This is a genomic window from Acetobacter estunensis (assembly GCF_011516945.1).
GTDB classification, from domain to species: Bacteria; Pseudomonadota; Alphaproteobacteria; order Acetobacterales; family Acetobacteraceae; genus Acetobacter; species Acetobacter estunensis.
Window position 1 is genome coordinate 1 of record NZ_WOTH01000015.1, and the last position, 56,843, is coordinate 56,843.

The following is a 56,843-nucleotide window of genomic DNA, read 5'->3' on the forward strand; positions in this document are numbered from 1 at the left end:
CAATCTGCTCAAAACGCAGACTGGACGCCATCGCAAAAACCGTCAATCAAATCGCCAAAACCCAGAAATTACCGGCCAAGCACATCAATCAAGGGTTCTTCGATCCCTCCAATTTCGATCACTTTATCTAAAGATAAAAACACTTTGTCCGTTCTTTCACTAAACGGCGAACGAGCATGAAAATTTATGGGAACTGGATGAAACAGGCTCCAGCAATAGCCTTTTTGACAGCATCGTTATTGCTCACCGCCTGCTCTGGCCATTCCCACCTAACCCCTCGCCAAGAAGCTCGACGCGATCAGTCGAAACTGCATAATTGCAATGCTACCACGGACCGCACCGCACGAGGTCGGTGCCTGATGGGAGAAGCACGACGCCATTATTTATATGCGCATCCACCGGGACAACGTAGTCCCCATCGCATTCGATAGATCACGCTCTTCACAACGACACTCTCTCTTTCAGAGTGTGAAGAATTCGGCCTTCACAAAACCTGACCGTGAGATATCTACTATAATAGACGCATTCCTATCTCAGTAAAAATTCATAATGCCCAATGCCGCTCTCTTCACAGATAAGCGGAAATCAGAGAGCTCTCGCTCGGCCATCCCCCAGCACTGCCAACGTGTGCCGGACAATCATCGCATCCTCATCCGTCGGAATGACCCACACCTCAACCTCACTGTCCGGCGTACTGATGATATCCGCATGACGGAGATTCGCCTGCGGGTCGATCTTCACCCCCAACCAGGCAAGTTTCTCACACACCATCGCGCGGATCTCACTCGCGTGCTCGCCAATCCCGGCGGTAAAGACGAAACCATCCAGCCCCTGAAGCGAAGCGATCAGGCCGCCAGCCTGCCGCGCCAGCACATGCACGAAAATCTCCACCGCTTCGCGCGCCTTCGGCTCGGCGCTCGCTAAAAGAGTGCGCATGTCATTTGCCACGCCACCCGAGAGTGCCAGCAGCCCCGACTCCCGATAAAGCAGATGCCGCACTTCATCGACGGACAGACCGAACTGGTTTTCCAGATACAGCACAATGGCTGGGTCCAACGCACCGCAACGTGTACCCATCACCAGTCCGTCCAAAGGCGAAAACCCCATGGTCGTGTCGAGACTCCGGCCTGCCTGCAAGGCGCAGAGACTGGCTCCATTGCCCAGATGCGCCACAATCACCCGTCCTTTTGCCAGATGGGGAGCAATGCTTTCGAGCTTACGGGCAATGTATTCGTAAGACAGGCCGTGAAAGCCATAACGCCTTACACCGGCGGCCTCATAAACCGCAGGCAAAGCGAACCGCCGCGCCACGGCAGGCATGGTTCTGTGAAACGCTGTATCGAAACACGCCACTTGTGGCACGTCCGGGCACAGCTTCATCATTGAACGGATAAGCGCGAGATTATGAGGAATATGCAGCGGCGCAATGGGGGTGAGCTTCTCAAGCGAAGCAATCAACGCCGGCGTAACCCGCTCAGGGGCCATATGATCCGGCCCACCATGCACGACACGGTGACCGATAGCCGTTAGTTCATCGCCCGTAAGATGTTCACGCACACGGACCGCCACTTCTTCCAGCAACGGCTGCATGGACGTCTCACTATCTGTCCAGCGACGTTCGGCGAGAATGGCTCCCTGTGCATTCTTGAGAACAAAATGGGGGGCAGAGCCGATATCCTCAATCTCGCCTTTAAGCAAAAGCGACGACTGACCTTCCTCTCCAACAGTTGTGGCGGAGAATTTAAGGCTGGAGGAGCCAGCGTTGAGCGCGAGAACGATCCGGGGCATCAGGCAAGCCTCCCTTCATGCAGCAGAAAGCCGTCATGATGACACGGATCGCTGCATCAGGCAGCCTCCGTAACGAACAGAGGCTGCTGGTAAAGGGTGGTCTCAGGGACGACCGATCGACTGATACTCCAGCCCTTCGGCACGCATAGCCTGCGGGTCGAAGATGTTGCGCAGATCCACAACAACCTTGCCCTTCATGGCCTCACGAATCGCCTTGGGAGCCAGTGCGCGGAAAATCGTCCATTCCGTCAGAACGACCAGCGCGTCCGCGTCCTTGGCCGCATCCAGCGCGTCCTTGCAGTAAACCGTAGAGGGCGGCAACATCGGCTTGGCCACGTCCATGCCCACTGGGTCATAGGCACGAACTTCCGCTCCCGCTTCTGCCAAACGATGCAGGATGGGGATCGACGGCGCCTCGCGCATGTCGTCCGTCTCGGGCTTGAAGGTCAGCCCCAGCACGGCAATCTTCTTGCCATGCACCGAGCCGCCACATGCCGCGATGATGCGTCCAGCCATGCCAATTTTGCGCGCATCGTTGACCTGCACCGTGGTCTCGACCAGCCGGATCGGGCTACCGGCTTCCTGCCCGATACGCGAGAGCGCCAGCGTGTCCTTGGGGAAGCAGGAACCGCCATAGCCCGGACCGGGGTGCAGGAACTTACGCCCGATACGGCCATCCAGTCCCATTCCCTTCGCGAGATCATGCACATCAGCGCCGAGCTTCTCGCACAGATTGGCGATCTCGTTGATGAAGGAGATCTTCACGGCAAGGAAGGAGTTGGAGGCGTATTTCGTCAGTTCCGCCGTTTCGAGATTCATGAACACCAGCGGTGCTTCGATGATGTAGAGCGGACGGTAGATCTTGCGCATCACCGCCTCGGCGCGCTCGCCACCGTCAGCAGCCTTGCGATCCAGACCGATGATGACGCGATCGGGCTTCATGAAGTCCCCGATCGCGCTGCCCTCACGCAGGAACTCGGGGTTCGAGGCCACGTCGAACTCGGCGTCCGGCCGCTCCGCGCGGATGATTTCCGCAATCCGGCGGCTGGTGCCACACGGCACCGTGGACTTCGTGACGACGACCGTATAGCCGGTCAGCGCGTTGGCGATCTGCCGGGCGGCCGTGTGAACATACTGCATGTCCGCCGCGCCATCGCCATTGCGGGGCGGCGTGCCCACGGCGATGAAAACAGCCTCAGCTCCTTTCACGGCGGCGGCGATGTCATCACCGAATGTCAGGCGCCCCGCCTGCATGTTCGATTCGACAAGCTTGTCGAGTCCGGGCTCATAAATGGGAATACGCCCCTCGCGCAGAGCCGCCAGTCGCGTCGGGCTGTTTTCGACAACCGCGACCTCGATACCGAATTCCGCAAAACACGCGGCCGAGACGAGGCCGACATAGCCTCCACCGATCATCGCAATACGCACTTGAAATCTCCTCCCGGTTTTCCGGGCCAGTCCGAGCAGATAGGGGAACGCCTGTCCCCCGAGACAGGACGAACAATGAGCCTGTCAGAGCGGGCGCGGTCAAGGCCGCAAAAAGAGGAAGGGACATGATCTTTCCAGAAAAGCCTCATTCCATCCACTGTTCTTTGACGTAAGCGGATGCCCGGGTTACGGCATGTTCTTTATCCGCTGCGCGCGGTACCCGAAAAGTCCACCACGCAACGGATTATACGACCAAGGACCAAGACCCACCGGATGAATGCCTTTCTCGATCTTGTGGCCCTGATCGGCCGGACAGTGCTGGCTATTGCCTGCGGCACGGGCGCCATCACGCTGTTCGCGTTGGAAGGTCTCTCCCATCTGGTACGCCCTCCCTTTTACTGGCGGGTTTTCCTCGGCTCCCTGCGCGATACCGGCTTTCTCTCCCTTCCGGTGGTGGCACTGACCGCCCTTTTCTCCGGCGGTGTGATTGCGCTCCAGTCCTATACAGGCTTTGCGCAGTATCATGCCCAGAGCGCCATCGCGAACATCGTGGTGCTGGCCGTAACCCGTGAACTCGGCCCAGTTATGGCGGGCCTGATGGTGGCCGGACGGGTGGGTGCTGCCATGGCCGCACAGATCGGCACCATGCGCGTGACGGATCAGATCGACGCGCTGACGACACTGCGCACCAATCCGATGAAATACCTCGTCACTCCGCGACTGCTGGCCGGCATCATCTCCCTGCCCCTGCTTGTCGTGGTGGCGGACATTCTTGGCGTGATGGGAGGCTTCACCGTCTCCACCGCCAAACTTGGCTTTGCGCCTGAAACCTACATCATGGCGACCCTCAACGGCCTAAAAGTGGAAGACGTGACCGTGGGGCTCGTGAAAGCAGCCGTGTTCGGTTTCCTCATCGCGCTCATGGGCTGTTACTACGGCTACACCAGCCGTGGCGGCGCGGAAGGCGTGGGAAGCGCCACCACATCCGCCGTGGTCTCGGCCTCCATTCTCGTGCTGGCCTTCGATTATCTTCTGACGGATCTGTTTTTCGCCCAATGACCGAGCCAGCCCCCCTTCCCAAGATTCGTATTCGCGGCCTGCGCAAAGCCTTTGGTGCAAAGCAGGTGCTGGACGGCATTGATCTGGACGTACCGCAGGGCACCTCCTTCGTCGTCATCGGCGGCTCAGGCTCCGGCAAATCCGTGCTGCTGCGCTGCATCCTCGGTCTCATCACCCCGGACGAAGGCATCATCGAAATCGATGGCGTGGATGTGCTGCGCGCTCCACAGAGAGAGCGCGAGGAACGGCTGGAAGAAATCGGGATGCTGTTTCAGAACGGCGCCCTTTTCGACAGTCTGTCCGTATGGGAAAATGTCGCGTTCGCCCTGCTTGCCCCAACAGCCTCCCCTCGCCTCTCCCGCGCACAGGCCCGCGTCCGCGCCAATGACGTTCTGGCGCAGGTCGGGCTGGATGCATCCGTGGGCGATCTCTATCCCTCCGAGCTTTCGGGCGGCATGCAAAAGCGCGTGGGGCTTGCCCGCGCCATAGCGGATCGTCCTGAAATCCTGTTTTTCGATGAGCCTACTACAGGCCTCGATCCCATCATGGGCGCGGTGATCGATGGGCTGATCGTGGACTGTGTGAAGCGTATGGGCTCAACGGCCATTGCCATCACGCACGACATGGCCTCCGCCCAGCGCATTGGCGATCAGGCCGCCATGCTCTATCGCGGCAAACTGGTGTGGCAGGGACCGGCAAGTTCGCTCATGCACAGCGGCAATCCGATGGTGGATCAGTTCACCCATGGACGTCGGGAAGGCCCGATCACCATGGAATTGCGACGCTGACGGCCTTTCCATGACACGCCCCCTGACCGTTATCGGACTGATGAGCGGCACCTCGCTCGATGGCGTCGATGCCGCCGTGATCCGCACGGACGGCGAACGGGTCTTCGCTCATGGACCGTCATTCGAACTGCCCTACCCGTCTGAACTGCGCCAGCGCACCCGCGATCTGCTGGATCGTGCGAGTGAACTGGATGCACATGATCCTGAACTTCTGTCCGTTGAGCGCGCCCTCACGCTCCATCACGTAGAAACCGTGCAAACACTCCGCGCGCGCGCCGAAATGCCGATCGATCTGCTCGGTTTCCATGGGCAGACAATTTTCCACGCTCCCGCCCAACACCGGACGTGGCAGATCGGCGATGCCGCGCTGCTGTCACGCGAAACCGGGCTGGCAGTAGTTCATGACTTCCGCAGCGCGGATGTCGCTGCTGGCGGTGAAGGCGCACCGCTTGCGCCGTGTTACCACGCAGCACTCCTGCATGACGCACCGCGTCCCGTGGCGGTGCTCAACATTGGCGGCGTGGCCAATGTAACGTTTATCGACCGCGATGGCACAATCATTGCCTGCGACACCGGACCGGGCAATGCCTTGCTGGATGACTGGGCACTTCGGCACACCGGTCGCTCCTGCGATGTGAATGGAAATCTTGCCCGGGCCGGTCGCGTTGATCGGGACATTCTTGAACGCCTGCTCGCCCACCCTTATTTTCAGCGTCCCGCCCCAAAATCTCTGGATCGTCTCTCTTTTGCCATGGCTCTCGACGCCGTGCGCAACCTCAGCCCCGAGGACGGTGCTGCCACTCTCACGGCCTTTACCGTGCAGGCGATCGCCCGCACGTCCCTGCCGCATCGTCCCGAGGTCTGGTTTGTCTGTGGCGGAGGACGCCACAACCCCATGTTCATGGAAGGCTTGCGGCATACCCTTCAGGCATCGGTCGAACCCGTTGAAGCGCTCGGGTGGAACGGCGATGCTCTGGAAGCCGAGTGTTTCGGCTATCTTGCCGTGCGAGCATTGAGAGGACTGCCGCTTTCATCCCCTCTCATCACAGGCGCTCCCTCGTCAATTTCCGGTGGAAGGCTGACATGTTCGGGGCTGCATCCCATCCCCCAGTGGCTCGGTGATTTCGAGAGATAAGTCATGCTTGACGCCCTTCGTGAGCACGACTAATTAGTCCGCGTCAGGCCGGCGTAGCACAGTGGTAGTGCAGCTGATTTGTAATCAGAAGGTCGGGAGTTCAAATCTCTCCGCCGGCACCATGATTTCCCAATAAAAACAAACTGTTGATAGCGTAAGCTACCCTTTCATTTTAAGCCTATATCTACTTCTGTCAGCTGGAGACAGGGACAACAGCGCATCTTGCTCGACGCACCTGTTTTCCCTGAGGCCGTAGCCCACCGCAAATACCGGAATGCCATTCACAGAGCAGAAGTTGGTCTCTTAAGCCTATCAGCAGATGACTTTTTTCATCTTAAATCAGCCCGTAACGCTCCAGTAAATTGTCCACTTCCGTTCCATCCGTCAGATGACGAACCAGCCCGGAGGCTGGTACTTTCTTCCCGTCCCGCAGTTCACCCGCAGCTTGCAGCAGCATCCGAACATCATAGATGCTGCCAAAAACTTCCGGCACAGCCCGGTCAACATCAAGTAACGTATAGACTGCCTCCATCGCCGTGCGGACGGAATATTCCGTCGTAAACACCGTATCACGCGGCGTTTCAGCGAACTGTCCGAGAAAGGCCAGATTGACACTCCCGTCCGGCACCACCTTCGGACGGTCTCCCGGAGAGCGCGGCATGAACTGCGCCGTAATGAAGGGCATCATGCAAGGATGTGTGATCGCCCCTTTCGCCGCCATGTCATCGATCTGATCCGTTGGCACGCCCATGTGAAACAGCCACTCCCGCGTGATGTCTTCGCCTGTGCATTCCTGCATCGGCTTTTTCACGTAATCACCCGGCACATCACTGAACAGGCCGTAAAGCCACGCCACCATCTGCCCTTTTTTCTGCCCTTTGAAATGGGGCTGCCGACTGACCACCCAACTCATCAACCATGCGGAATCCTGAATCGTGATCGGCCCTCCCGTTACCGTCCGTCCGGAGAACGGATCGCGGCCCGTCACCTTATGCACAAGTGCAGGGATGCGTTCATCCAGCGTCGTGACCGTCGCAGATTCCCAGCGAGATTTCTTCGTATCACTGCAGAACACATCCGGCCTTCCAAATGCCGGATCCTGCGCCGCAATATTGCGCCAAAGCTGCCAGATGCTTCCTTCGTGAATGGAAGAATCGATCGGCGCAGGCATGTGATGGTCACCCCAACGAGAGTTCTCCACCATGGAGCCATTGGTAACGAAAACCAGTTCATCCGGGCTGAGATCGACACCTGCTGCCGCACCGTTTTCCAGCCAGTCGATATGGGTCGCCACTTTTTTCCCATCCGATGTATCGACCGTAACATTCGTTACCCGCACACCATGCCGAACCACGACACCCTGATCGGCAAGCCATGTAACCAGCGGCTTACTCAGGGATTCCTGCTGATTGTATTTGGTGAACTTCAGGGTGTGCAGATCCTTCAATCCAAGAATCTGATGTATAAAGCGGGCAAGATAACGCTTCATCTCAATCGCGCTATGCCAGGTCTCGAAGGCAAACATCGAGCGCCAGAACAGCCAGAAATTCGACTTCATGAAATCGACCGACAGCACATCGCTGATGGTCTTTCCAGCAAGCTTTTCCTCATCTGCAAGGATGAGCGAAACGATCTCCTTCCGGGCCTTCCCGGTCAGCGTCAGCTTGTCGCGCCCCGGCAGGGGCTGCCCCCGCCCGCACATTGCCCGTACCGGACTGCTGCTAGGATCCACCCGATTGAGACGATAGAATTCATCGAGCACGGAGGCGTCCGGCACTTCCAGCGATGGAATGGAACTATAAAGATCCCACAGACACTGGAACTGCTCCTCCATTTCCCGGCCACCCCGGATCAGCCAGCCGGTCTCTGCATTGCCAGCGCCGTCCAACGCCCCGCCATCGGCGTCCGATGCCTCAAGAATGGTGATCTTCTGAGGGTCCATCTGCGCGTCACGGATCAGAAATGCTGCCGCTGCCATGCCAGCAAGACCACCGCCCACAATCCACGCTGAACGATTTTCAATTCCGGCCGGCTTTTCAGGACGAACGAAAGCTTCGAAATTACTGTGAGCATATCTCATGGGATGTTCACCTCCGGTCAGGGCGACAGCGTATCCATCCGCCGCTCCATATGGAAAACTTCGCTGACGATCACATGCTTCTTCTTCGCGCCTGTCCTTGACGTGCATCATCTTCACGCAAAGCGTGATGTCGCTCTTGTTCTCCTGTCTGCCGAAGCTTCACTTGTTTTCTTCAGAACATTGGGAGGATGGCTTCGACCTCTCTGTAAAGTGCTGTCCCGGGTGCCATAACGATGGGACACGACCATGGTGACCAAAATTCACCAGTCGCGCCTCTTCAAGATCAATACGTCCGAGAAGGTTGGAACGCAGCACCCATGTGGCAAGCGAAGCCCCCGCAAAAGGCCCCACCACGTAAATCCAGAAACCGCCCCATTGGTCACTGAAAAGCGCTGGCCCAAAACTGCGGGCCAGATTGGAACTGTTACCCGACAACCACGCCGAAATCGGATTGCAGATCAAAAAGTACAGGCCACCCGCCCAAGGCGTAAACCATTTCAGAAAAGGATGAGCCGCCAGACGGCACACCAGCAGCACGAGAAACAGGGTCAACAATGTTTCTGTCATCAATGGCCAGAGGATTGCGACACCGCTGAAAGGGACTGTTGCAGCGTAAGACGACACATGCGCCATTCGGCCCCAGAACGGCCAGATACCGCCCAATTCCGCAAGAAAAAATGTCGCCAGACAGGCACCCGCCATCTGCGCAACGACATAACCGCACAAATCAATGAATCTTAATCGTCCAGCCAGACTGAAGGCGACAGAAATGGAGGGGCTGAGATGCGCCCCACTGACACGACCAAACGGCGTAAAGGCCGCGACTGTTCCCGAAAGTCCAAAGAAGAGGCCACAAAGCGCCGTCTGCACAAGTGGATGCGGCGCAAGAACGCGCCCTACAGATGTCAGCGGCGTGGTCAACAAGGCAACCGAAACAATCCCACACAGCATCATGACCGCCGTGGCCACCATTTCACAAATGTAGAGCTTCCAGTGAAAAGGACGCTTGGGGTGCGGATGACCGGCAAGCGGACGATCCTCCATGACATGAGGGGCCGCCTGCCGGGTTTCAGTCATCTCTCTTCTGCCTTCCCTGCTATTCCGCGCCAACGAAATTCATACCGGGGAAACCTGCCGCTTCCGCTTCGATTGGGTTCGCGTCAGAAATTGCCGCAACGGCTCATCTCATCATTGGCATGCTACCTGCACGCTCACGTGTTTCAATTGTTCCCTGTGCAGACGAGCATCCCTGACAATTTCTGTCATCGATTCATTTTAGAGAAAGCAGGGCACGACCTTGCAGCGTGGATCGCATCTCTTTCGTCTTTTATGACGACTCTGAATTTTGAGAACTTACTGTTCACATATAACATTAATGAAACTACGCTCCATAGAGTTCCCGCGTCCATTCAATTCCAGAATTATTCTCTCTATAAAATTTCAATAAATTTCCGATTCGTTATTTCATTCTTCAGTCGCATCTTTCACAACTGGGGAAGCACATGCGCAAACATAACGCCATCCATCCTTGCCCATCTTAAGAGCGTCGATATTGGCGGGTGGGATGATGTCCCAGACATCTCCTGTCCATACAAAGACATCTGTAGATTCAGAATTATATTCCAGAACATGTCTGGTTCCGCTTTGCGTTCCTTCCGGAGGTCGGCAATCGTTGAGGGTATTCATACAAAAACAGCTTTCTCAGGTGGCAATAATTTCTTCCATCACCTCCATACCCCTTGAAAGCTTCTTATCGCCTAATGGCATGCGTGAACGACACGCCCAATTCCACGTTGTTTGACCACAGCAACAGCGCCACTCCTGATACCGTTGAGCCTCCGTGTCCTGCCTGCCACCAAACAAGAGGCCCGCATGCCACACCCACAAAAGATCGCCATTCTTGCTTCTCTCATGCTGGCGCTGTCCGGCTGCTACGGTGGATATGGCTATTCTGGCTACGTTGAGAGACCATATTACGGTGGTTTCGGCCCACCGCCTCCCGCATGGGGCGGTGGCTGGCGGAGAGGCCCTCCTCCCGGCCCCGGCTGGGCCCATGATCGTGGTCCAAGACCCGGAAGAGGCTGGAGCGGAATGCCACCCGGCAGGCCACCACATGGTGGAGGTGGTGGACAAAATGGACCCGGTCCGCACGGTGGCGGACGCCCCCATGGCGGCGCAGGCAATCATCCACCCAGTGGAGGAGGTCCACGCGGCGGCCATGGTCATTCTCGTTAGATTCAACCTCTCCCGTCCGCCACCGAAAATGTGACGATCGTTCCGGCTTCACAGAAGAGTGCTCTCAATTGACCCGGCTTCTCCAGCGTGAGAGGAGCAAACCATGGAACTGAGGCATCTGCGCTATTTCGTGGCCGTGGCCGAACACGGCAGTTTCACCCGGGCAGCCGGTGCTCTGGGTATGGAACAGCCTCCCCTCAGCCAACAGATCAAACAATTCGAGCGCCTGTTGGGGGCCACGCTTTTCCATCGCATGACCCGTGGTGTGGAACTGACCGAAGTGGGAGCGACGCTCTTGCCACAAGCTCAGGCCATTCTCTCCATGAGTGGTGAGTTTCTGGCTCTGGCCCAAGGTCTTTCGCGCGGCGAACGCGGACATCTGCGTGTCGGGCTTGCTGGAGCTGTGTCGCTGCTGCCCATCATTCCCCAAGTCATCCGCCGTTTTCGCGAGACATGGCCGGAGGTGGTGGTCTCTTTCGAGGAGAGCAACACGCCTGCGCTGTCCACCGCCCTTCATGAGCGTCGGGTGGATGTGGCCGTGGTCCGACCTCCCATGATGGACGAGGACAACCTTGCCGTTTATCCGTTGCTTGATGAGCCGACGGTCGCCGCACTCCCAAGCGGCCACACTCACGCGGGCGATGGTGCGATCCGGCTGTCCATGCTCGAACATGAACCGCTCATCATCTTTCCTCGCGAACTTGGTCCGGGCTTTCATGACGCCATTCTCTCGGCGTGTCAGAACGCGGGCTTCACGCCCCGGATGGGCCAACAGGCTCCGCAGATTGCAGCAACGGTTCCTCTGGTGGCGGCAGGACTGGGCGTATCCGTCGTGCCGCGCTCATTATCGCAGATCCACGCGGGAGGCGTGACATTTCATCCAATTGAGGAACCTGCTCCACGCGCTTCACTGGCCATTGCAGTGCTGAAAGGACATCCCACACCTTTGGTCAGCCGTTTTGTCTCGACATTGCGTGAGGCTTGCCGGGAATGGGACGATGAACAGCAGACCATGGACCCATCGTCCATCTCTGCCCTCCCGTAACACCGACCCCCCTGAGCAGTCAGTCCCTCAGGGCAGGCAGCCCACTTCAATCTAAACAGGTATTCTGGATATCTTTTTTCTGCACAAAAAAAGATATCGATTTTCACGAAGCGTCCCTTAACTTCTCTTCCACCTTCGCCGGATCAAGGCTATTTTCTCATACTGGACCGCGAAACCGCTCTAGCGGCTTGTTGGCACACCGCGCGGCCCTCCATATGACGGGAGACGGAGAAGCGTGCGTCATTGTTCGTGGTGCGGAGAACCCTTCGAGGGTAAGGAGTTCGGGCATTATTGCTCGCGTTACTGCGCGGACGCCGCACATAGAGAAGAAGAAGCGACTGCGGGCAAAGGAGAAGCTGCAACGGCTTCTTCATCCGCAGAGACATTACAGGAAAACACTCCGCTTGGCCGTTCAGGCGTTTTTCCACGTGTCTGGAATATCACGGGAAATGTCTGCAAAGGCCTCGGTGCCATTGTCGCCCTGCTGCTTCTTGCGCAAGGAGCAAGCGAATGGCTCAATCGCTCTTCCCTTCCCGTCCCCGAAGTGAGCCTTGCCCCTTTGTCCGAGCAAAAGAGCGCCGACACGGCTATTCACCCGCTGACGCCAGAACCTCCAACGCCACTTCCTCAACCTAGTACGGTCGCCCATGAGGACGCTCCGACCATCTCAGAAGTTCCGAAGACGCCGGAGCAGCCACCTGTCCCGGCTCCAGCAATGGCTCCAGAACCCCAAACGACAACAGCCTCCGCTGAACCCACTTCGGTACCCGATAAACCTGCCGTCAAAATCTCCTCTAATTCTTTCGTTGCGGGAGAAGCCGCCCGGAAGAAATGGGACCGCTGGGTGCGTTCACTGTCAGGAGAAAGACGCAAAGGAGCACTGTATTGGGCAGCCGGAACCAGTAATCACACAGTCAGACAATGTGATGGCATGGAAGATTTCGCTCTGAGTTGTTTTACCGCTCAACGGAAACTGGCCGACATCGAACAGCGGCGAACCCACGATCTCAATTTTGACCGAGGCTGGAAAGCAGGGCATCGCGCGTTACGCTAAACCTCTCAGGTGGCTCTCAATGAAAGAGAGCCGCCCCTTATCCAATATCCTCAGGTGAAATCGGTATAGGCTCCGGTTCCCTGAAGTTCGTTCTCGGCTGCGGTCATTTCATCAGTGGTAGGCTGTCGGGCCGCCGTGTTCTCATAGAAAGCCGTAATAAGGGCCTGCGCCGCGTCGCCATGGGAAAGCGTATACAGAAGCGTGGTGCGGGATGACCCAGCCTGCAACTGATTTTCCCAGTCGCTGATAGTGTCCGTTGAGACGGTCTCTCCCAGAATTCGCGAATAGGCGCTACTGACCTCGCTCGCCGCTTCTTGTCCATGCGTCACCCAGTAAACCACCGAATCATGTGTCGAGCCGGCCGCGAGAACATCCTCCCAACTACTGATCTGATACGTAAGCGGCGTAATGCCTACTTTCTCCTGATAGATATTTGTGATGTCAGCCGCCGCTTCCACACCATGGCTGACACACTGGATCAAATCCTGATAGCCGGAACCCGCAGCAAAACTGTCTTCCCAACCCGTTATCTGATAATCCGAGGCTGTAAAATCAGCCTTATCCAGATAAACCGACTGAATGAGTGCCTGAGCTTCCGCACCGTGACTGACACACTGGATCAGATCCTGATAATTATCACCTGAGGCAAGGCTGCTTTCCCAACTTGTTACCTGATAATCGGCGGGAGTTACATCTGCTATGCGCTCATAAGTCTGAACGATCAGATCCTGAGCTTCGACACCCGAAGAGATCGTCTGCACGAAGGCGTTATAATTCCCTCCCGTCGCAAGATAATCCTCCCAATAGGAAATCTGCCCCTGCCACGCCGTCACATCGGCTTTTTGCTGATACACATCGCTGATCGCGCTGCTGGCAAGATCGCTATGGGTCAGTTGCTGCACGAAACTGTCCAGCGTCACATCGCTCGACACCATCGCCGCACGCCATGACGCGACCTGATCGCTATCTGCCGTGACCGTCACACCCACTTTGTCGGCATACGCCGCGATAATGGCGTCCGCCGTGCCTTGGGAATAGACCACATCCTGCTTCAGAGAGGCGAACGTATCGCCTGCGGCCAGCATCGATTGCCCCTGACTGATGACGCGGGAAGATGCCTCATCGCCCGTCAGATCCACGAACAAGGACTGGAGTGCGCTGCTCGCTGTCGATGATTGCGCCAGCGAACTGACCAATCCGGAATAATCCGAGTAATAATCCCCATAGGAATCCATCTTCACGACGGTAATGTCGGACGCACTGCTGCTCAGTTCGGTACTTGTCGGCGTACGCCCGAGAACCGACTGGTACGCCCATGTCACGCTGTCGTCGATCAACTGATCTGTTTGGGTAGACACAAAAAACGGCTTCGTTGGATAGATCGTGCTGGACCAACTGAAAGTATCGTTCGCAGAGGTGGTGGAAGACGTGGTCTGTGCCGTGTCCGTAGACAGAAACGTCAGGCTGCCACTGCCATTGGTCGATGTTGAAGATGTCGTAGACGGCGAAGACGGCGAAGACGTGGCGGTTCCGGTTCCCGTGGTGGCGAGAGTGTCAGCAGCACTCGCCACCGTTGCGCTGTTGCTTGTGTAATCAGAGGCAGTAGCCCCCGTCGTCGCAACAGGCGTCGTATCCGTAGTTGTACTATAGGCTGCGGCCAATGTGTCCGCCGTGGACGCAACAGGCGTCACTGTTGCAAGCGTCTGATCCGTCGAAGATGTACCGCTCGTCGCCGCTGCAAGAATCTGCGAAGAATCAGTCATCTGCAATCATATCCCTACTAAAATACGTGACCGTTTCCTCTGGCTCCCGAGCAAGAATGGAATCGGCTTTAACGATTTATTAGCGATATGGTTGCGTCCCCACCAAGTCAAATTGAAACAGAACGGCGTGTTTCTTTTCCCCAAAAGTGACGCATTCATCCCACACTTGCGCCGCCTCAGGGACGACCCGAGCGATGATAGGGATGACCGCAGGCGATGGCGCGAGCCCTGTAGATCTGTTCCACCAGCATGATCCGCGCCAGCATGTGCGGCCAGGTCAAGCTCCCCAGCGACAGGGTCGCGTCCGCGCGTTCTATAACGGAGGCATCAAATCCTTCGGCTCCCCCGATCAGGAAACAGACCGTTCGTCCCGTTTCCAGCCATCCTGAAAGCCGCGTCGAAAATGCTTCACTGGTCAGAACCTTTCCACCCAGATCGAGAGCCACCACGAGGGCACGATCCGGCAGCGCCCCAAGAAGGGCGGAGGCCTCACGCCGTTTGATCTCGACCGGCGCGCCTCTTCCATCCGGCAGTTCCGTAATCGTCAGAGATGGATCAAGGCGCTTGCAGTAACGCTCGATAAGAGCGCGTTCGTGGGCATCCTTCATGCGTCCAATGGCTATCAGGCGCATGAAGACACTGTTCGGAAAAGAGAGATTTCAGCCATTTCCCATCTATGCCGCATGCGGAAACATGAGACCATCATGCGGTGCCAGATGCGCTTATCGAGGCAGCGGTGCGGTCCGAAACAATGTAACCCGCAGACCGCCATGCGGTACAGGCGCTTCGGGCGCAAGAAACGGCAACCCCGTTGCCTCGGCCAGATGCCGTTCGGTTGTGACCACCCCCGCGCGCCAGCCTCCAAAACGTGCCAGAAGCACCTGCCCCAAGGCCCGATACAGTGGCATAAGACGCTTCCGATCGCCAATCCGGTTCCCATAAGGCGCATTGGTTATGACAAGACCGGGCGGTCCCTCCGGTGGCGTGATCTCGCTGATCGTCCGTTCCACGAACTCCGTCCACGACGCCACCCCTGCCCGCTCCGCATTGTCACGACTCATGCGGATTGCACCTGCGTCCCGGTCACTTCCATAAAACCTTACCACAGGCGTACGGGCGCTTTGTACGCCGCGCATCTTTTCCCATGCTTGCGCATCGAATGTTGCAAGCTGTTCAAACGCAAAATGTCGCGACCGACCGGGGTTCAACCGTGCCGCAATCTCGGCGGCTTCAATGACAAACGTGCCCGAACCGCACATCGGGTCGAGCACAGGCTCTTCTCCCGTAAAACTGCATTGTCGCAGAAAAAGAGACGCCATTGTCTCACGAAGGGGAGCACGGTTGACGGCCTGCTTATGCCCACGCCGGTGCAGCATTTCGCCAGACGTATCGACACTCAATGTGCAGACATTGCGCTCTAGTCGTGCCCGCACGACAATTTCTGCGTCGGGACTTTGGGGGGCGCCCAATGTCTCATGAATGGCCGTGCCGATCCGCTGGGCCACCGCTTTTTCGTGATAAAGGCGCGAACCTACCGACACGGCCTCGACACGGAAAGGCACATCCGCACGCAGAACGTGGCTCCACGGGACCTGCCGTGCCAACTGATCGAGTTGCGCGAGATGCGTGACCCGGAAGGAGGCGATACGAGCCAGAACGCGCGTCGCACCTCGAACCCACAGATTGGCCCGCCATACCTCAGGCCATCCGCCATGCGTGATGACACCACCCGGAACGGCCACCGGTCGCTTGAATCCCTTGTACCGCACCTCATCGCACAGCACAGCTTCAAGACCGGGGTTAGTGGCAAGAAATATCTCGAAATCCGCGCTCTTCGTCATGATGCCTGCAATGGCAGGAAGGAGCGGTCAGGGCAACATGCCGAACCGTCGCACGACACTCCAACCGGAGCGACTGCGCGGAAAAGGCGTATCACCGTCAAAGTCAGGCACGCTTGAAATGGACTTCAGGCGTCAAGCAGGATTGCAATCGTCCATATTATGGGGACATCGGAACAACCTGAGTCGTCCGCCCACATGCTTGGGATCGGCACTGTAGCGCACCGATCCATGACGCAATCAGAGTCTGGTGACCTCACCCTCCGTGGTCTCGTCGAGATCGCTGCCCCACATCTGTTCCAGTCCGTAAAGCGTGCGCGCTTCCGCCTTGAAGAGGTGGATGACGATGTCACCCGCGTCGATCAGCACCCAGTCAGACCCGTTAGCGCCCTCGACGAGAATACGCTTGAGGCCGGCTTCACGCAGCTTGCGTTCGATATGCTGGGACATGGCTGCGATCTGACGATCCGCCACGCCCGTGGCGATCACCATGCGGTCAGCAAAGGACGCACGCCCCGTCAGATCGATGACGACGATGTCCTCACCTTTGTCATCGTCGATGCTTTCCGTGATGAGCTTGAGATACGTCTCCAGTTCATCCGCAGGCGCATGCGGACGCTTCTTCGTCTCCTTGCGCGGGCCGGCAGCCGCAGCCTTCTTGCGGGGCGTGCCCGGCGCCTTCACGGCTTCCGCCAGAGCGGGATCGACGGGCTTGGTCGCTGTCTTGGACTTGGCAGGCACACGCGGCGCGGCAGACGCCGGACCGGCTCCCGCCGTGCGACGCTTGGCTTCCGTATCGGAAGGGGGCTTCCTGGCTATGACCGTATCTCCTGCCGGGTGGATGCCCGATCTGTCTGACGTAAGGATTCCGTGCTGCCTGCACGACGCAGGGCAGTTGCCGATATACCGTTCTGTGGCCCCGGAAGAAAAGCCCAGACTGGAGGGGTTTTTTCGACAAGTTGACGAATACGTCCCACCGGCAGCCGCGCATGGCGCAACCGTTGCGCCGTCTGGCCGTGCAGCGCCGCCGTCGTGCTGCCCGGACGCGGCATGACGGCAATCGGCACCTCCCGCACAAAGGCTTTCCAGCGATGCCAGCGCGGAAGCTCGGCAAAGACATCCGCCCCCATCAGCCACACAAAATGCGCGCGTGGGAATCGCCTCCTGAGCGCACGCACCGTATCGACCGCATAGCGTGTGCCCAGACGCACCTCGATCGCGGTCGGCACAAGATGCGGCTCACACGCCAGCCGTCTTACTGACGCAAGACGCAATGCCAGCGAGGCCATACCGCGCTTTTCCTTGAGCGGATTGCCGGGAGACACCATCAGCCACACCTGATCCAATCCCAGCACATGCAACGCACGCCGGGCGATCTGGATATGACCTTCATGGGCCGGATTGAACGAGCCGCCGAGGAGACCGATCCGCAACGCGCGCCTATCTCCCCGCACAGGCAGCGTGGCATGATGAACCGGCACGGCCTGCCGGACCTTACGGACGGACCTGACCCGTCCCCAGAACCTCGTAGCGGAAGGTCGTAAGCTGTTCGAGCCCAACCGGACCACGAGCATGGACACGCCCCGTCGCAATGCCGATTTCCGCACCGAAACCGAATTCTCCACCGTCACAGAACTGAGTGGAAGCGTTCCACATCACCACCGCGCTGTCGGTTCCATTGAGAAAGCGCGTGGCAACCGTCTCGTCCGATGTGATGATGGCCTCCGTGTGCCCGCTGCCATGCACCGCGATATGTTCCAGCGCTGCATCCACCCCATCGACCACCGCCACGGACAGAATGGCATCGAGCCACTCCGTGGAGAAATCCGCCTCTGTGGCTGCCGACAGGTCAGGCACAATGGCTCTGGCTCGCGCATCCGCACGAAAAGCACATCCCAGTTCGCGCAGGTCCGAAACAATGTCCGGCAGGAGCGACGGGGCAATGGCGCTGTCGATAAGCAGCGTCTCGGTCGCACCGCAAATGCCCGGACGGCGCATCTTGGCGTTACAGATGATGCGCCGCGCCATCTGCGGCTCGGCAGCGGAATGGATGTAGGTGTGGCAAAGTCCCTCCGCGTGCGCGAGCACAGGAATCCGCGCTTCGTTCTGCACGCGCTCGACCAGAGAACGGCCGCCGCGCGGAATGATCAGATCGATCAGACCCGCCGCCTGCAGCATGTCTGAGACATGTTGACGGTCAGTACTCGGCGCTACCTGCACCGCCGCCTCAGGCAACCCGGCCGCTTTCAGACCCGCCACCATGGCCGCGTGGATCGCCTGTGCGGAGTGAAAACTCTCGGAACCGCCGCGCAGGATAACGGCATTGCCGGACTTGATGCATAACCCCGCAGCATCCGCGCCGACATTGGGACGACTCTCATAGATCACGCCCAAAATCCCAATGGGGGTGGCCACGCGGCGGATCTTCAATCCATTCGGGCGCGTCCATTCGCTGAGGATACGGCCGACCGGATCGGACAGGTCCGCCATATCCTCCAGCCCCTTTGCCATCGTTTCGATGCGCTCGGGTGTCAGAGTCAGTCGGTCCCGAAAAGCCTCGCTGCCTTTGTAAGCCGCCAGATCTTTCGCATTGGCTTCAAGAATGACATCGCGGGTTTCGCGCAGGGCATTCGCAGCCGCCCACAGCGCCTTGTCACGCTCCACGGTTGGCGACTGCGCCAGCGTCCGGGCTGCCACCCGAGCTGCGCGGGCCATGGCCTCGATCGCGCCGGGTGTGGTCGCTTCCGCCTGCGTGCTGGCGCTCATTTCTGGTCCCCTGTCCTCTCTTGGCTTGTGGATGTTCGGTCAGACGTTGAAACGGAACAGCAGAACATCGCCATCCTGCACGATGTAATCGCGTCCCTCGACACGCATCCTGCCCGCTTCCTTGGCGCCTGCCTCCCCATTATACTTCACATAATCGTCATAAGAGACGGTCTCGCAGGCAATGAAGCCCCGCTCGAAGTCGTTATGGATGACAGCCGCAGCCTGAGGAGCCTTCGTGCCAGCCGTGATGGTCCATGCCCGCGTCTCTTTCGGCCCCACCGTGAAATAGGTGGACAGACCGAGCAGGCGATAGCCAGCAGCAATCACACGGTCGAGACCGCTGTCTTCCAGCCCCAGACCTTCAAGAAATTCTTTCTGGTCTTCGGCGGGAAGTTGGCTGACTTCAGCCTCGATGGCAGCGGATACCACGACACAGGCAGCCCCTTCGGCCTTCGCGCGTTCCTCGACGGCCTTCGAGAAATTATTACCCGTCGCTGCTGAACCTTCTTCTACGTTGCAGACATAGAGTACGGGCTTCGTCGTCATCAGCTGAAGACGTGCAGCTGTGGCTTCCTGTCCAGCAGGAATGACTGTGCGCGCCGGACGACCCTCACGCAACGCGGCAATCAGCGGCTCCATCAGTTCGACCTGAGCCTGCGCCTCCCGGTCGTTGCCGCGAGCCTTTTTCTGAAGGGCGACAATCCGCTTCTCCAGCGAGTCCAGATCGGCCAGCATCAGTTCGGTCTCGATGATCTCGGCATCACGCACCGGATCGACGCCCCCTTCAACATGGGTGATGTCGTCATCCTCGAAACAGCGCAAAACGTGGATGATGGCGTCCACTTCACGGATGTTGGCGAGAAACTGATTGCCCAGACCTTCCCCGCGTGACGCGCCGCGCACCAATCCGGCAATATCCACGAACTCAAGGCTCGTGGGCAGAATCCTCTGGGATTTGCCGACGCGGGCCAGATTCTCCAACCGTGGATCGGGCACAGCCACACGCCCAACATTCGGCTCAATGGTGCAGAACGGATAGTTGGCCGCCTGCGCCGACGCCGTGGCGGTCAGGGCATTGAAGAGCGTGGACTTGCCGACATTGGGCAGTCCGACAATGCCGCAGTTAAAGCCCATCAGTCTCTTACTCCTGTCTGGCCCTTTCCGGGACCGGGTGGTGTCGGGGGTTGGGGAGTGTTAGCCATGAGAAGGGCGATACGGCTCATGAAAGCCTCTCGCTGTCCTTCTGCCAATAGGGGGACAGCATCGGAGATGGCATCCATCAGATCATCCAGCCAAGACTGGTCGGCTTTGGCGAAATCGCCCAGCACCCAGCCATGCACCCGCTCCTTGGAACCGGGGTGATCTATGCCCAGACGCACGCGCCAGTAATCTGGCGTTCCAAGCTGGCGATCCGTTGAGCGCAGGCCATTATGACCGGCCGCACCACCACCTTTCTTCACACGAACCTTGCCGGAAGCAAGATCAAGCTCATCGTGAAAGACAGTGATGGCATCGGGGGGAATTTTGTAGAACGTCGCGGCCTCGCGAATGCTGTCGCCCGAGAGGTTCATATAGGTCATCGGCTTGAGCAGCAGCACCTTCGCACCACCTACACGACCTTCGGCAACCTCGCCACGAAACCGCTTGCGCCATGGCGAAAAACCATGGCGCTTCGCAATGGCGTCGACCGCCATGAAGCCGATATTGTGGCGGTTGCGGCTCATGGAAGGCTCAGGATTTCCCAAACCCACCCAGAGCTGGAGCGCCGGTTTCATGGCGGTCTGTCCCGTGGGTCCGGAGAAGAATGGCTTCCCCGGCCCGGCGGGCCTCCTTACTTCTTTTCTTCAGCAGGTGCGGCTTCAGCCTCAGCCGCGGGAGCTTCTTCTTCGACATCGACCGTCGGCGCGGCAATGGTCGCCACGACGAAGTTCGGGATCTGCACGGTCGCGACAACGCCCTCGGTGCCCTTGAGATCATCCCAACGCACGTTGTCGTTGATGTCCAACTCGGAGATATCGGCCGTGAAAAGCTCCGGAATGTTTTCCGGGTCAGCCGTCACTTCAATGGTGTGGCGCACAACATTGAGCACGCCACCGCGCTTGATGCCCGGAGAAACCTCTTCGCCGACAATATGCACGGCAACCTCGACATGGACCTTATGACCCGGCGCAAGGCGCTGGTAATCCACGTGGATCGGCGCGTCCGTCACCGGATGGAACTGCATGTCGCGCATGAGAACGCGCTCGCTGATGTCGCCCGCAGTGATTTCATAGACATGCGAGCGCCAGCCGGGCTTGTGCAGTTCACGCATGATGATGCGCGGATCAAGGGCAATCAGGGTGGCATCCTTTTTCGCGCCATAGATCACGGCCGGAACCAGACCTTCACGACGGGTTGCGCGCGCTGCCCCCTTACCAGCCTTCGCGCGCAGGGATGCTTGAATCGGAATCAGTTTCGTCGCCACTTTGATAAGCTCCTGAGTATGCGAACACACGCCGGCCTCCAGGGGTGCCGGTGCGGAGGCGGGTGCTTAACGCAAAACCCCGCCTGACGCAAACCAGAAGACGACGGGCAACCTCCGCCGCGTCATGTTTTCAAGCCAGTGTTATCAGTAGCTGCCCTGCTGATAATAGCTACCCTGCTGCTGTTGCTGCTGCGGATAATACTGCTGTGTAGGCTGCCGGTACTGTTGCTGATACTGTGGCTGCTGGTAGTTTCCGGGCTGTGTGGGCTGCTGATATTGCGGCTGTTGATAACCGCTGCGATAGTCTCCGCCGGGTCGGTTCGGGGTGGTCAGCGCGCCCGTGCCTGCACCAAGCAAACCGCCAGCTACTGCACCGATGGCCGCACCACGCCCACCACCGGCCAGCGCACCAATGGCGGCACCGCTGCCACCGCCAATTAACGCACCATTGCCTGCCCGCACACCGGGGCTATAGGGGTCGCCACAGCCAGCAAGCAAACTAGCAAGTGCGAGAGCGGCAACTGTAGTTGTAGTCTTCAGCCTCATCATATTCCTGATATCCGACGTTGCGGTGCACGCGACACATAGACGAGAGTCGCAGTCTTGTCCTGCTCCCTGCCCATGGCGCGAATATGGCGCAAATGTATCGATCAACGACTACGATAGCCACCGCTGTTGGGACGATTCGGCGTCGTTGCCGCTCCTACGGCCGCTCCCGTGGCGCCGCCTGCAAGTGCACCGATAGCCGCTCCGCCACCACCACCCGCGACCCCACCGATCAGCGCACCACCACCCGCTCCGATCAACGCCCCCGAACCGGCCCGGGCTCCCGGGCTATAAGGACTCCCGCAACCACCCAACAGCAGGAGTGGCAACAGGACCAGAAGGATGTGCCACCCACGGTGTTTGCGTTCATCTGTCGATGCACAGTTCATATAATGTCACCTTTGAATCCCTCTCATGCCCGCGTCATGAAAGCTGCGGCACGAAATTGTCTTGGCAGAGCAGAAACGAAAGCAAGCTGAGGCAGTTGCAGACAGACACACGTCAAAAGATGAACACTCCGGGCACAGCACTTTTCGTCTTCCATTCTGAAACCGGAAAATCTTTTCTTCCGACCCTTTTCTCAATTTCCATGAAGCTTTCTCGATCATGGACCTTGCGGGAACGGGGCGGCCTCGCTAAGCCACCTTCGGCCCAGCGCGTGGCCAGAAATGACGCACGACACCATCGGGTCTTCAACCGGATGCCTGAGTGCCCGTCGGCAGGCCATGCGGGGGTTTCGGGAATGTCCGTCCGCGCAACGGGGCGCGTGACGCACTTGCTGGCCAGGAGTTGTGGATGTTCGCTCGCCTGCTGGGTCTCATGTCCGCTGACATGGCAATCGACCTCGGCACCGCCAATACGCTCGTATATGTCAAGGGCCGAGGCATTGTCCTCAATGAGCCCTCCGTTGTGGCGATTGCGGAATCTCGCGGCAAGAAACAGGTGCTCGCCGTTGGCGAAGAAGCCAAACAGATGGTGGGCCGCACGCCCGGCAACATCACCGCCATCCGCCCTATGCGCGATGGCGTGATTGCGGATTTCGAAGTGGCGGAGGAAATGATCAAACATTTCATCCGGCGCGTTCACAACCGCAGCATTTTCACCAGCCCACAGGTCATCATCTGCGTGCCCTCCGGCTCCACGGCCGTGGAGCGTCGGGCCATTCAGGAAAGCGCCGAAAGCGCGGGCGCCCGCCGGGTGTTCCTGATCGAGGAGCCCATGGCTGCCGCCATCGGTGCAGGACTGCCCGTGACCGAACCTTCCGGCAGCATGATCGTCGACATCGGCGGCGGCACGACCGAAGTGGCCGTGATCTCGCTCGGTGGTATTGTCTATGCCCGCTCGGTGCGCGTGGGCGGCGACAAGATGGATGAGGCGATCATTTCCTATATCCGTCGCATGCACAGCCTGTTGATCGGCGAGAGTTCGGCCGAGCGGATCAAGATGTCCATCGGCTCCGCCATGATGCCCGACGATCCGAACGATCCCGGCCCGCTTCAACACGTAAAAGGACGCGATCTCATCAGCGGCGTCCCACGAGAAGTCGTGGTCTCGCAGGCCCAGATTGCGGAGAGTCTGGCTGAGCCCATCACTCAGATCATCGAAGCCGTAAAACTGACGCTGGAAAACACACCTCCCGAACTTGCGGCCGACATTGTGGACAAGGGCATCGTCCTGACCGGCGGTGGAGCACTTCTTTATCGTCTGGATGAAGTTCTGCGGCTGTCCACAGGCCTGCCTGTGACGGTTGCGGAAGATCCGCTTTCCTGCGTGGCGCTGGGCACCGGTCGCACATTGGAAGAGATGAAACGTCTGCGCGACGTTCTGACAACGATGTATTGACGAAAAATGTCCATGCATTGCCCGCAACTTTTTGCCAATATGTGGATTGAGACCGCCAGCCTGCCCATGCGGGCGGCGTAGGCCGGGGACCAGAAGCCTCGGAAGGCGGGAGGTTCCTTGGCTGAGAAAGAGGCAATGAAGCGGGCATATCCCTGCGTGACGAACTCGGCCCGTGGGCACGAGGACTGGATGTCGAAACGGTGATTCCCGTCTCCATCCAGATACGTCAGGCGCTGGACCGGCTCTGGTTCCCTGCGATGCTGCTGCTGTCGATTGCCACCATACTGCTTGGCTGGGCTGACCAACGGGCAACGGTGGCCGCCCGCATGGCTGTGGCGGATGTGCTGTCTCCCTTGTGGTCGCTGGTGGCCACGCCCGGAGACGAGATGTCGGCGGCGCTGTCCGAGCTACGCGGTATCGGGCATCTGGCACAGGAAAACGCGCGCCTGCGTTCAGAGAATGAAACCCTGCGTGGATGGTATGACGTCGCCATTTCCCTCACGCAGGAAAATGCCACGCTCAAGGAAAACCTCCACTGGATGCCCGATCCTGTCCCATCCTTCGTGACCGCACGGGTGGTTGGCGATATAGGAGGGCTGTATTCTCACGCCGTTCTCATCAATGCCGGACCGGACAGTGGCGTGCGTGTCGGCAATATTGCGCTGGCCGCTGATGGCTTTGCGGGACGTGTCACCGAAACCGGGCATCATTCAGCGCGTGTCCTGCTGATCAATGACGTGGCAAGTCGCATTCCGGTCATGCTCGAAAGCAGCCATGGTACCGCCATCATGGCAGGGGATAATTCCCCTATGCCCCGCCTGATGTTTTACGCTCAGGATAATCATCCCGTGGAAGGCGAGCGCGTGGTCACGTCTGGACAGGGCGATCTGCTGCCCGGAGGTCTGCCTGTGGGAACGGTACATTACATCCGTGCGGCAACCCCCATTGTCATGCCCTATGCCCGACTGGATCATCTGCACATTTTGCGCGTGTTCGACTTCGAGACAGAAACCATCGATGCGCCAGATGCACCGGGTCGCGTGCCGGTGGCTCCCCAGCGCGGCCACATGGCCAAACACAACAATCCCATGGAAGGCATGACTCTTGATGGCGTGGTCGGCGGCATGACGGGACATCAGGACGACCGTCCTATCCAAACATCCGCTCCTCACCGCGAGGAAACGCCCGCTCCTGCGGATACGGCTCCCGCCTCTTCCCCGGAAGATCAGGGTGAGGCTACCCCCGTCATGCCCTCGTCCCCTCTTCCTTCCGGGCGCGGATAAGAGTCCGGATCATGACAGCCAATCCGGGTTCATCGTGGCATCGCAATCAGGATTCCAGTGTCGCATTGGCCCAGCGACTGGACCGGTTGGCGCGGCGTCTTTTGCCGGGTGGCATTACGGCGCTCGTCATCGTCCTGCTGGCCGCACCAACGGGTTTCCCGGCGGCGACAGCCCTGTTGCCGGGCCTTGTCATGGCCTCGGTCTTTTTCTGGTCCGTCTGGCGTCCGGCCTCCATGTCCGCGCCGATCGTGTTCGGACTTGGCCTTCTGATGGATCTCGTGGGATTTGCCTCTCCCGGTGTGGACGCCTTCGTGTTCCTGCTGCTGCATGGAATTGCCGTGCATGCCCGCTTTGGCCTGATGCGCCTGAACTTTCTCGGGATGTGGTGTATCTTCGCCGTGCTGGGGTCGGCGGCCTGCTGGCTGCTGTGGTTCCTGATCTCGCTTTTGGCCTTCCGGCCCATGCCTCTTGCCCCCGTCGTCTTCGAATGCCTCCTCGCCATCGGCGTCTACCCCCTGCTGGCAGCCGCAGGGACATGGGCGCATCATCGGCTCGCCAACCCGGAACCGCAGTCATGAGGGAATGGAGCGTGACTTTCCGCCACGGGGAGATGTTTCCATGATGTGGAAACCTCGCCGGAAAAAGCGCGACGGGCTTCGCAGGCTTCTGCCCATCCGTGAGCAGAAAGACTCCGGACGTGGCGTCTTCACCCGTCGTGCTCTTCTGATAATGGCCGTGCAGACAGCCGCGTTGGGTGAGTTGGGACGACGCCTGTACGATCTCCAGATCAACAGCGGCGATCACTTCGCAAAACTGGCCGACCGCAACCGCACCAGCACCCGGCTGCTCGCACCGCCCCGCGGCCTGATTTCCGATCGTTTCGGCACAGTGGTCGCCGCCAATCGTACGAACTGGCGCGCGCTGCTGCTGCCGGAAGAAACCACGGACGTCGAAGGCACCATTGAGCGCTTCTCGTCCTTCATCCCTCTGGAAGAGCGCGACAGCACACGTATCGCCCGTGAACTGCGACACAAGCGCAAATTCGTGCCCGTCATGCTGCGCGAGTTCCTTTCATGGGACGAGATGGCGCGGATCGAGTTGAACTCCCCTTCTCTCCCCGGCGTCATGATCGATGTCGGAACCACCCGTTCCTACCCCCTCGGTCCGCTGCTGGCGCACACAGTCGGATATGTCGGGCCACCCAACGAACAGGACGTGGCGAAATCCACCCTGCTGGCGCTTCCCGGCATGCGTGTCGGACGCGCAGGCATCGAGCAGAGTCAGGACCAGCTTCTGCGCGGACAGGCCGGTTCCGTGCAGATGGAGGTCAACTCCGTCGGGCGTGTGATGAGCGAGTTGGACCGGCAGGACGGCACACCGGGCGACGAACTGGCGCTCACGCTCGACGTAGGGCTGCATCAGGCGGTACAGAACCGCATTGGCGACATGGCGGCCTCCGCCGTGGTGATGGACTGCCGCAACGGCGAAGTACTGGCCATGTGCAGCACGCCCTCCTTCGACCCGTCCCTGTTCGACAGTGGCGTCAGTCGCGCCCAGTGGGCGGAGTGGACGTCCGACCAGCGCACCCCGCTGATCGACAAGACCGTGGCAGGTGTCTATCCGCCCGGCTCCACCTTCAAGCCCGCCGTGGCACTGGCCGCCCTGAAAGCGGAGGTCATCACCCCCACCGACCGTTTTTTCTGTCCCGGTCACTACGACCTCGGAGGGGCGCGTTTCCATTGCTGGGCAAAGCATGGACACGGCTCGGTCGATCTTCATCTCGCACTGAAATATTCCTGCGACGTGTATTTTTACGAAGTCGCGCACAGGCTCGGTATGGAGCGGCTGGCGGACACTTCGCATGCGCTCGGGCTGGGCACGAAACTCGACATCGAACTGCCGCATCAACGCGCGGGGCTGATCCCCACCCCTGCATGGCGGCAAAAACACAAGCATCACTGGAACGGCGGTGACACCATCGTCAGCGGCATCGGACAGGGCTTCGTGCAGGTCACACCGCTCCAGCTTGCTACCTATACCTCCCGTATCGCCACAGGCCGGGCGGTGCAGCCTCATCTTGTGCGAGCCGTGAACGGAGAGATCGGTGCGCAGATCGACCCGCAGCACTGGCCGGAGATGGACCTCAATCCTCACATGCTCAAAGCCGTGCGCGAAGGCATGTACGCCGTGGTCAACGAACAGCACGGCACCGCTCCCAAGGCGCGGCTCAACCTTCCCGGCATCACGATGGCGGGCAAGACCGGTTCCGCACAGGTCCGGCGTGTGTCACGGGCCATGCGTGAAAGCGGCCACTTCAATTCTGCCAACCTGCCGTGGGAATATCGTCCGCACGCCCTGTTCATCTGCTTTGCGCCCTACGATGACCCGCGCTATGCGGTCTCCGTGGTGATCGAGCATGGCAACGCGGGCGCTGAAGTCGCCGCACCTTTGGCCCGCGACATCATGACCGACACGCTCCTGCGCGATCCCGTCAACCACAAGACGGCACCGGGACAGACTGTGGCGAACGCAGACTAATCCCTTCATCCGCACCACGAGTTCCATCCTCGGGAGGACCGCCTTGACCACGCCCGCCCCGGCAGGACGCTTTCGCAAACGCCTCCTGCGCGCCGAGCCGAGCTTTCGCATCTTCTCCAAACTCTGGCAGGTCAGTTGGCTTTACGTGTTGCTCATCTGCGCGCTGGCGGGGGTGGGGTATGTCGCCCTGTATTCCGCAGGCGGCGGCTCCGCCCGTCCGTTCGCGGGACCGCAGGCCATGCGCTTCGGGTTCGGGATGGTGACGATGATCACGCTGGCCATGCTGCCGCCGCGCATTCTCACCAAGCTGGCCATCCCCCTCTATGGAATGTCCATCGTTCTGCTCGTGGCCGTGCTGCGCATGGGGCACGTGGGCAAAGGCGCTGAACGCTGGATCATGCTCGCGGGCACGCAGGTGCAGCCTTCCGAATACGCCAAGGTGGCGTTGGCGCTCATGCTCGCCACGTGGTTCGCGCGTGTGCCTTACGCGAAAATGGGGAACCCGCTGCGGCTGATCGTCCCCGCCATACTGGTGCTGATTCCTGTCGGACTGGTTCTCAAGGAACCCAATCTCGGCACGGCGGTCATCATCGGCGGCATCGGCGCGTCCATGTTCTTCGCCGCCGGGATGCGGCTGTGGCAGATCGTGCTTCTGGCAGTTCCCGTGCCGTTCCTGCTGAAACTGGCCTACGCCCATCTGCACGACTACCAGAAAGCCCGCATCACCACCTTCCTCCACCCCGAGAACGACCCTCTCGGCGCAGGCTACAATATCATCCAGTCCAAGATCGCGCTGGGTTCGGGCGGCATGTGGGGACAGGGCTACCTGCACGGCACGCAAGGACAGCTCAACTTCCTGCCCGAAAAACAGACCGACTTCATTTTCACCACCATCGCCGAAGAGTGGGGCTATGCCGGAGGCGTGGCCGTCATTGGATTGCTGCTGGTGCTTATTCTCGGCGGCATGATGATGGCCATCCGGAGCCGCAACCGCTTCGGGCGGCTTCTTGCGCTGGGTATATCGGTCAATTTCTTTCTCTATTGTCTTGTAAACCTCTCCATGGTCATGGGGGCGATCCCGGTCGGCGGCGTACCGCTGCCACTCGTGTCCTATGGCGGGTCCGCCATGCTCAACGTCATGATCGGGTTCGGCCTGCTGATGTCGGTGTGGGTGCACCGCAATTCCCGCTATGGCGAGGAGACGGACGAGGACGCATGACCGCCCGTATCCGGCCTCTCACACCAGCCCTGCTTCGCGCCTATCGGCTGACCATCTACCGCGCGGGTCCGCTGGAAGTGAGGATCGGGCAACGTACACCCGGTCTGAAAGGCCATACATTCATCTTCCTTGGCGCCGCCAATCCCGGTGGACGACGCTACCCGGATGCGTGGAATACCCGCATGACCCAACGTCTGCGTCACCGTCTGCGCCATGTCGCATTTTTCATCGGCGATGGACGACTGGGCCAATGGTGCGAACCCATGATCGCCGCCGCACTGCCTCTTGCGCGAGCCCTCAGACTGGCGCGGCTGTTCCGACAGAACGCCGTGGTCGTCGCTGCGCCCGACAGGCCTGCCCGGCTTGTACCCGTCAGTCCACACACCCCCTGAAACTTCAGGCGTCCCGGCGGATCGTCATCGGGATTCCCGCCACGCACAGCACAACCCGGTCCGCCTTTGCCGCCACGCGCTGATGCAGCCGCCCTGCCTCGTCACGAAACCGCCGCGCCAGCGCGTTCTCCGGCACGATTCCCAGCCCGACCTCGTTACCCACCAGCACCAGTGGCGCCATGCGCCGTTCCATGATCTGCATGAGCGCGTCCGTGGCCGTTGCGATGTCATGGTTTTCCAGCAGAAGATTGGTCAGCCAGAGAGTGAGGCAATCCACCAGAACGGGCTGCCCCTCCGCTTTCTCCAGTGCACCCGGCAGATCCACCGGCTCTTCCACCGTTACCCAGCCGTCTCCGCGGTCGGCCCGATGCAGAGCAATGCGCTCGGCCATCTCCTCGTCCCATGCGCGGCCCGTGGCGATGTAGGTCCATGGCCCCGGACAAGAACGGATGACCGATTCCGCGTGGCGGCTTTTGCCCGAGCGAGCGCCACCAAGCACAAGTTCGATCATTGCTCTCCCTCTCCGAAAACGGCATGGAAATACCCCATGACCGCCATCACATTTTCTGACATCTCCGCCCTCCGCAGCGCCTGCCTCACTCCCTCCCATGCGGACATGGCCGTCATCGAACGGATTACCGCACGGGACGCGACACTTACCAAACCGCCCGGCAGTCTGGGCCGTCTGGAAGAACTGACACGCTGGTTGGGGGGCTGGCAACGCCGCCCGACGCCGACGCTCGAGCGCGTGCAATGTGTCGTCTTTGCCGGAAACCATGGCATTGTCGCACGCGGTGTATCCGCGTGGCCGCCCGAAGTGACGACGCTCATGGTGCGTAATTTCCACAATGGTGGGGCCGCCATCAACCAGCTTTCCGCATGCGCTGGTGCCAGCCTCTCCATCGTGGAAATGGAAAATCTCCAACCGACTGCCGATTTCACACAGGCTCCCGCAATGGATGAGGCCACGTTTCTGCACTGCGTGAATACAGGTGCCGCTGCGGTCGATCCCAAAAGCGATCTGCTGTGCGTGGGCGAAATGGGCATCGGCAACACCACTGTCGCGGCCGCTCTGGCCGCTGGTCTGTTTGGCGGCACCGGGCGCGAATGGGCCGGACCGGGAGCCGGCAGCGACGATGCTTCAATGGTCCGCAAGATCGACGTCATCAATGACGGCCTGAACACGCACCGCGCCGTGCTGGATGATCCCCTGGCGGTGGCACAGTGTCTCGGCGGGCATGAAATGGCCGCCATGCTAGGGGCCGTGATCGCCGCCCGCAGCCTGAACATTCCGGTCATGCTGGACGGTTACGTCAGCACGGCGGCCGTGGCTCCCCTTTACGCATTGCACGCGGAGGGGCTTGCTCATTGTCGCATCGGCCACAATTCAGCCGAGCCGGGACATGCGCGCCTGACGGCAAAGCTGGGCCAGAAGGCACTGCTCGATTTCGGATTGCGGCTGGGAGAAGGATCGGGAGCCGCGCTGGTCGTGCCCCTTCTGCGAGCAGCGATTGCCTGTCACAACGGAATGCACACCTTTACCGACGCCGGTATCGGCAATTAGTGGCACGCGAAGCCATGCGCGCCCTTGCCGCCGATCTTCTCGCCTCGCTGGGACTGTTCACCCGACTGCCACTGAGTTGGCTGGAACGCTGGGCCGGGCCTGTCGATCTGAGGCGTTCGATCCGCCTGTGGCCCCTTGTCGGTGCCGGAATCGGTGCTCTGACGGCGCTCATCATGCAAATGGCGCTGATGGCGGGACTTCCCCCGCTCGTCTCAGCGCTCCTCGCCGTGAGCGTGCAGCTTGTCGTCACCGGGGCTTTGCATGAGGACGGACTGGCAGACAGCGCCGATGGGCTGGCGGCGGGGCGCACGCTCGCACGTCGTCTGGAGATCATGCGTGACAGCCGTATCGGTTCCTATGGTGCCGCCGCTCTCATCATGGCGCTCACCTTGCGGACTGGCTGCATCGCCGCTCTTCCGTCCACACATCTGCTTGCCTGTCTTGCGGTGGCAGGGGCATGCGCCCGCGCTTCCGTGCTCATAATCGCGGGCTGGACGCCAGCGGCACGGCAGGACGGCTTGGCGGCAGCGCTTCTTCCGCTTCCGGTCGGTCCGCTCAGACTGGCTCTGCTGACGCTCCTGCTTCTCACCGCTTGTCTGTTGCCCGGCCGCGTCATGGTCATGAGCCTTCTGGCCAGCATGGGAGCAACGCTTGTTGTCCGGCGCATCGCATTACGCGCCATGGGCGGATTTACCGGCGATCTTCTGGGCGCGACGGCGGTTCTGTCGGAACTGGCTGTATTGCTGGTGCTTGTGGCGACATACGCCCAAAGGTGACGATATCTCCCAAGGGAGGCGCCGGCTGTGTCAGGTCGGGTTTCTGTCCTTGGGCAAGAGCCGTCAGAACCCGCAATGGACCGCCATGCGAAAGGATGGCGATGGGTCCGTCTGGGAGACGTTCACGCCAGAACTCCGTCACCCGCGCGATCAGGCTGTTGCCGCTCTCACCACCCGGGGGGGTGAAACCCGCAAGGTCTCCGGCCCATTCATCCAGCTTCTCACGGGGAACAAGGGACCACGGCTGTCCCTCCCACTCTCCGAAATCCAGCTCCATCAGCCGGTCATCGGGAAAGACCCTCACAATGCCCTGTGCCGCGATCCATTCCGCAGGCAGGCGACACCGTGTCAGCGGGGAGACAAACATCCTCTGCGCACCCGTTACAGCCAGTTCCCCGGCAAGGCGGGCGGCGAACGATTCCCAGCCTTCGGCCAGCGGCACATCGGTCTGCCCGTAGCACGTTCCGGCGGCCACGCGGACGGCCGGATGGCGGGCAAGAACGCAGAACGGTCCCTGCCCCACTTTCCGCCTCAGAAGCGCGAGAACGGCATTTCGAAGTGATGGTCCGGCTTGTCGCCCGTCATGGTCAGTTCAGCGAAATTGTCGGACTTCAGCTCGAACGTGAGAGTCGCATGATGATCGTCCTGACCCACCCACAGATTGCCGCTCTTGTGCGCAAGCGTGAAGCGGGCCGTTCCAGACTTCTGAAGCATGTGCGGCAGTTCGATCATGATACGGCTGGCCGGACCGGCGGCGCGATTGGCCATGATCGTTATCTCATTGCCCATCGATGTCCATTTTCCGGACAAAAAGCTGGCGGGGCGTTCGGGGATCTTCTCTTCCGCCACAGGTGCGGCCTGCGCCGCGGCAGGAAGAAGTGGCGCGCAGGTCGCAGCCACAAGAGCAAGAGCGGAAAGACGTGCGCGCATGGAGAGATCCTTCATGGGTGTCAGACAAGTCCCGCATGGTGTGCCGGACACCTCGTGCCACGTCCAGACCCACCCATGCGAACCGGCTCTGCGTTCCTACTGTGGAATGGGATGAAAAAGGCCCGGACTTCCCTGATCGGTTTCCACCCGCTGGGCTGGACGATCCACCCGCAGGGTAAAGAGCTTGGGCAGCGAACCATCGGGCACCGGACATGAGCCGGAATGTTTTTCCATCACGTCGATCAGGGTCGCTTGCGGAGGCGTGTCGCCATTGACGATAAACAGAAGGCAGTCGGCCCGGTCGCCCGTCATGCCGTTATGGGTGACCGTCACACGCAGATGCTGGACGAGCGCGTTGTTGTCGAACCAGCTCATGGGCTTGAAGGTGTAACGATCCAGCATCCGATCCAATGCGCCAGTCTTGGCCAGCACGATCATCAGCACAGTCAATGGAAGGACCAGCACAAGACGCCGGGCAATGTGCTGCTTGAGCGAGCGTCCCTTGAAGGGGCCGCTGCCAAAACGACGTGGGCCACTGGTGTTGTCGTCCGTCATACCGCCGATTCCTTCCATGCAAACCCATCCCGTGCCAACAGGGCATCCGAGGATGCCGGCCCCTGCGTCCCGGCGGCATAGGTTTCCATCGGGCGCACATCCTCTGCCCATCCTTTGAGAATGGGTTCCACCCATTGCCACGCAGCCGTTACCTCGTCACGGCGAATGAAGAGCACCTGATCGCCCGCAACAGCCGCCATCAGCAGATCTTCATAGGAGTCCGGATAGCGAACGCCGAAGGCCTGAGGATATGAGACATCAAGCTGCGTCTCACGCAGGCGGAAGCCCGGAGCGGTGGGATCCTTGGACGAGAGCGACAGGGAAACACCTTCATCGGGCTGGATGCGCAAAATCAAAAATCCGGGCTCGGGCGTGTCCTGAAAAACCGGCCAAGGTTGCGGACGGAACTGGATGACGATTTCGGTTTCCTTGCGTGCCATCCGCTTGCCCGTGCGAATATAGAACGGGACGCCCGCCCAACGGGGCGTGCGGATTTCCGTCCGCAGAGCCAACCAGGTTTCCGTGTGACTGGCCGGCGTCCCCAGATCCTCCAGATAACCCGGGATCTGTTCGCCATTCGCCGCCGCTGCAACATATTGCCCACGTATCGTGTCCCGCGCGACGCCTTCGGACGTCATGGGTTTGAGAGCGCGCAAAATCTTGAGCTTCTCATCGCGAAGATCGGTGGCCGAAAGCGCCGTTGGCGGCTCCATGGCGACAAGACAGAGCACCTGAAGCAGGTGGTTCTGCACCATGTCCCGTAAAGCGCCCGCCGTGTCGTAATAAGGACCGCGCTTGCCCACTCCTACCGTCTCGGCCGCCGTAATCTGGACGCAGGCAATCGAATCGGCGTCCCAGATACGTTCCAGCACGGGATTGGCAAAACGCAAGGCGAGGATGTTCTGCACCGTCTGCTTGCCCAGATAATGGTCGATCCGGAAAACCTGCTCCTCGCGGAAATGCTTTCCCACGCCGTCATTGATCGCATCCGCACTGGTCAGATCCGTGCCGATCGGTTTCTCCAGCACGAGACGGGTTGTGTCCGTGATGAGGCCGTTATGCGCGATGGCTTCCGCTGTCGGCACATACAGACGCGGGGCCGTTGCGACGTAAAAGACGCGCGACCGCCCCTCATCCTGATCGAGAAGCGATGTCAGCCGGGTCCAGTCCGCATGGCGGTCGGACATGTCGAGAGAGACGTAGTGCAGAAACGGCAGGAACGCCTCGATTTTATCGGGGGCGCTCTTTGCCGAAGCGGCGAACTGTTGCAGTCCCTCTTTCGCGCGCTGCCGATAAGCCTCGTCGGTCAGATCGGAACGGGCCGCGCCGATGATCTTCGTGCCGACCGCGATACGCCCGCGACAGAACTGCTCGAAAAAAGCGGGCAACAGCTTGCGCATCGTCAGGTCGCCCGTGGCGCCCACAATGACAAAATCGAATGCTGCTACGGGGGACTGCACGCTGGAATCATCCCGTGTGGAACCGGTCGTCATGCCGTTGGTCGTGGTGTCGATCATCGCTCCCGCCTCCCTGAACGCCGATCAGGTATGACACTCCGCCTCCCTTGACCAGACAGAAAGCTGGGAGGGGATGGCCGCATTCATTTGACCGCAAGGGTTCTGACAGGATAATCCCGCGCCTTCGCATCGGCCTTAATGCCGGCAAACAGACAAACTCCCGAGGAGGAAGACGTGATGTCTCAAGAGGATGATCCCGCCGTTGGCGGCATTGCGGCAGACCGTCTGCGCAGCATCATCGAGCGCGTCGAACGCCTTGAAGAAGAACGCAAGGCGCTCGCGGGCGATATCAAGGATATCTTCACTGAGGCGAAATCCGCCGGTTTCGACGTGAAGGTGATCCGCCAGATCATCAAGCTCCGCAAGCAGGAGCCAGCTGAGGTGGAAGAACAGGAAACGCTGCTCGACATCTATCGTCGCGCACTGGGCATGTAGCCTGCCCGGATGGCGTCTCCTCCAATGGCAGTTGCGGGAGATCGGCGCCATCCGGCATCATGAGCCGGACTTCACAGCCGTGAATCGTGGGTGTCGAGCCGTCATTGGGGAGCATTCGTCCTATAATGTCCATTGTCCTTCCCGACTGGCTGCCGATATGGGCGCTGGTTCTCCTCGCGGGACTTGCTGCAGTCCTCGCAATCGCTTTCCTGCTCATGCCTTTTGCCGTTTTCGGTGTGAAAGGGCGGTTGGCGGAAATCGAACTGCAGCTTGAGGACGTGCGTGCGGATCTGCGCGTGATCGCCATGCGAGTTGGCTCTCTCGTGCCGGAAACCTCCGCTAAGAACCGTGAAGCCGCTGTCGCACCACGCCGGGAAGAATGGGTGCCTCCACCTTCGGCTCCCGCGCCCGCAGACCCGGAATTCCGTCCTGCGGCTCCCCGCACCCGTACGGCCGGAATGGCGCCTTCTCCCCTTCTCCCACCGGATATTCTGGAAACGAAAGGGCCATCCTCTTCGAAGGGTAATGAAGCGACTTCTGAAGACTATTCGGAGCAGGCATTCTCGCGCACAGAAACACCGCAACCCACGCAACGAGCAGCCCCTTCACCAGCCACCAGTCCCGTTCCCCGAGTGTCCGACGCTTATGAACCCCGCGTCACGCGCCCGCATGAGCCGAGAATGTCGGCAGAAGAGCCGCTGATCGGCCTCCGCACGCCGCTCGGGCGCATGCCATGGCATGAAACGGAGCCTCGTCCCGAACCCCGCCGTCCCGCTCCTCGACAGGAAAACGAGACGGCGGACGATGGCCGGACCGAACCCGTCCTGCGCTGGCCATCACGTCGCAACGAACAGGATCCCGCGTAAGCGCACACCAGCATCAGAAATGCGCAGCCGCCTTTCCCTATGCGCGGTAGTCACACCTGTCCCCATCCAGTAACAGATTACAGTTTCATGACCGTTGGCTGGAGGTCCGGTCAATGCGTCACCACTAAGGAGACATCCTGACTTCATGTCCGTTTCCAGTCCCATTATCGCTCTCGTCGGTTCGGATGGGAGTGGCAAAACCACGGTCGGCACAGAACTTCTGGCCTGGATGCGTGAAAGCCGCCCTACTGAGATGTGTCATCTGGGCAAACAGACGGGCAACTGGGGACGCGCCATCGCAAAGCTGCCGCTCATTGGACAAAAAATGGACCGCCGCGTGCTGCACACCACGCGCAAGGCACGCAAGGAAAAGGAAATCCATTTTCCGCAGGCCGTCGTAATATTCGCACTGTCCATGCGGCGGGTCATCCGTTTCCGCCGCATGCTGCGATTGCATCGGCAGGGACTCTGCATTCTGACGGATCGCTATCCGCAGACCGCCGTGCCGGGACCGATGGATGGCCCGTCGCTTACTTGTTCAAAACGCAACAGCGCTATCGTGCAGGCGCTGGCCATGGTGGAATTCGGTCTCTATGGCTGGATGGCCAGTTATGTGCCCGACCTTGTGATCCGGCTGAACGTCGATCTGGAAACGGCCATCAAGCGCAAACCCGATCACCGCGTGGAATCCCTTGAACGCAAGGTCTCAGACGTTCCGAAGCTCAGTTTCAATGGCGCGCCCATACTGGATATCGACGCCACCCAGCCACTGGACACTGTGCTGGCTCAGGCCAAGGCCGGGATCGAGAGCGTGTTCCATCAGTATGACGCGCGCTCCGCAGAGACACCTGTAGCATGTTGAGCATGAGCGGCTCGTCTTCGCCTGCCCCGGCAATCGGCCCTCTGATCGCGCTCATCGGCTGTGACGGAACGGGAAAATCGACCCTTGCGAATGAACTGGCGGAACGCCTGAATCAGTATCGCCCGGCCCGCACCTGTTATCTGGGACTTGGCAGCGGTGACCTCGGCCGGCGCATCGGCAAGTTGCCCCTGATCGGTCCCGTTCTGGAAGATCGCCTCACCCGCAAGGCGAAGAAAACACGCTCACCCGGCGAAAAGATTCCCGGTCCGCTGACAGCGCTTGTGGTGTACGTTTTTTCACTGCTGCGCTATCGCCGGTTTCTCCAGATGCAGCAGGCCCGCAAGCTTGGCATTGCCGTCATCACGGATCGGTATCCCCAGACAGAGATGGCGGGATTCTACGACGGCCCCGGCCTGTCCGCCGCACGCCCCGGCAGTCGGTTCGTGGCGTTTCTCGCGCGGAGCGAATTGCGTCTTTACAGGAAAATGGCGGCTGTAAAGCCGGATCTGGTGATCAAGCTGGATGTCGATCCGGAGATCGCCCTCAGCCGCAAGCCAGACCATGACCTAGCCGCCCTGAAAAAGAAGGCCGCTGCCACATTAAAGCTGACATTCGGCGGCGCACGCACCGTCACGGTCGATGCGCGTCCGTCCTATCCGGTGGTACGCGATGAAGTGATCCGCCTGTGCAAGCCCATCCTTCTGGCCAAGCCTGCAATGTCCTGAAGTCTGTTGCGGGTGGCCGAGACCCCAAAGCCTCGGCCGCCAACGGTTTTTCTCAGACTTCTTCCTTTCCGGCATCCCCTTTTGCGGTTGCCTCGCCGTGCGTGCGCAAGAATTCGCGCAGCGCGTCATCGGCCTTGCCCACATGCACTTCCAGCGTGACATACAGGTTGCCCGCAGGATGCTTGCCGTGCTCCTTCACCCCGCGTCCACGCAGGCGCAGAACCGTGCCCGTGTCCGAGTTGGCCGGCACGTTCATTTTCACCGCGCCCGAAGGCGTCGGCACGGTAATCGGGCCACCAAGAACAGCCGTGCGCAGATCCACTGGCAGACGCTGCCGCAGATCCTGACCTTCCCGCGTGTAACGCGCGTCCGGTGTCACGGTGATGGTAATCAGCGCATCACCCGGCGGACCACCCTGAACGCCCGCACCGCCTTTGCCGCGCAGCCTCAGAACCTGTCCATTCTCAATCCCGGGCGGGATTTTTACATCCAGCGTGGCGCCACCGGGAAGCGAGACCCGTGATGTCGTGCCCTGCACCGAATCAAGAAAGGACACGGTCAGATTATAGGTCCGGTCCTGTCCCGCTCGCGGCCCAGCCGACCGGCGTCCTCCACCGCCCCGATTGCCAAACATGCCGCCGAACAGATCGCTCAGATCTTCTGGGGAAAAACCCTGCGCTCCGCCCGCGTGCTGGAACCCACCTTCGCCAAAGTCCTGATAGCCGCCATGCGCTCCGTAACCCGGCGGCGCACGTTCCTGCCCGTTCTCATCGATCTCGCCGCGATCGAACCGCGCACGTTTGGCCTCATCAGAGAGAAGATCGTTGGCGATTCCGATCGCCTTGAACTTTTCCTCCGCCTCCTTGTTATCGGGGTTGAGGTCGGGATGGTACTTTCGCGCCAGCTTGCGATAGGCCTTGCGGATTTCGTCCTGACTCGCGGTTCGCGCGACTCCCAGTACCTTGTATGGATCGCCTGCGCTCACTCGTCTCCTCCTTCTGGCGTTGTCACGCCAAAGCTTTCCGTATCAAGCAGATCGAGCAGGACGGCCACACTCACATCCGGCGTAATGCCATTTTTCGACGCCTCAGCCACAAGCGCTTCCAGCCGTGGTCTGAGAAACTGTGCCGCCGGACCTTCCTGTGCCATGTGCCCCTGCGCTCCCCACCTGCGCGGTGTGTCTCACCGCGAAATTTCATTCTCTGCCGGCAGGGAAAACCCGCACAGGTCTCCAAACCGACCGTCAATCGCAGAACACAGGTAACGGCTGCTCACGCAACGCGCCGCTGTCACTACAATCTCTTAATGAAAATAATGGGAACGCCCCCTTGCGGGGTCAATGGGAGAGCCTGACAAACCATCAAGGGGCTGGTCTGCAAACGCTTTCCTGTCCATTGAGAACAACCGCACAACTCTGCCCAACCGCACGGTCACCCGTGCTGCGAGACCCGATGTATCCCACTCTCATTGCCATGACGCTGCTCACCATGACGGCCCTGAGCGCCATCGTGGGCCGCGTGCTCCCACGTATTGTCCCGCTTCCCCTGATCCAGATCGCAGCCGGGATGATCGCCAGCCTGCTGGGCTTTCATCTGCCGCTCTCCTCCGAGCTTTTTCTGCTTCTGCTCATTCCTCCCCTGCTGTTCATGGATGCCTACAGCATTCCGCTGCGCGAGTTCGGTGAACTGCGAACGATCATTCTCTCGCTGGCCATCGGTCTTGTCGTCTTCAGTACGATCGGCGGCGGTTACGCCGCCCACTGGATCATGCCCGCCATAACCCCTGCCGCCGGCATGGCCCTTGCTGGCGCCCTCTCGCCCACGGACGCTGTTTCGGTGGGCAGCATCCTCGCCACGTCGCAGGCTCCCGCCCGTATCGTGCAGATCCTCACGGGAGAAGCGCTTCTCAACGACGCCTCGGGTCTCGTGTGTTTCCGGGTGGCCGTGGCGGCGGCCACGACGGGGCTTTTCTCGCTCAAGGCGGCATCGAGCAACTTCGTTTATGTCGCAGTAGGCGGACTGATTGTCGGCATCACATTGGGATGGCTGTTCGCCCAGATCGAACTGCGTTTCATCCGTCGCGGTTACGACGATGCGCCAAGCCACATCCTGATGTCGCTGATGATGCCTTATCTCATCTATCTCGCCGCGGAAGAGATAGAATGTTCAGGCATTCTCGCCGCCGTCGCGGGTGGCATCACCATCCGTATCTCGGGCGTCATGAGCGAGACACGGATCGAGACACGCCTCAGAGCGTCGATGACATGGGAGGAAGTCGGGTTCACGCTCAACGGACTGGTGTTCGTCGTGCTCGGGCTTCAGCTTCCCCAGCAGATTGGCGAAGCGGTGGACATCGTGAAGTCCGAAGGGCTGTCACCATGGCTGCTTCTGCTGACCATTCTGGGGCTTCAGGCCGCGTTATGCGTGCTGCGCGCCGTCTGGATCACGGCCAACGCCACGATCCTTCATTTCATCGGCCGTTTCACGCACAGGGCGCAGGCCATGCCGTCATGGCGCGGTGTGCTTGTGCTGACCCTCGCCGGGACACGCGGCGCGGTGACGCTGGCCGCCATTGTCTCGCTCCCTCCTGAACACGAATTTCCGGGACGCACCGTTCTTGTCGTTCTGGCAACAGGCGTCATCGTGGTGTCGCTGCTGATGGCGACCTTTCTGCTTCCCAGCGTGCTACGCCTTCTGCCCCAGCAGGAAGGCGAGACTCCTGCCCAGCATGAACTGAACGAAACACGCATCGCCCTCACCCGCTCGGCCATTGCCGCCCTGCAGGCCGAGCAGGCACGCAGGCCACCCAATGCCGCACGCGGCAACGATGCCGTCACCCTGCTTATGGCGGAATATACGGACCGTCTGCGTCGCCTCGACACCACAGCGGCCGACCCCGATGGCAGCCGCATGGCCAGCGTAAAGAACAAGCGCGAGGAAATCGCCCTGCGCCTGCGTATTCTGCGGCTTCAACGTCGCGTGCTGAATTCCCTGCTGAACGACAACTCCATCAACGACGTGACGGAGCGCACCATCGGGCGGCAGCTTGATTTTCAGGAGCAGGAACTTCTGATGGAAGCGGCCGATCTGCCGCGCCCCGGAACCGCTGCGGTCGATCTGTCACCACCCGAGGATGTCGAAGACGAGGAAGACGATGTCTCCCTGCTTCCGCCCCCACCGCCAACGGAAAAAGCACCAGTGGAAAAAGAAAAGGCGACCGGAAAGGCCGCCTCGTCCTGATGAACTCAGCCCTTGGGCTCTTCGGTCTTCTTGACGACCGCTGGCTTCGGCTTTGGAAGAGCCAGTGCCAGCGACAGCTCCTTCAGCCGTGATGCCTCGACCGTGGACGGAGCGCCCATCATCAGATCCTCGCCCTGCTGATTGAGCGGGAAGAGGATCACCTCGCGGATGTTCGGTTCATCGGCCAGCAGCATGACCATACGGTCCACGCCCGGCGCAGCGCCACCATGCGGCGGCGCACCGAAGCGGAACGCATTGAGCATACCGCCGAACTGCTCTTCCACTACACTAGCCGGATAGCCCGCGATCTCGAAGGCGCGGATCATCACGCCCGGAAGATGATTACGGATCGCGCCGGAAGACAGTTCAATGCCGTTACAGACGATGTCGTACTGGTACGCCTTGATCTCCAGCGGGTTCTGCGTATTCAGCGCCTCAAGACCACCCTGAGGCATGGAGAACGGGTTGTGGGAGAAGTCGATCTGCCCGCTTTCCTCATTCATCTCATACATCGGGAAATCGACAATCCAGCAGAAGCGGAACTCACCTTCCTCGATCAGTTCCAACTCGGTTGCGATTTTCGTCCGCACAAGACCGGAGAACTTCGCCACCTCATCGCCCTTGCCGGCGGCGAAGAACACGGCGTCACCAGCTTTTAGACCAAGCTTGTCCTGAATGGCCTTCACACGATCGGCTTCGAGGTTCTTGGCGATCGGCCCCTTGCCGCCCTCCTCATCGAACTGGATGTAGCCCAGACCACCGGCACCGTTCTCACGCGCCCAGGCGTTGAGCTTGTCGAAGAAGCCGCGCGGCTTGGGGCCGGCACCGGGTGCCGGGATGGCACGGATCTCGCCCCCACCGGCCGCGATCTTGGCGAACAGACCAAAGGACGATCCTGCGAACTGCTCCGTCACGTTGGCAATCTTGAGCGGGTTACGCAGGTCGGGCTTGTCGGAGCCGTAAACCGCCATCGCCTCGGCATATGGGATGCGGGGGAACGGCGCGGGTGTCACGGTGCGGCCATTGCCGAACTCACGGAACACGCCTTCCATGACCGGTTCCAGCGTGGCGAAGACTTCTTCCTGCGTGGCGAACGCCATCTCGAAATCGAGCTGATAGAACTCGCCGGGGCTGCGGTCCGCACGGGCAGCTTCGTCACGGAAGCACGGCGCGATCTGGAAGTAGCGGTCAAAGCCCGCAACCATGGCCAACTGCTTGAACTGCTGCGGCGCCTGCGGCAGCGCGTAGAACTTGCCCGGATGCAGGCGTGACGGCACGAGGAAGTCACGCGCACCTTCGGGTGAGGACGCCGTGAGGATCGGCGTCTGGAACTCGGTGAAGCCCTGCTCGATCATGCGACGGCGCAGACTGGCGATGATCTTGGAACGCAGCAGGATGTTGTTGTGGATCTTCTCGCGGCGCAGATCGAGGTAGCGGTATTTCAGCCGCAGTTCCTCACCGTAATGCTCGTTGCCTGCCACCTGAAACGGCAGCACGGCAGCCTCGGACTGGACCGTGAACTCCTTGACCTGAAGCTCGATGTCGCCCGTGGGCAGGTTCGGGTTGCGCGTGGACGGCTCGCGCAGCACCACTTCGCCCGTGATGGTGACAACGCTTTCGACGCGCGTGTTCTCGGCCAGTTCAAGGAACGGAGAGCCAGCGGGAATGACGATCTGTGTCAGACCGTCCTGATCGCGCAGATCGATGAACAGCAGGCCGCCGTGATCGCGCTTGCTGTGAACCCAACCGGACAGGCGCACGGTTTTCCCGGCGTCTTCGGCCCGAAGGGCGGCGCAGCTATGGGTGCGATACGGATGCATGATGTCGTCCTGTCCGGATGAAAGCGGGGCGCACGCGGTTCGCGGTCGTTCCCGCTTGCCGGTACGTGGTGGAAATCAGGGGTCGGAGGAAGCCGCCCACGGCCCGTCCTGTCAAGCCCGGAACGCCTTTCCAGAGCGTGAAGATACCCTCGCTCCCCATTCATTGCCACATGTGATGGCAGCCTCGTTGCGACCTCAATGGCCTCATGCGTTCGTGGCCGATAAGAGAGGCATCGATCTGTCCCACTTTTCTCACCGGATTGTCCGCGATGCCCGACGCTTCCATTGCCTCTCCCGCCGCCCGTGTCGAACAGGTGCTGAGCGCCCTGCGCAAGACACTCCCCCAGCAGGTGAGCACCGTTACCTCCGTGCGGGAAGAACACAGCCATGGTGAGGCGATGGATGCCGCACAGCTTCCCGAAGCCGTCGTGTTCGCCCAGAGCACCGACGATGTCTCCCGTGTGCTGTCCCTGTGCCACGTGCATCATGTTCCCGTGGTGGCGTTTGGTGCCGGCACATCCGTCGAAGGGCACGTCACCCCACCGGAACACGCCATCAGCCTCGATCTGTCGCGCATGACGGACATCGTGCAGTTCAACCCCGAGGATCTCGACTGCCGTGTGCAGGCGGGTCTCACACGGCAGGAGTTGAACAGCCGCATCCGGGATTCCGGTCTGTTTTTCCCTGTCGATCCGGGCGGAGAAGCTACGCTGGGCGGCATGTGCGCCACCCGCGCCTCCGGCACGGCGGCGGTGAAATACGGCACCATGAAGGAAAACGTGCTGGGGCTGACCGTGGTGCTGGCCAGCGGCGAAATTATCCGTACCGGCGGCCGCGTGCGCAAATCCTCCACGGGGTATGACCTGACCTCCCTGTTCATCGGCTCCGAAGGCACACTGGGCGTCATCACGGAAGCGCAACTGCGGCTCTACGGTCTGCCCGAAGCTGTCGCGGCAGCGGTGTGCCAGTTCGAAACCGTGGACGAAGCCGTGCGCACGGCGGTCGAGGTGATCCAATACGGCATCCCTGTCGCCCGTGTGGAACTGGCCGATGAAGTGCAGATGGCCGCCTGCATCGCGTATTCCCATCTGGATGAACTGCGCCCATTGCCGACCCTGTTTTTCGAGTTCACGGGAGGCCCAGCCGCCGTGCGCGAGCAGGTGGAAGCGACCGAAAGCCTCGCCCGCGAAAACGGTGGCCTTGGCTTCGACTGGGCGGATACGCCGGAAGAGCGCACGCGGTTGTGGAAGGCGCGTCACAATGCCTACTGGGCCGCGCGCGCCATTGAACCCACGGCACTCGTCATCTCGACCGACTGCATCGTGCCGATCTCCCGTCTGGCGGAACTGATTGACGGCGTGCGTCACGACATTCGGGAATCAGGACTGCGCGCCGCCATGGTGGGCCATGTGGGCGACGGCAATTTTCACACGCTCATTCTCACAGAGAACACATCTGAGGGTCGCAAAAGACTTCTGGACCTTGACCGCAAGATCGTGGCGCGCGCGCTGGCGCTGGATGGCTCATGCAGCGGCGAACATGGTGTCGGACTTGGCAAACTGGAGTTTCTGGAAACCGAGCATGGCGCGGGCGCCCTGAACGTGATGCGGACGATAAAGAAAGCGATGGACCCGCTGAACATCCTCAATCCCGGTAAGCTGATTCCACAGGAAAAAGGAACGTGTCCCTGAAACGGACGGTCTCCGTCACAGCACGCGGCAATGGCTGGTGAACGGTCTTGCGCCTTGACACTGTCCGCCCGGCGCGCAACAGCAGACGACATTGTGCGCAGGCGTTCCCTCGATATTCCATGACGGGGTTCCCGCCCAGAGATTTCCAGTGACCTGAAAGCCTGCATGTCCGGGAATTCCTCCGTCTTCCGCTCCATCTTCCGTAATGTCAGCCTGCTGACGGTGGGGCGCATCCTCAGCGCCCTATGCAGCTTCGTTCACACGGCCTTTGCCGTGCGGGCGCTGGGGCTTGCCGATTTCGGACTGCTGATCCTCATCCACTCGCTGGCCATGACGGGCTCGACGCTTTCGCGCCTGCAAACGTGGCAAACCCTCATCCGCTTCGGCAGCGATGCCTTTTTCAACAAGGATGCCGACCGGCTGAACCGCGTCACCTCCTTCTGTGTACGGCTCGACACAATGTCGGCCGGCGCAGCTCTCGTGTTCAGTCTTGTTGCCGTGCAGATCTATGCTGGTATGGCCCACTGGACGCCTCACACACGCCTGCTGGCCACGCTTTACGCATGTGTCGCACCGTTCATGTACACGGGCTGGGCGCAAGGCGTGCTGCGCATGGCCGGCCGCTTTCACTATGTGCCCATCACCGAAGGGCTGACGGCGTTGGGTAAGATGATCGGCGTTCTGCTCGCTTATGCGCTGCACCTGTCACTGGGATGGTTCCTCCTCATCTGGGCGGCATCCATCCTGTTCGATCATGCCTTTTACAGCCGCGTGGCGCTGTCCATCCTGAAAAAACGGATCGGATTTCACTATCTTCGTGCGTTCCGTAACTGGCGATGGGCCGGTGATGGGATGTGGTCCTTCACGCGCGCCGTCAGCGCCAACCAGACACTCGGCAACGCCTCCGCGCCAATCGCAACATTGCTTGTCGGCAAGGGGTTGGGACCGGCGGAAGCCGCGGTTTTTCGCGTCTGCCGTCAGATTGCTTCAGGGATTGTCACGCCTGCCCAGCTCATTTCGCCCGTGCTTTACCCTGAACTGGTCAAGATGCGTGACCGGCAGGACTGGGACGGCCTGAAAAAAGTCACGCTCCGTATCTTCGCCATCCTGACAGCGCTCTCAGCCCTACTGCTGTTCCTGACAGGCACGGTCGGCTCGAAGATCTTCCGCTACATGCTCGACGTGCATGTGCCGCACACATCCTTCTACATCACGATCATGCTGCTGGCCGCGATCTTCAGCCTGCTGATCGTCCCGCTCGAGCCCCTTCTGATTGTGGGAGGACACCTTAAACTTCTGGTCCGCTCACGCATTCTGGTGACATTGCTTTATTTCCCGGCGGTCTATTTCCTCACACTGCGCTTTCACCTAGCGGGCGCATGCCTCGCCACGGCTGCTGCCAGCATTGCGATCTTCTTCACCTGTCTGGTTGGGACGCGTCGGTTCGCCAGAAAGGTTCGCGTTTTCAAGAAACAGGCCGAGTCAGGACAACCCGGCGCGGATAGCCCGTCCGATAAGGCGAAAGCGGCGGACAAAGACAGGGGCTGAACGGAAACGCCGTGCCATGGCACCGAGATTGGCGCCGATCACCTTCACACCCAGATAGAGCGCCATGTTCACCATATGGAGGCTCCGTGAACGCACCACCGGGCGTTCCAGCCACAGACGATTGCGGATCGTGCAGAAGATGCGGCGCTCTTCCGTGGTCGGCTCCAGCCATGGGTGGATTTCATCGCGGTTTACCTGCCACGATATGTCGATATCATTGAGACGACTGTCCGGACACAGCCATATACGACCGCCATGTTCGGGAATCTGGCGGGAAAAAGCATAATCGTCGAAATAGAGATGAAAACGTTCCGGCGGCAGGGCAATCCGATCCAGCCATGCCCGCGCAAACCATAGGCCGCCGTAAGCGGCCACACCCAACTCGATGCAGCCTTTTTCAATGTGCGCCCGGCGCTTCCCGCCATTCCACAGATGCGCAAGATTAAAATCGAAAAACGCATCCGGTTCGACCCAATGCAGCGTTTTTCGGACCAACACCTTGCGGTAGGCCCGCTTTTCCTTTCGAAAACACATCATGGCGTCCGTCTCATGCGCGCCAAGCTGGGTCCATCTGTCCATCAATACGGAAAGAGCGTTTTCTTCCGGCAGGTTATCGTCATCGAGAACCCACACAAAGCGCATGTCGCGTAACTGTGCCACTCTGCGCAATCCCGCGTGAAACCCGCCCGCCGACCCCTCATTGCGAGGGAGTGCGATAATCTCCATCGCTTCCCGGCCCAGTTCATTTTGCAGGTCAACCAAAGCTTTTTTTGAAGTCGCGGGCGTCCCGTTGTCCACCACCACGGCATAGCGCGCCCCGCATTGGAAAGCCGCTCGCAACACACGAGCCAACAGCGGCACGCGCTCGCCATAGGTTACTGTCACCACACAGGTGGCGATTTCCTCAGGATGAGACATCAGCCCATCGTTCTCCTGTCAGTCCTGCTGACCGTGGACCTGTTTCCAGCGCAAGGAAAGATGCTGTCCAAACGCGTCCGCTCACTCAGTCGTCGTCGTGGAACCCACACATCCGGCTGCACCCTATTCAGCCAGAATACGGAGCACCCTATCCCGACACACGGCCAAATCCCGGTCGTGGACCGCATGTGTCATCCGCCATGTCGGTCTCGATAGCCCCTGCTTCGTCAATGGGCGTATCCAGCCTCTATGCACAATCGTCCGATACCATCTCAGGAAATCCGTTCCCCCTGCCAGCCAGCCGCGACGGATCAGGGAATGACGCACTTCCGGCGAAAGGCGATCCGCCATCATTTTCAGTCGTTGCACCGGAGGAAGACGCGGTTTGAGGGGGTAAAGCCATGTAGGGCACCCGCTCCGCCACGCATCCGCCACAAGAGAGGCGCTGTCCGCTGTCACGACAAGACGGGAACTGCGGGCAAGGATATCGGATAACGGGCAACGCTGAATAACGTCCGGCGTCTTTTCGTAGCGCCGCTCAAGATATCCCTGAATATTTTGAGGGGTGCGCGGTCCGGGCACCACATGCAACCGCTCTCCGTTAGCCATTGCAAGTCTGTGCGCTCGGTTCAGAAGAATAGAAATATCGTTGTCTTCAAAGAAAAAATGCCGTGTCGGACCACCGAGAAGGACAGAAACCACGCCGTCTTCGCGCGGCTCTCGGGGGAAGACGATCCCCTCTGTCATATCCGCGCCATTCAATGGCAGGGACAGACGGACAACATTCGGGCCTGAAGGGAAATCATCTTGCGGCATCAGTATGATCAGATCCAGCCGATGAGGAGCCATGAGACGCGGGCGACCGAGTTGGACAATCGCTGGTCTGCCGCCAAAAACATCCTTGATACGGCAAGCAGCTTTCAGGGCGCGACCGAAGGACAAAATAGCCGTCGGCTCAACGGCAGGCACACTCTCCGGCCCCACAAACGCCCACGGCACGCCACAGGCATGCGCCAAGGCTTCACACTGCCTCGTCTCTCCCTTTCGCCCTGTATCGACAATGCACAGGAATGGCCTCTTTCCCCGATCCGACAGGGCAGCATGTCCAGAATGCGTCATGCCGGAAGAAAAATCAGAGTGAGATAACAAGGAATTATCTTATGCGAGCCGAAGATACACAATGTCCTGCACCGCCGGTACATGTTCCCAGATCAGATTGCTGTACAACTGCCTGTAAGCATTTTCCATGACGTGATCGGGCGTAATCCCGGCTTCACACTCACGTGTGAAGGCACAAGGTCGCCAATGCACGACCGAAGCTGAAGGGCGCATCGTCCGCAATCTTTCACCTCGTACAGCCCGGAACAGGCGACGCACATCCCCTGTGTCAAAGGCGCAGATCATCTGAGGTGGGCATATTTCGACGTCTGGAAAGGTGTTGAGCGCCAGAAGAGAGGAAAGAAGGCGCGAAGGACTGTCCTTTCCCGTCCCGTCGAGCGCAATCAGCCCGCGCAACCATGTCGCAAGAAACGGCGCATGCTGCACGGCACCGAAAACGGCCGTGCTTGGAGCGGTGCCAGCGAAAGCGGGTCGAACAGCTGACACAGGTGAACCACTTTTTCTACGGCCAGAAAACGAAATGCCGTCCTTTACGCGCGAAAAGAAGTTCGCAAGGGGCGTATGGCTCGCTATCCGCTCACATCCGAAAAACGTCTGGCATGACGACGAAAGATGCAATTCCCCAATCATCATGGAGTCGAATGACAGAGAAATGCCGCCAAAACGGTAGAGAAGCGCGGCACGGAGGATGCTATCGCGAATAACGGGATCCGTCGTCAGCCTATACAGTTCCGCAAAACCGGGTATTTCCAATGCGCGCCCCACCCGACGCAGCGTATCGCTCACATCCAGTCTGCAAATTGAGGCGGTCGGTTGCCCCTGAAGAAACACACGCTGCGGTGAATCCTCCAACGAACCGGCATGATGCACAATAACTTTTTTCATGCCGTGCCGCGTTGCCGAAGCGATGGCGAACGCCTGCGCCCATGATATTTTCCGTCCGGTCGTCACAAAATGCGCAACCGAAGGAATGGATTCCAACTCAGGCATATCGGACTCTCCGTTCGCGGCCAGCCGCGATATCAGGAAGCGTTTCTTGAGGCAGATTGCCGGGAATGACCTGTCGCGGACGCAACCAGCACACACATCCGGCGTCTTCGAACGCGCCCGTCTCCGTCATTTGACGACGGGTGAGTTCGATGCGCCAGTGTTCCCCCTCCGCCATGACGGTAAGGGCGTTCCACCCAGCGCGGGAATCCCGCTCGGACGAACGCAATGCCGCCGAAGGGGCTCCCACCAATGGAATCCTCGTTCCCGGAACCGTGCTGGTCGCCGCACAATGTGCATGGCCATGCAGGACCATTTCGGCTCCCGCCTCACGCAGAACGCGCGCAATGCGCCTCCACCCGAGCAGCGATTTCCGCCACGGCACAAGCCCCGGACCGACAGAATGATGAATCAGAACGATCCGGCACAGGCCGCGCGTAGCTTCAAGGATTTTCCGCAGTCGTTCGGTCTGCCCAGTGCCCACGCGTCCGCATGCCACGAAAGGCGGAGAGGCAATCGCGGAACACACGCCGATGATGGCCACATCGCCCTCGCGGCGGACAAAGGGAAAATCCTCCGCCCGCGCAGGGCTCCAGCGTTTCCACATCGGCAGCCCCTCCTCCAGCGAGGAAGGCATCATCGCATCGTGATTGCCCGGAACCACAACGGTCGGCGCAGGCAGTGTTTCCAGCCATGCGGCGGCTTTTCTGAATTCCTGCGGCAATCCGAAGTTCGTGAGATCGCCTGTGTCCGCAATAAGATCCGGTGCAAAACGGGCAATATCCGCCACCACACCGTCAACCGTTTCCTGCCGATACAGACCGGCCCGTCGGCGGCGCCATGACATGACGCTCAGTCCGCGTTTTCCAATCAACGTGCGCCACGGGAGTGGCCCATCAGGGGGCAAATGAGCGTCCGAAAGATGAGCGAAGCGCAGGGGATGGCCGGAAGCACTCATATCAGCCGCCCTCACGTAAGGAGAAACGCACAACCATGATCCAACTCTCCATCCAATCGGTGCCACGATCCCCGATGGACATTCACTCACCCGAATTGACTTGCCCCGCTCTCTACCACAAAGAATCGAACAAATATTCGATGCAATTAAACTTTAATATTGCTGACACATAACCTCAATAAAGTAGTCATCGAAAAATTACGATACAATTATCGAGTTGAAATAAGCCATTTTTACTGCACGATGGCGACCGTCATCAGGTCACGTGCGGATGCCTTCCAAAATGTTGCAAATTGTATTTCCGTTCATTGCCCAGCCTCACCAGACATTTCATTCGCTCCCCATCGCGCTGGAAATGGCTGCCCGTACACCGGATGCGCAAGTGCATGTCGCGTGCCTGACAGAAAAGCAGCTCGACTTCGTCCGGTCTCTCGCTGTTCACTATCCTGACGCACACGTGATCTATGATCTGTTGAACATGCCCGCTGTGCTGCGTCGTCGGATCGAAAAACATGGTCCCGGTCCTCTTGAGAAGATTGCGGTTCTTGGCCTCAACCGCTCTTACTTCTCAAAGTTCCATGCCATTGTCGTACCGGAGCGCACTTCGCTCTATCTCAAGCGGATGGGGGTGAAAGGACCGCGCTTCATCTGGACACGTCACGGCGCGGGAGACCGCGCCATCGGCTTCGCCCGCGACACACGGATGTTCGATTTCGTCATTCTGTCCGGCTCCAAGATCGAACAGCGCCTGCTCGAACAGGGAGCCATCCGTCCGGGCCACTATCACCTTGGCACTTATGCCAAATTCGACCTTGTGCAGCGTATGAACCGGACCCCGCGTCGACTATTCTCCGATGACCGTCCAACGGTGCTATACAATCCTCACTTCTCAAGCAGCCTGTCCTCATGGCCCGCAATGGGGGAGCGCGTCATCGCGTTTTTTGCGCAGCAAGATCGCTACAACCTGATTTTCGCGCCCCATGTAAGGCTCTTCGACCGTGACAAGGCAGCCGGTGAAGCTCTCCGCCAACGCTTTGCCGATTGCTCGCACATCATCATCGATCCCGGCAGCCAGCGAAGCGTGGACATGACCTACACGCTGGCGGCCGACCTCTATCTGGGCGATGTCAGCAGTCAGGTAGCCGAATTTCTCATCCGTCCCCGTCCCTGTATCTTTCTGAATGCACACGACACGACATGGCAGAACGATTGTAACTACAGCTTCTGGAATCTGGGAGAGGTCGTGAATGACGTGGACCAGCTTGCTGACGCTCTGGCCCGTGCTGATTCACAGCACACCGCTTTCATCGCCCGTCAGGAAGCGTATGTCGCGGATACATTCGAACTGACAGGTCAGGAACCCACCGCGCCCGCCGCCGCCGATGCCATCGTGGCATTTCTCCGCAGCAGTCTGCGCCCAGCCTCATCCCGGCACAGTCTCAAAAACGCGGGCGTTTCTCTGCCAGTCTTTCCACGCGTGCCACGACCGCCTGTCCTGTCGCATCAAACCGCTCTGCGCCAAACAGATCCAGCACCCGTTCACGCGCCTTCTGCCCCATGACCGCAAGACGCTCCGGCACACCGAGCAGTTCGGCCAACGCAACGGCCAAAGCCTGAGACTGTTGGGGCGGCACAATCCGCCCCGTCTCGTGAGTAATGGTGAACGGCAGTTCGCCGGCTGCCGATGCTACGACCGGCAGCCCGGCCAGCATCGCTTCGTGCGCTCCCAGACACAGGCCTTCCCAAAGTGAAGGCTGCACATACAGATGCAGATCGCGCAGGAACACGGGCGGCTCGTTGACATAGCCCACCAGCCGTACCGGCAACTCATGACGCGCGATCAACGCTTCAAGCCTTGAACGCTCTTCGCCCTCTCCCGCAATCAGCACTTCAAAAGGCGGAAGATCCGCTTTCTCACGTAGAAGCCTGACCGCCTCACACAACGTGTCATACCCTTTGACGGGGTGCAGTCGTCCCAATGTGCCGATCCGCACCACTTCACCCGATTGCCAGGGACGCGCCACCGGGAACTCAGGGTTCGCGCGGAAGATCGGCCAGCGTGTCAGGCGGTCTGCGGACAAACCGAGTTTCTCGCGCGTCTGAGCCTCCACGCAGCAGGAATCCGCAATCCACAGCGCGGTGCGCTCGCGCAAGAGCCGCAACAGCCGCGCATTCATCGATTTGAGACGCGCGGAATGCTGCCAGCTCACCACCGGACAATGCCGCCGCCATCCCACCATCTGCCCCATCAGCGTAGCGCGGGTGAGCGATGTCCAGATCACGTCGGGCGCATATGTCCGCATCTGCCGATCCAGCCAGCGCAGAGCCGCCAGATGATCCGTCCGCTCCCCTTCGCGCACATGCACCTGTAATCCGGCCGTTTCCATGGGCGGTATGGCCCGGCCATCGCGTCGCGCCAGCGCAAAGACTTCCACATGGTGCCCGCGCTCCCGCATGACCTGCGTCACGGCTGGAACAGGAAGCGCCGCGCCACCGCCTTCAACGGAGTTGATGACATAGGCAATCTTCATTTGGTGCGTCTCTTCATATTCGTGACAGCCGGTGCCGCACATCCATGAGCAGACGGCGTGGCGCATTGCGCACGATCTGCTTGGTGTCGATCAATGTCACATCTCCCGCACCCGACAGAGTGTGCATCCCTTCAACAAATGGGTTGGCTGAAAGAGGCGCCGTCAGCCGCGGCCCCATCGTAAAAGACGGCCGATCCGCCAGTGGCAATGAAAGACGCAGCAGTTGGACGGCTCCGCCGTATGTGTCGCGGCAGTCCTGCATGGGTAACGTGATGCTGTTTTCCTGCACGATAGGCGTGCCGCCCATGCGGCTGCTGCCTCCATCACCACGCACTGGCAGAGGAAACATGTCTTCCCATGGCCCCATCAATGAATCGGCACGCGCCATGCGAAGGGCTGTCGTCCGTTCTGTTTTCGGAAATGGCGGCGCGTAGAACATCCACCATCCGTCTTTCACGCGAACAGGCGTGGCGTCTATGGCCGCACACGGGAACAAAAATTCCGGCACCGGCTCCCATGTCCACGGAAAGCGACGGGCGCGATAGAGTGTCAGACGACCGGAGCGATGGGCTTCCGGAAGCATCCATGTCTCCCCCTCCGCCTCGAACACGAAGGGGTAGGACAGGTGCCACGGCTTCGACAGGACCGTGCCATGCTCGAGAACATCCAGATTCCCATTGAGGATCAGGAGATTTATGATGCCTTTGCGTGTGCGGTAATCATAATGCTCCACAAAGACATGCAGCTTTCCATCGCGCCAAAGCCCGAACGGGTCCGCCAGAAAGCAGAACGACCCCGGATTGGGCAGCCAGCGAATGGAAAACGGCGCCAGTGAGCCTACGTCACGGATCGCAGCGATGGGCGCACGAACAATCCCGGTCCGCCAGATATCGGTTCTAAAAATGCTCATCGGCCAGCGATCATGTCACGGATCGATTGGAGTAAACGCCAGCATCCGATCCAAAGCGTTTCTTTCTGGCAGGAATGTCCATTTCCAGATTGCGTGAAACGAGAAAAGTTCGGCACGCTGCGAGACCGCATGCAGTGAGGGAGGCGATCGTGCATCCGCATTCCAACCAAGACACTTCATCCATGTCCTTGCCTGAATGGCAGACAGAAGGAAACCATGAGACCATCTGGCTCACCGCCTCGGACGGGCAGAAACGCGCAGTAAGACTGGATCATCGGGACGCTGCGTTTATCAGAAAGATTTCGCAAGACGGTCGCTTTCTGGTGCTTTCAAAACTGGGGCGTCATGGCGAAGAAACGGTCATCTTGCCTTCTCCCGCCTCTGAATCCAGTGAAACACCGCTTCCAGAAGCAGGCTTGCCACTGGGGCAGGCGCTTGTGGGAGAACACGAAAAAGGACGCTATCTGCACTTCATCAATCACGATCATCATGATTTCTGTCGCGACAACCTTCAGTGGGACAAACCGGACAACACGCCGCGTTACAGTCCCATCGACTGGCAGGCAGCAGAAGCGAAACGAGAAAAGCTGGCGGCTGCTTCATAGACAGCCCATGGCTTTCATTCGTCCAGCCTGACTTTTCTTGCCCGCTTGATCGTGCCCCGGTGCGTCTTGTCATCCGCCCGCTTTCGTCGCGCGGATCGGGACGGACGTGTCGGCACGCGAAAACGCGGTTTTTCGGCAGCTTTGCGGAGCATCTCGACCAGACGCGTCTTCACGTCTTCAATGTTACGTATTTGACTGCGAAAGCGCTGTCCGGTCAGGACAAGAACGCCTTCCTGCGTCATGCGGCTGCCGGCAATACGCTCCAGACGCTGAAACATGGCGGGAGACAACGCAGCACAACTGGCCGCATGGAAACGCAACTGCACGGCGGAAAAAGTTTTCTGCACATGCTGTCCACCGGGACCGGAGGCGAGAAGATGTGTGATCTCGATCAGGTCTTCGGAAATGCTCAGGCCGGGCTGGATATCGAGTGCCATTACGACCTATCGCTTGCCCACGTCGGTCAATTTCTTATCTGCGACTGGATGAACAGCGCCACGAAACGGGAGCCGAAAATCATGATCGCGATAGCCGAGCCGGTTAAAACAAAAAATTGGGTAAGTCTTCCAAATCGGGAAAAGAAAAAATTATTCTTGTGCGCATGTGGGTAATTAATCGTGTTGCAATAGAATTTGATCCAGCAATCCGCCGTCAGCAAAGACGCAAACACAATTCCAATCAGAAGAAAGAGATAATTATGATCCTTTCGCCACAGGGCGAACACAGGCACGAGAACGGCAGACCGTTCAAGCACCTTGAACATATAGTCTATGAAGGCAGAATATGCTGATAGAGACTTTATACTATCGGAAAAATCACCCGGATCAGAAAAGATGTTGCGCATTGAAGATGGACCTTAGCGGTCCATCTTCAATGCGGCGAGGAACGCGCTCTGCGGAATCTCGACCTTGCCGAACTGTCGCATCCGCTTCTTACCCTCTTTCTGCTTCTCCAGCAGCTTACGCTTACGAGAAATATCGCCGCCATAGCACTTGGCCGTCACGTCCTTGGACATCGCGCCGATTGTCTCACGCGCAATCACGCGCGCACCGATCGCCGCCTGAATGGCGATTTTGAAAAGCTGCCGGGGAATAAGGTCCTTCAGGCGTGCGCAAATGGCTCGCCCCCGACTCTCGGCGGCGGAACGATGGGCAATGAACGCCAGCGCGTCCACCGGCTCCTGATTGACAAGGATGGAGATACGCACGAGATCGCTCTCCTCATATCCATCCATCTGATAGTCAAAACTGGCGTAACCACGCGTGAGCGATTTGAGGCGGTCGTAGAAATCGAACACCACCTCGTTGAGCGGCAGGCGATAGACCGCCATCGCGCGATTCCCGACATAAGTGAGATCCTGCTGCACGCCGCGCCGCTCGGTGCAGAGCGTCAACACTGCGCCGAGATATTCATCGGGCACCATGATGGTGGCCTTGATCCAAGGCTCCTCAATCGACTCGATCTTGGACGGATCGGGCATGTCGGCCGGGTTGTGCAGTTGTTCCTGCGTGCCGTCATTCATCTTGAGGTGATAGACCACCGATGGCGCAGTCGCGATCAGATCGAGATCGAACTCACGCGACAGACGCTCCTGAATGATCTCCAGATGCAGCAGACCGAGAAAGCCGCAACGGAAACCGAAACCCAGAGCCGCCGAAGTCTCGGCCTCATAGTGAAATGACGCGTCGTTGAGCCGCAGCTTGGCCAGACTGTCGCGCAGCTTCTCGAAATCGTCTGCATTTACTGGGAACAGACCACACCACACCACGGGGATGGAGGGCTTAAAGCCCGGAAGCGGGGCCGCTGCGGGGCGCCGATCATCGGTGATGGTGTCACCCACGTTACAATCGGCCACGGTCTTGATGGCGGCGTTGATGTAACCCATCTCGCCCGGGCCGAGGTCATCCACGGGGATCATGCGGGGCGCGAAAATACCCACCTGATCGACCAGATGTGTTGCGCCCGAGGACATCATGCGGATGCGTGCGCCTTTCTTCAGTCGTCCCTGCTTGATGCGGACAAGGATGATGACGCCCAGATAGGCATCATACCAACTGTCCACCAGCATGGCCTGAAGCGGTGCATCCCCATCGCCCGTCGGCGGCGGAGGCAGGCGTGTGACCACGGCCTCCAGCACGCCTTCGATGTTAAGCCCCGTCTTGGCCGAGATCTCCACCGCGTCCTCGGCGTCGATGCCCACCACTTCCTCGATCTGCGCCTTCACACGCTCCGGCTCAGCCGCCGGCAGATCGATCTTGTTGAGGATCGGCACGATCTCATGATTGGCATCGATGGCCTGATAGACATTGGCCAGTGTCTGCGCCTCCACACCCTGAGACGCATCGACCACCAGCAACGATCCCTCGCACGCGGCCAACGAACGACTCACCTCATAGGCGAAGTCCACATGGCCCGGCGTGTCCATCAGGTTGAGGATGTAGGTCTTGCCGTCCTTGGCCGGATAGGTCAGCCGCACGGTCTGCGCCTTGATGGTGATCCCGCGTTCACGCTCAAGGTCCATGTTGTCGAGAACCTGATTGGTCATCTCACGGGCGGTCAGGGCACCGCAGGCCTGAATCATCCGGTCGGCAAGCGTGGACTTGCCGTGATCGATATGAGCGATGATCGAGAAGTTGCGGATCAGGTTCAGGGGCGTGTCGGTCATGCCTGCTGCATAGGCGATACGCAGCCAAATGTCAGCGGGGGAAAATGCACTCTGCCTGCGCTTTTCCGACAGACCCAACGGTCTCGCCACCCACGTCCGCTCACGCTACAGTTCCCCCATGGTTGATATGGCATCTCTCCCCTTCCCGTCTTTCCGCCCGCTCCCCCCGATGCAGGCCGCCGATAGTAGTGCAGTGGCAGCCACGACGGGCGATGACACACCGCCGCGCTGGGATCTGTCGGATCTCTACGACCGTCCCGACTCGCCGCAGATGAAAACCGATCTGGAGCGCGCGGCAACGGATGCCAAAACGTTTGCCGAACGCTATAAGGGCAAGGTCACGACGCTGTCGGGAGCAG

General features: G+C 59.8%; 55 protein-coding genes, 1 tRNA gene and 1 pseudogene (1 of these 57 running past the window's edge). 24 read left to right on the forward strand and 33 right to left on the reverse strand.

The annotated features are described in order from the left end of the window. Window positions 1-585: 585 nt before the first annotated feature. Window positions 586-1,788: an acetate/propionate family kinase gene (locus GOB87_RS08695; protein WP_166315317.1), complete on the reverse strand. Its 1,203-nt coding sequence runs from the start codon at window positions 1,786-1,788 to the stop codon at window positions 586-588. Between the two features lie 102 nt (window positions 1,789-1,890). Beyond that, the gene (locus GOB87_RS08700) at window positions 1,891-3,204 is read right to left on the reverse strand and encodes a UDP-glucose dehydrogenase family protein (RefSeq protein WP_166315477.1); all 1,314 of its coding nucleotides are present in this window, start codon (window positions 3,202-3,204) and stop codon (window positions 1,891-1,893) included. Window positions 3,205-3,489: 285 nt separating this feature from the next. Here GOB87_RS08700 and GOB87_RS08705 point away from each other — a divergent pair, with 285 nt between their 5' ends. The 4 genes from GOB87_RS08705 to GOB87_RS08720 all read left to right on the forward strand — a co-directional run bounded on the left by GOB87_RS08705 (window position 3,490) and on the right by GOB87_RS08720 (window position 6,320). Beyond that, the gene (locus GOB87_RS08705) at window positions 3,490-4,275 is read left to right on the forward strand and encodes an MlaE family ABC transporter permease (protein ID WP_166315320.1); all 786 of its coding nucleotides are present in this window, start codon (window positions 3,490-3,492) and stop codon (window positions 4,273-4,275) included. Beyond that, a complete protein-coding gene (locus GOB87_RS08710; RefSeq protein WP_166315323.1) occupies window positions 4,272-5,063 on the forward strand; it encodes an ABC transporter ATP-binding protein in 792 nt (263 codons plus the stop codon). The genes GOB87_RS08705 and GOB87_RS08710 overlap by 4 nt, the downstream gene beginning before the upstream one ends. A gap of 10 nt (window positions 5,064-5,073) precedes the next feature. Beyond that, window positions 5,074-6,198 carry an anhydro-N-acetylmuramic acid kinase gene (locus GOB87_RS08715; RefSeq protein WP_166315326.1) on the forward strand — a complete coding sequence of 375 codons (1,125 nt, stop codon included), beginning with the start codon at window positions 5,074-5,076 and terminating at the stop codon, window positions 6,196-6,198. A gap of 47 nt (window positions 6,199-6,245) precedes the next feature. Continuing rightward, window positions 6,246-6,320: transfer RNA gene (locus GOB87_RS08720), tRNA-Thr, on the forward strand. A gap of 212 nt (window positions 6,321-6,532) precedes the next feature. Here the strand turns inward: GOB87_RS08720 and GOB87_RS08725 are convergent. From GOB87_RS08725 to GOB87_RS08735, 3 genes are all read right to left on the reverse strand, one after another. Continuing rightward, on the reverse strand, window positions 6,533-8,278 hold the full coding sequence (locus GOB87_RS08725) for an oleate hydratase (RefSeq protein ID WP_166315329.1): 1,746 nt from the start codon (window positions 8,276-8,278) through the stop codon (window positions 6,533-6,535). 159 nt (window positions 8,279-8,437) lie between these two features. Next, complete coding sequence (locus tag GOB87_RS08730) at window positions 8,438-9,355, reverse strand: MIP/aquaporin family protein (protein ID WP_166315332.1); 918 nt, start codon at window positions 9,353-9,355, stop codon at window positions 8,438-8,440. A gap of 387 nt (window positions 9,356-9,742) precedes the next feature. Next, the gene (locus GOB87_RS08735; protein ID WP_166315335.1) at window positions 9,743-9,964 is read right to left on the reverse strand and encodes a hypothetical protein; all 222 of its coding nucleotides are present in this window, start codon (window positions 9,962-9,964) and stop codon (window positions 9,743-9,745) included. Window positions 9,965-10,331: 367 nt separating this feature from the next. Between GOB87_RS08735 and GOB87_RS08740 the strand changes: the two genes are divergently transcribed. Continuing rightward, the gene (locus GOB87_RS08740; protein WP_166315338.1) at window positions 10,332-10,547 is read left to right on the forward strand and encodes a hypothetical protein; all 216 of its coding nucleotides are present in this window, start codon (window positions 10,332-10,334) and stop codon (window positions 10,545-10,547) included. Window positions 10,548-10,616: 69 nt separating this feature from the next. Further along, the gene (locus tag GOB87_RS08745; RefSeq protein ID WP_166315341.1) at window positions 10,617-11,558 is read left to right on the forward strand and encodes a LysR family transcriptional regulator; all 942 of its coding nucleotides are present in this window, start codon (window positions 10,617-10,619) and stop codon (window positions 11,556-11,558) included. A gap of 1,104 nt (window positions 11,559-12,662) precedes the next feature. Here GOB87_RS08745 and GOB87_RS08750 read toward each other — a convergent pair. The 11 genes from GOB87_RS08750 to GOB87_RS08800 form a co-directional block, all read right to left on the reverse strand. Then, the gene (locus GOB87_RS08750; RefSeq protein WP_166315344.1) at window positions 12,663-14,375 is read right to left on the reverse strand and encodes a hypothetical protein; all 1,713 of its coding nucleotides are present in this window, start codon (window positions 14,373-14,375) and stop codon (window positions 12,663-12,665) included. Between the two features lie 176 nt (window positions 14,376-14,551). After that, window positions 14,552-15,007, reverse strand: a complete 456-nt coding sequence (locus GOB87_RS08755) for a 23S rRNA (pseudouridine(1915)-N(3))-methyltransferase RlmH (RefSeq protein ID WP_166315347.1) — start codon at window positions 15,005-15,007, stop codon at window positions 14,552-14,554. 90 nt (window positions 15,008-15,097) lie between these two features. Beyond that, window positions 15,098-16,216, reverse strand: a complete 1,119-nt coding sequence (locus GOB87_RS08760) for a THUMP domain-containing class I SAM-dependent RNA methyltransferase (RefSeq protein ID WP_166315350.1) — start codon at window positions 16,214-16,216, stop codon at window positions 15,098-15,100. Window positions 16,217-16,453: 237 nt separating this feature from the next. Then, window positions 16,454-16,909, reverse strand: a complete 456-nt coding sequence (gene rsfS / locus GOB87_RS08765) for a ribosome silencing factor (RefSeq protein WP_166315480.1) — start codon at window positions 16,907-16,909, stop codon at window positions 16,454-16,456. Between the two features lie 119 nt (window positions 16,910-17,028). Further along, complete coding sequence (locus tag GOB87_RS08770) at window positions 17,029-17,694, reverse strand: nicotinate-nucleotide adenylyltransferase (RefSeq protein ID WP_264805740.1); 666 nt, start codon at window positions 17,692-17,694, stop codon at window positions 17,029-17,031. Between the two features lie 13 nt (window positions 17,695-17,707). Continuing rightward, complete coding sequence (locus tag GOB87_RS08775; RefSeq protein WP_166315353.1) at window positions 17,708-18,979, reverse strand: glutamate-5-semialdehyde dehydrogenase; 1,272 nt, start codon at window positions 18,977-18,979, stop codon at window positions 17,708-17,710. Window positions 18,980-19,018: 39 nt separating this feature from the next. Continuing rightward, on the reverse strand, window positions 19,019-20,113 hold the full coding sequence (gene ychF / locus GOB87_RS08780) for a redox-regulated ATPase YchF (protein WP_166315356.1): 1,095 nt from the start codon (window positions 20,111-20,113) through the stop codon (window positions 19,019-19,021). Beyond that, window positions 20,113-20,754, reverse strand: coding sequence for an aminoacyl-tRNA hydrolase (pth, locus tag GOB87_RS08785; protein ID WP_166315359.1), 642 nt, complete (start codon window positions 20,752-20,754; stop codon window positions 20,113-20,115). Before pth ends, ychF begins: the two co-directional genes overlap by 1 nt. 56 nt (window positions 20,755-20,810) lie before the next feature. Beyond that, complete coding sequence (locus GOB87_RS08790) at window positions 20,811-21,443, reverse strand: 50S ribosomal protein L25/general stress protein Ctc (protein WP_166315362.1); 633 nt, start codon at window positions 21,441-21,443, stop codon at window positions 20,811-20,813. Between the two features lie 144 nt (window positions 21,444-21,587). Continuing rightward, entirely contained in the window at window positions 21,588-21,989 is a 402-nt protein-coding gene (locus tag GOB87_RS16780; RefSeq protein WP_242006261.1) for a YMGG-like glycine zipper-containing protein, read from the reverse strand. Window positions 21,990-22,093: 104 nt separating this feature from the next. After that, window positions 22,094-22,378, reverse strand: coding sequence for a hypothetical protein (locus GOB87_RS08800; RefSeq protein ID WP_242006262.1), 285 nt, complete (start codon window positions 22,376-22,378; stop codon window positions 22,094-22,096). A 406-nt stretch (window positions 22,379-22,784) separates the two neighbouring features. On the opposite strand from GOB87_RS08800, the gene GOB87_RS08805 reads away from it, so the two are divergent. The 6 genes from GOB87_RS08805 (at window position 22,785) to GOB87_RS08830 (ending at window position 29,263) form a co-directional block, all read left to right on the forward strand. Next, on the forward strand, window positions 22,785-23,831 hold the full coding sequence (locus GOB87_RS08805) for a rod shape-determining protein (RefSeq protein WP_166315365.1): 1,047 nt from the start codon (window positions 22,785-22,787) through the stop codon (window positions 23,829-23,831). 200 nt (window positions 23,832-24,031) lie between these two features. Further along, window positions 24,032-25,114 carry a rod shape-determining protein MreC gene (gene mreC / locus GOB87_RS08810; protein ID WP_166315368.1) on the forward strand — a complete coding sequence of 361 codons (1,083 nt, stop codon included), beginning with the start codon at window positions 24,032-24,034 and terminating at the stop codon, window positions 25,112-25,114. Between the two features lie 11 nt (window positions 25,115-25,125). After that, window positions 25,126-25,692: a rod shape-determining protein MreD gene (locus tag GOB87_RS08815; protein ID WP_166315371.1), complete on the forward strand. Its 567-nt coding sequence runs from the start codon at window positions 25,126-25,128 to the stop codon at window positions 25,690-25,692. Between the two features lie 43 nt (window positions 25,693-25,735). Further along, entirely contained in the window at window positions 25,736-27,652 is a 1,917-nt protein-coding gene (mrdA, locus tag GOB87_RS08820) for a penicillin-binding protein 2 (RefSeq protein WP_166315489.1), read from the forward strand. Between the two features lie 43 nt (window positions 27,653-27,695). Then, entirely contained in the window at window positions 27,696-28,871 is a 1,176-nt protein-coding gene (gene rodA, locus GOB87_RS08825; protein WP_166315374.1) for a rod shape-determining protein RodA, read from the forward strand. Continuing rightward, a complete protein-coding gene (locus GOB87_RS08830) occupies window positions 28,868-29,263 on the forward strand; it encodes a DUF3293 domain-containing protein (RefSeq protein ID WP_166315377.1) in 396 nt (131 codons plus the stop codon). Before rodA ends, GOB87_RS08830 begins: the two co-directional genes overlap by 4 nt. A 4-nt stretch (window positions 29,264-29,267) precedes the next feature. Here GOB87_RS08830 and cobU read toward each other — a convergent pair whose 3' ends face one another. Next, entirely contained in the window at window positions 29,268-29,774 is a 507-nt protein-coding gene (gene cobU / locus GOB87_RS08835; protein ID WP_166315380.1) for a bifunctional adenosylcobinamide kinase/adenosylcobinamide-phosphate guanylyltransferase, read from the reverse strand. 36 nt (window positions 29,775-29,810) lie between these two features. Between cobU and cobT the strand changes: the two genes are divergently transcribed. Beyond that, window positions 29,811-30,827 (forward strand): nicotinate-nucleotide--dimethylbenzimidazole phosphoribosyltransferase, encoded by a 1,017-nt coding sequence (cobT, locus tag GOB87_RS08840; protein ID WP_166315383.1) that lies wholly within the window; start codon window positions 29,811-29,813, stop codon window positions 30,825-30,827. Next, on the forward strand, window positions 30,827-31,603 hold the full coding sequence (gene cobS / locus GOB87_RS08845) for an adenosylcobinamide-GDP ribazoletransferase (RefSeq protein ID WP_338421431.1): 777 nt from the start codon (window positions 30,827-30,829) through the stop codon (window positions 31,601-31,603). Before cobT ends, cobS begins: the two co-directional genes overlap by 1 nt. Here cobS and GOB87_RS08850 read toward each other — a convergent pair. From GOB87_RS08850 to zwf, 4 genes are all read right to left on the reverse strand, one after another. Continuing rightward, window positions 31,518-32,126, reverse strand: a complete 609-nt coding sequence (locus tag GOB87_RS08850; protein ID WP_166315386.1) for a histidine phosphatase family protein — start codon at window positions 32,124-32,126, stop codon at window positions 31,518-31,520. The two genes, cobS and GOB87_RS08850, sit on opposite strands and share 86 nt — an antisense overlap. An 8-nt stretch (window positions 32,127-32,134) precedes the next feature. Beyond that, entirely contained in the window at window positions 32,135-32,533 is a 399-nt protein-coding gene (locus GOB87_RS08855) for a hypothetical protein (protein ID WP_166315389.1), read from the reverse strand. A gap of 96 nt (window positions 32,534-32,629) precedes the next feature. Continuing rightward, on the reverse strand, window positions 32,630-33,088 hold the full coding sequence (locus GOB87_RS08860; RefSeq protein ID WP_166315392.1) for a hypothetical protein: 459 nt from the start codon (window positions 33,086-33,088) through the stop codon (window positions 32,630-32,632). Then, window positions 33,085-34,581, reverse strand: a complete 1,497-nt coding sequence (zwf, locus tag GOB87_RS08865; protein ID WP_166315494.1) for a glucose-6-phosphate dehydrogenase — start codon at window positions 34,579-34,581, stop codon at window positions 33,085-33,087. The genes GOB87_RS08860 and zwf overlap by 4 nt, the downstream gene beginning before the upstream one ends. Before the next feature lie 201 nt (window positions 34,582-34,782). On the opposite strand from zwf, the gene GOB87_RS08870 reads away from it, so the two are divergent. The 4 genes from GOB87_RS08870 (at window position 34,783) to GOB87_RS08885 (ending at window position 37,493) form a co-directional block, all read left to right on the forward strand. Further along, complete coding sequence (locus tag GOB87_RS08870; protein ID WP_166315395.1) at window positions 34,783-35,040, forward strand: DUF2312 domain-containing protein; 258 nt, start codon at window positions 34,783-34,785, stop codon at window positions 35,038-35,040. Window positions 35,041-35,165: 125 nt separating this feature from the next. Continuing rightward, a complete protein-coding gene (locus GOB87_RS08875; protein ID WP_166315398.1) occupies window positions 35,166-35,906 on the forward strand; it encodes a hypothetical protein in 741 nt (246 codons plus the stop codon). A 145-nt stretch (window positions 35,907-36,051) separates the two neighbouring features. After that, on the forward strand, window positions 36,052-36,768 hold the full coding sequence (locus GOB87_RS08880; protein ID WP_166315401.1) for a nucleoside/nucleotide kinase family protein: 717 nt from the start codon (window positions 36,052-36,054) through the stop codon (window positions 36,766-36,768). Window positions 36,769-36,770: 2 nt separating this feature from the next. Then, window positions 36,771-37,493 carry a nucleoside/nucleotide kinase family protein gene (locus tag GOB87_RS08885; RefSeq protein ID WP_194303286.1) on the forward strand — a complete coding sequence of 241 codons (723 nt, stop codon included), beginning with the start codon at window positions 36,771-36,773 and terminating at the stop codon, window positions 37,491-37,493. Between the two features lie 52 nt (window positions 37,494-37,545). On the opposite strand, the gene GOB87_RS08890 is transcribed toward GOB87_RS08885, so the two are convergent. Then, complete coding sequence (locus GOB87_RS08890) at window positions 37,546-38,478, reverse strand: DnaJ C-terminal domain-containing protein (protein ID WP_166315404.1); 933 nt, start codon at window positions 38,476-38,478, stop codon at window positions 37,546-37,548. After that, window positions 38,475-38,642 carry a hypothetical protein gene (locus GOB87_RS08895; RefSeq protein WP_166315407.1) on the reverse strand — a complete coding sequence of 56 codons (168 nt, stop codon included), beginning with the start codon at window positions 38,640-38,642 and terminating at the stop codon, window positions 38,475-38,477. The genes GOB87_RS08890 and GOB87_RS08895 overlap by 4 nt, the downstream gene beginning before the upstream one ends. Window positions 38,643-38,944: 302 nt before the next feature. Between GOB87_RS08895 and GOB87_RS08900 the strand changes: the two genes are divergently transcribed. Next, on the forward strand, window positions 38,945-40,732 hold the full coding sequence (locus tag GOB87_RS08900) for a Na+/H+ antiporter (RefSeq protein ID WP_166315410.1): 1,788 nt from the start codon (window positions 38,945-38,947) through the stop codon (window positions 40,730-40,732). A 5-nt stretch (window positions 40,733-40,737) separates the two neighbouring features. Here the strand turns inward: GOB87_RS08900 and aspS are convergent, their stop codons facing one another. After that, window positions 40,738-42,552, reverse strand: coding sequence for an aspartate--tRNA ligase (gene aspS, locus GOB87_RS08905; RefSeq protein WP_166315413.1), 1,815 nt, complete (start codon window positions 42,550-42,552; stop codon window positions 40,738-40,740). A gap of 269 nt (window positions 42,553-42,821) precedes the next feature. Between aspS and GOB87_RS08910 the strand changes: the two genes are divergently transcribed. Both GOB87_RS08910 and GOB87_RS08915 read left to right on the forward strand, forming a co-directional pair. Further along, entirely contained in the window at window positions 42,822-44,243 is a 1,422-nt protein-coding gene (locus GOB87_RS08910; RefSeq protein ID WP_166315415.1) for an FAD-binding oxidoreductase, read from the forward strand. Between the two features lie 165 nt (window positions 44,244-44,408). Continuing rightward, the gene (locus tag GOB87_RS08915) at window positions 44,409-45,791 is read left to right on the forward strand and encodes a lipopolysaccharide biosynthesis protein (protein ID WP_166315418.1); all 1,383 of its coding nucleotides are present in this window, start codon (window positions 44,409-44,411) and stop codon (window positions 45,789-45,791) included. Here the strand turns inward: GOB87_RS08915 and GOB87_RS08920 are convergent. The 4 genes from GOB87_RS08920 to GOB87_RS08935 form a co-directional block, all read right to left on the reverse strand. Then, window positions 45,726-46,709: a glycosyltransferase gene (locus GOB87_RS08920; RefSeq protein ID WP_166315421.1), complete on the reverse strand. Its 984-nt coding sequence runs from the start codon at window positions 46,707-46,709 to the stop codon at window positions 45,726-45,728. The genes GOB87_RS08915 and GOB87_RS08920 overlap by 66 nt on opposite strands. Window positions 46,710-46,832: 123 nt before the next feature. Beyond that, on the reverse strand, window positions 46,833-47,828 hold the full coding sequence (locus GOB87_RS08925; RefSeq protein WP_166315424.1) for an ELM1/GtrOC1 family putative glycosyltransferase: 996 nt from the start codon (window positions 47,826-47,828) through the stop codon (window positions 46,833-46,835). 39 nt (window positions 47,829-47,867) lie between these two features. Continuing rightward, a complete protein-coding gene (locus GOB87_RS08930; RefSeq protein WP_166315427.1) occupies window positions 47,868-48,818 on the reverse strand; it encodes a hypothetical protein in 951 nt (316 codons plus the stop codon). Further along, window positions 48,811-49,773, reverse strand: a complete 963-nt coding sequence (locus tag GOB87_RS08935; protein ID WP_166315430.1) for a metallophosphoesterase family protein — start codon at window positions 49,771-49,773, stop codon at window positions 48,811-48,813. Before GOB87_RS08935 ends, GOB87_RS08930 begins: the two co-directional genes overlap by 8 nt. A gap of 283 nt (window positions 49,774-50,056) precedes the next feature. On the opposite strand from GOB87_RS08935, the gene GOB87_RS08940 reads away from it, so the two are divergent. Then, a complete protein-coding gene (locus GOB87_RS08940; protein ID WP_373320696.1) occupies window positions 50,057-51,334 on the forward strand; it encodes a sensor domain-containing protein in 1,278 nt (425 codons plus the stop codon). On the opposite strand, the pseudogene GOB87_RS08945 reads toward GOB87_RS08940, so the two are convergent. Both GOB87_RS08945 and GOB87_RS08950 read right to left on the reverse strand, forming a co-directional pair. Next, window positions 51,246-52,304, reverse strand: a pseudogene (locus GOB87_RS08945) (glycosyltransferase family 4 protein); the annotation flags it as partial. The gene GOB87_RS08940 and the pseudogene GOB87_RS08945 overlap by 89 nt on opposite strands. Window positions 52,305-52,317: 13 nt before the next feature. After that, window positions 52,318-53,214: a glycoside hydrolase family 43 protein gene (locus tag GOB87_RS08950; protein ID WP_166315436.1), complete on the reverse strand. Its 897-nt coding sequence runs from the start codon at window positions 53,212-53,214 to the stop codon at window positions 52,318-52,320. A 182-nt stretch (window positions 53,215-53,396) separates the two neighbouring features. Here GOB87_RS08950 and GOB87_RS08955 point away from each other — a divergent pair, with 182 nt between their 5' ends. After that, on the forward strand, window positions 53,397-53,819 hold the full coding sequence (locus tag GOB87_RS08955) for a hypothetical protein (RefSeq protein WP_166315438.1): 423 nt from the start codon (window positions 53,397-53,399) through the stop codon (window positions 53,817-53,819). A gap of 14 nt (window positions 53,820-53,833) precedes the next feature. Here GOB87_RS08955 and arfB read toward each other — a convergent pair whose 3' ends face one another. From arfB to lepA, 3 genes are read right to left on the reverse strand one after another with little or no spacing between them, the layout of a single operon-like run. After that, window positions 53,834-54,256, reverse strand: coding sequence for an alternative ribosome rescue aminoacyl-tRNA hydrolase ArfB (arfB, locus tag GOB87_RS08960; RefSeq protein ID WP_166315441.1), 423 nt, complete (start codon window positions 54,254-54,256; stop codon window positions 53,834-53,836). A gap of 26 nt (window positions 54,257-54,282) precedes the next feature. Continuing rightward, window positions 54,283-54,663 carry a hypothetical protein gene (locus GOB87_RS08965; RefSeq protein ID WP_166315444.1) on the reverse strand — a complete coding sequence of 127 codons (381 nt, stop codon included), beginning with the start codon at window positions 54,661-54,663 and terminating at the stop codon, window positions 54,283-54,285. Between the two features lie 12 nt (window positions 54,664-54,675). Further along, window positions 54,676-56,484: a translation elongation factor 4 gene (gene lepA, locus GOB87_RS08970; protein WP_166315447.1), complete on the reverse strand. Its 1,809-nt coding sequence runs from the start codon at window positions 56,482-56,484 to the stop codon at window positions 54,676-54,678. A 118-nt stretch (window positions 56,485-56,602) separates the two neighbouring features. On the opposite strand from lepA, the gene GOB87_RS08975 reads away from it, so the two are divergent. Continuing rightward, a protein-coding gene (locus GOB87_RS08975) for a M3 family oligoendopeptidase (protein WP_166315450.1) crosses the window boundary here: on the forward strand, window positions 56,603-56,843 show its beginning. The gene runs 1,613 nt beyond the window's last position; only the first 241 of its 1,854 coding nucleotides appear in the window; the start codon lies at window positions 56,603-56,605; its stop codon lies off the right edge, out of view.

Bases quoted from the DNA above. Each gene is read 5' to 3' on its own strand.
- GOB87_RS08885 (WP_194303286.1), top strand. From the start codon at position 36,771: ATGAGCGGCTCGTCTTCGCCTGCCCCGGCAATCGGCCCTCTGATCGCG.
- GOB87_RS08935 (WP_166315430.1), bottom strand. From the start codon at position 49,773: ATGAGTGCTTCCGGCCATCCCCTGCGCTTCGCTCATCTTTCGGACGCT.
- GOB87_RS08705 (WP_166315320.1), top strand. From the start codon at position 3,490: ATGAATGCCTTTCTCGATCTTGTGGCCCTGATCGGCCGGACAGTGCTG.
- GOB87_RS08880 (WP_166315401.1), top strand. From the start codon at position 36,052: ATGTCCGTTTCCAGTCCCATTATCGCTCTCGTCGGTTCGGATGGGAGT.
- GOB87_RS08870 (WP_166315395.1), top strand. From the start codon at position 34,783: ATGTCTCAAGAGGATGATCCCGCCGTTGGCGGCATTGCGGCAGACCGT.
- GOB87_RS08755 (WP_166315347.1), bottom strand. From the start codon at position 15,007: ATGCGCCTGATAGCCATTGGACGCATGAAGGATGCCCACGAACGCGCT.
- GOB87_RS08930 (WP_166315427.1), bottom strand. From the start codon at position 48,818: ATGCCTGAGTTGGAATCCATTCCTTCGGTTGCGCATTTTGTGACGACC.
- zwf (WP_166315494.1), bottom strand. From the start codon at position 34,581: ATGACGACCGGTTCCACACGGGATGATTCCAGCGTGCAGTCCCCCGTA.
- GOB87_RS08965 (WP_166315444.1), bottom strand. From the start codon at position 54,663: ATGCGCAACATCTTTTCTGATCCGGGTGATTTTTCCGATAGTATAAAG.
- GOB87_RS08730 (WP_166315332.1), bottom strand. From the start codon at position 9,355: ATGACTGAAACCCGGCAGGCGGCCCCTCATGTCATGGAGGATCGTCCG.
- GOB87_RS08800 (WP_242006262.1), bottom strand. From the start codon at position 22,378: ATGAACTGTGCATCGACAGATGAACGCAAACACCGTGGGTGGCACATC.
- GOB87_RS08740 (WP_166315338.1), top strand. From the start codon at position 10,332: ATGATCGTGGTCCAAGACCCGGAAGAGGCTGGAGCGGAATGCCACCCG.
- GOB87_RS08925 (WP_166315424.1), bottom strand. From the start codon at position 47,828: ATGACGCATTCTGGACATGCTGCCCTGTCGGATCGGGGAAAGAGGCCA.
- GOB87_RS08830 (WP_166315377.1), top strand. From the start codon at position 28,868: ATGACCGCCCGTATCCGGCCTCTCACACCAGCCCTGCTTCGCGCCTAT.
- GOB87_RS08700 (WP_166315477.1), bottom strand. From the start codon at position 3,204: ATGATCGGTGGAGGCTATGTCGGCCTCGTCTCGGCCGCGTGTTTTGCG.
- GOB87_RS08760 (WP_166315350.1), bottom strand. From the start codon at position 16,216: ATGACGAAGAGCGCGGATTTCGAGATATTTCTTGCCACTAACCCCGGT.
- GOB87_RS08735 (WP_166315335.1), bottom strand. From the start codon at position 9,964: ATGAATACCCTCAACGATTGCCGACCTCCGGAAGGAACGCAAAGCGGA.
- GOB87_RS08860 (WP_166315392.1), bottom strand. From the start codon at position 33,088: ATGACGGACGACAACACCAGTGGCCCACGTCGTTTTGGCAGCGGCCCC.
- cobU (WP_166315380.1), bottom strand. From the start codon at position 29,774: ATGATCGAACTTGTGCTTGGTGGCGCTCGCTCGGGCAAAAGCCGCCAC.
- GOB87_RS08915 (WP_166315418.1), top strand. From the start codon at position 44,409: ATGTCCGGGAATTCCTCCGTCTTCCGCTCCATCTTCCGTAATGTCAGC.
- GOB87_RS08900 (WP_166315410.1), top strand. From the start codon at position 38,945: ATGTATCCCACTCTCATTGCCATGACGCTGCTCACCATGACGGCCCTG.
- GOB87_RS08895 (WP_166315407.1), bottom strand. From the start codon at position 38,642: ATGGCACAGGAAGGTCCGGCGGCACAGTTTCTCAGACCACGGCTGGAA.
- GOB87_RS08805 (WP_166315365.1), top strand. From the start codon at position 22,785: ATGTTCGCTCGCCTGCTGGGTCTCATGTCCGCTGACATGGCAATCGAC.
- GOB87_RS08875 (WP_166315398.1), top strand. From the start codon at position 35,166: ATGTCCATTGTCCTTCCCGACTGGCTGCCGATATGGGCGCTGGTTCTC.
- GOB87_RS08855 (WP_166315389.1), bottom strand. From the start codon at position 32,533: ATGCGCGCACGTCTTTCCGCTCTTGCTCTTGTGGCTGCGACCTGCGCG.
- cobT (WP_166315383.1), top strand. From the start codon at position 29,811: ATGACCGCCATCACATTTTCTGACATCTCCGCCCTCCGCAGCGCCTGC.
- mrdA (WP_166315489.1), top strand. From the start codon at position 25,736: ATGTGGAAACCTCGCCGGAAAAAGCGCGACGGGCTTCGCAGGCTTCTG.
- GOB87_RS08950 (WP_166315436.1), bottom strand. From the start codon at position 53,214: ATGAGCATTTTTAGAACCGATATCTGGCGGACCGGGATTGTTCGTGCG.
- GOB87_RS08710 (WP_166315323.1), top strand. From the start codon at position 4,272: ATGACCGAGCCAGCCCCCCTTCCCAAGATTCGTATTCGCGGCCTGCGC.
- aspS (WP_166315413.1), bottom strand. From the start codon at position 42,552: ATGCATCCGTATCGCACCCATAGCTGCGCCGCCCTTCGGGCCGAAGAC.
- GOB87_RS08940 (WP_373320696.1), top strand. From the start codon at position 50,057: ATGTTGCAAATTGTATTTCCGTTCATTGCCCAGCCTCACCAGACATTT.
- ychF (WP_166315356.1), bottom strand. From the start codon at position 20,113: ATGGGCTTTAACTGCGGCATTGTCGGACTGCCCAATGTCGGCAAGTCC.
- GOB87_RS08750 (WP_166315344.1), bottom strand. From the start codon at position 14,375: ATGACTGATTCTTCGCAGATTCTTGCAGCGGCGACGAGCGGTACATCT.
- GOB87_RS08745 (WP_166315341.1), top strand. From the start codon at position 10,617: ATGGAACTGAGGCATCTGCGCTATTTCGTGGCCGTGGCCGAACACGGC.
- GOB87_RS08910 (WP_166315415.1), top strand. From the start codon at position 42,822: ATGCCCGACGCTTCCATTGCCTCTCCCGCCGCCCGTGTCGAACAGGTG.
- GOB87_RS08715 (WP_166315326.1), top strand. From the start codon at position 5,074: ATGACACGCCCCCTGACCGTTATCGGACTGATGAGCGGCACCTCGCTC.
- GOB87_RS08725 (WP_166315329.1), bottom strand. From the start codon at position 8,278: ATGAGATATGCTCACAGTAATTTCGAAGCTTTCGTTCGTCCTGAAAAG.
- arfB (WP_166315441.1), bottom strand. From the start codon at position 54,256: ATGGCACTCGATATCCAGCCCGGCCTGAGCATTTCCGAAGACCTGATC.
- pth (WP_166315359.1), bottom strand. From the start codon at position 20,754: ATGAAACCGGCGCTCCAGCTCTGGGTGGGTTTGGGAAATCCTGAGCCT.
- GOB87_RS08775 (WP_166315353.1), bottom strand. From the start codon at position 18,979: ATGAGCGCCAGCACGCAGGCGGAAGCGACCACACCCGGCGCGATCGAG.
- GOB87_RS08920 (WP_166315421.1), bottom strand. From the start codon at position 46,709: ATGTCTCATCCTGAGGAAATCGCCACCTGTGTGGTGACAGTAACCTAT.
- GOB87_RS08695 (WP_166315317.1), bottom strand. From the start codon at position 1,788: ATGCCCCGGATCGTTCTCGCGCTCAACGCTGGCTCCTCCAGCCTTAAA.
- GOB87_RS16780 (WP_242006261.1), bottom strand. From the start codon at position 21,989: ATGAGGCTGAAGACTACAACTACAGTTGCCGCTCTCGCACTTGCTAGT.
- lepA (WP_166315447.1), bottom strand. From the start codon at position 56,484: ATGACCGACACGCCCCTGAACCTGATCCGCAACTTCTCGATCATCGCT.
- GOB87_RS08955 (WP_166315438.1), top strand. From the start codon at position 53,397: ATGTCCTTGCCTGAATGGCAGACAGAAGGAAACCATGAGACCATCTGG.
- GOB87_RS08815 (WP_166315371.1), top strand. From the start codon at position 25,126: ATGACAGCCAATCCGGGTTCATCGTGGCATCGCAATCAGGATTCCAGT.